Source organism: Herbiconiux moechotypicola, from assembly GCF_024979255.1.
GTDB classification, from domain to species: domain Bacteria; phylum Actinomycetota; class Actinomycetes; order Actinomycetales; family Microbacteriaceae; genus Herbiconiux; species Herbiconiux moechotypicola.
Map to the genome: position 1 here is coordinate 57,672 of NZ_JANLCN010000012.1, position 56,438 is coordinate 114,109.

Here is a 56,438-nt window from a genome sequence, read left to right on the forward strand (position 1 = left end):
GTCGAGACCGCGTACGGCCTCGGCTCGGCCGACTCGGCCCGCCTCTTCGGCGCCGACGGCACCACGCTCCTCGACTCCTACTCCTGGACGGCCCACGCCACCGGCACCACCTACGGCCGCTGCCCCGACGGCACCGGCGCGTGGACCACGACCACCACCGTCACCAAGGGCGCCGCCAACGACTGCAGCACCCCGCCGGCCGCGCCCGCCACCACCTGGCCGGGCAGCGCGAGCATCGCCTACGGCGACCAGGCCGGCGTGCTCGGCGGCAACATGAGCGGTCTGGCCTACGAGCCCAGCGGCACCGCCGCATCCGGTGTTCTCTGGGCCGTGAAGAACGGCCCGGGCACGCTGTACCGGATGCTGTGGAACGGCACCGCCTGGGTGGCCGACACCGCGAACGGCTGGGCCTCGGGCAAGACCCTCCGCTACGGCAACGGCTCGGGCGACCCCGACGCCGAGGGCGTGGCGCTGACGGATGCGGGGGTCGCGGGCGGCGTGTACGTCTCGACCGAGCGCAACAACTCGGCCAGCGGCGTGTCGAAGCCGGCCGTGCTGCGCTTCGACGCGGCGGGCAGCGGCTCGGCCACCACGCTGAGCGCCACCACGGAGTGGGACCTCACCGCCGACCTTCCCGGCCTCGGTGCGAACCTGGGCCTCGAGGCGATCGAGTGGATCCCCGACAGCTACCTCGTGGCCCAGGGCTTCGTCGACCAGCGCACCGGCCGGCTCTACGACCCGGCGTCGTACGCGAACCACGGCGAGGGCCTGTTCTTCGTCGGCGTGGAGCAGAACGGCGCGATCTACGCCTACGCGCTCGACCAGTCCGGCACCTCGTACACTCGGGTCGCCACCTTCGCGAGTGGCTTCGCCGGGGTGATGGACCTCGAGTTCGACCCCGAGCGCAGCGCTCTCTGGGCCGTGTGCGACGACACCTGCCAGGGCCGCTCGGCGACCCTCCAGATCGCGCAGTCGGGCGCATCCGACGGCTCGTTCGTGGCTACGGAGGTGTTCGAGCGCCCGGCCGGCATGCCGAACTACAACAACGAGGGCTTCGCCATCGCACCCCAGGCCACCTGCGTCGCCGGCTCGAAGATGGTCGTCTGGGCGAACGACAGCAACGACGAGAGCCACGCGCTGCGCGTCGGCAGCATCGAGTGCACGGTTCCCGTGCCGGCCGACACCACCGCGCCCTCCGTCTCGTACTCGCTGAGCGGCCGCACGCTCACGGTGTCGGCGGGCGACGCGGGCTCGGGCGTGGCCTCGATCGAGGTCGCCCTCGACGGCGGCGCCTGGGCGGTCTACTCGGCGCCGATCGTGTTCGACGACGCGGCGCACACCGTGCGCATCCGGGCGACGGATGTGCAGGGCAACGTGAGCGGCGAGCGCTCGGTGAGCGTCGTTCCGGTCGCACCCGTCGGCCCGCCGTCGCTCGAGGCGCAGGGTGCGGCCCGCACCATCGCTCCCGGCGGCACCGCGAGCGGTCTGGGCGCACGCGTGGTCGACTCGGCCTCGTCGCCGATCGCCGGAACCACGGTGACCTTCACCCTGAGCGGTCCCGGGTCCTTCCCCGGCGGCGGCACCGGTTCCTCGGCCACCTCCGCCACCGCGGTGACCAACGCGGCCGGTGTCGCCCTCGCGCCCGTGGTGACCGGCGCATCCGCCGGCGCCGTCGTCGTCACCGCGTCTGCGGCCGGCGCCACGTCGATCGCGCTGCCCGCCGTCACCGTGGCGGAACCGGCCCCCACTGTCACCGCCGACGTCTCGGTGGTGCGTGAGGTCGTGTCGGGCAAGGTCGTGCTCACGGTCTTCGCCACCAACACCTCGTCGGAGGCCGCCACCGTGCTGCTCAAGACGAAGTACGGCACGAAGACCGTCACCGGGATCGCCGCCGGAGCCACGGTGAGCCAGGCGTTCAAAACCTACCTCGCCTCGGTGCCCGCGGGCGACGCCACCGTCACCCTCACCATCGGGTCGGACGTGCGCAGCTACACCGTTCCCTACACCGCGGGTTGAACCCGGGCCCGCCACCCCACCAGGAGATCGACATGAACCAGAACGAGAACGTCCCGTCCGAGGCCCGCGGCATCAGCCGTCGTGCCGTCACCACGGGGATGGTGTGGAGCGTCCCGGTGGTCGCGCTCGCCGTCGCCACCCCGATGGCGGCCGCGTCGCAGGCCGTGGTGTTCGAGGCCCCCGACGACTACACCGACGTGTCGGTCGGCGATTCGCTGCCGCTCTACTTCGGCATCGAGGACGGCGGGTTCCCGGCCGTAGGCGGCGTGCTCTCCGTGGTCCTCGCCGACACCTCCACCGTGCAGTTCGACCCGGAGGCCGACGGCTACGCCGGGCCCACCGCCTTCAACGCGGCCGTCGAGGACGGCTTCGCGGTGGCGGTCGCGATCGTGAACGCGGGCGGCGTGATCTCGGGCACCATCACCTACGGCACCACCACGGCGTCGTTCTCGGTGAACGTCTCGCTCGCGGCCTGAGCCGGCGCCGGCCCGTCGGCCGGGGTCCGTGGCGCTGAGTGTGTGCTGAGATCTGTCTGGGTGTGCCGCCCGAACGGGTGGCGTCGACAGGTGTCGGGAGCAGGCTCTCGCGCATGACCGACATCAGCGAGAACTCAGAGAACTCGACGACCACAGTCACGCGCCACGTCCGCCCATCGGCTGGGCGACGGACACGTGTCCGCGCCGCGGCGATCGCCGTCGCCCTGGTGGTCGGTGCGACCGGAGCGGCCGTGGGCGGCTCGTTCGCCGCACCACCCGCATCCGCCGCCACCGTGGCAGCCGCGGGCGCGTGCGCCGCGCCGCAGCCCGAGACCCAGGTGCACTACGAACTCCCCTTCAGCTGGGAGTCGACGGGCACGAAAGACCAGCAGAACCTCTTCGTGTGCGGCGGGCACAAGGGGGTCGACTTCGGTTACGTGCAGGCGCTCGAGGGGGAGCCGGTGTCCGCGGTCGCCAGCGGACGCGTCGTGGAGCGCGGATATGAGGGATGCCACGGCAACTACGTGGTGATCAAGCATCCTGACGGGGTGTACTCGGCCTACGCCCATCTCGGGCGGATCGTCAACGATCTCGCCGTGGACAGCCGCGTGGAGCTCGGCCAGCACGTCGGAACCGTCGGCCGCAGCGGCGGTGAGGGTGCCGGGTGTGAGATCACGGGCGCGCACCTGCACCTCTCGATGGCGTCGAACTGGTCAGGCTGGAACACCAGCGACTTCTTCGACCCCAAGGAGTACATCGGCGCCCGCAACGGCGACGGCTACGGCACGGTCTGAGGTGGGGAAAAAATATCGCGCCCTGACCAAAGAAACCCTGGTCAGGGCGCGATTTCGGTTGGCGGAGAATGGGGGATTCGAACCCCCGAGGGCTTGCACCCAACACGCTTTCCAAGCGTGCGCCATAGGCCACTAGGCGAATTCTCCTCGGGCACCGGCTCGCGCCGATGACCACGTAGCATCCTACCCGACGCAGGCGCCTCCGGATTTCACCCTGTACTCCGTCACCCGGTGAGCCCGCCGAGCGCCTCCGCGATCGGCGTCGTGCCCGAGATCACCTCGAACTGCCGATGCACCGCGGTGCCCGACGCGAGCAGCTCGGCCACGATCGCCGCCACGTCGGCGCGGGGGATGCTGCCGCGACCCGTCGATTCGGCGACAGTCACGTGGCCCGTGCCCTCCGCATCCGTGAGACCGCCCGGGCGCACAATGGTCCAGTCGAGGTCGCGGGCGCGCACGGCCGCGTCGGCCTCGCTCTTGGCGCGCAGGTAGATCTGGAACACATCGTCGCTCGACGGGTCGAACGCGTCGGCGGCCATCGCCGACACCAAGACGTACCGCCGCACCCCGGCCAGCGGCGCGGCGTCGGCGAGCAGCACGGCGCCGTCGCGGTCGACGGTGAGCTTGCGCTCGGCGCTCGACCCTGGTCCGGCGCCCGCGGCGAACACGACCGCATCGACGGCGCGCGACTGCAGCTCGCCCGCGAGCACCTCGGGGGTGGTGGCCTCCAGGTCGAGCACGAGGGCGTGGCCGCCGGCGGCCTCGAGGTCGGGGGAGTGGGCGGTGTTGCGCACGATGCCCCACACCTCGTGTCCCTGATCGGCGAGCAGACGGGTGGCGAGCAGGGCGATCTGGCCGTGCCCGCCGGCGATGGCGATTCTCATGCCACCAGCCAACCCCCTCCCGCGGCGCGCACCAAGCACCGCACACCCGGCCGGGCTTGCTACACTGATGGTCGGCTCCCCGTGTGGCGCCATCCAGGCCAACTCCCCCAGGGCGGAGACGCAGCAAGGGTAACCGGGCTCTGGCGGGTGCGCGGGGAGTCCTTTCTTTTTCTCCACGGCCCCGAACGGGGGCGAGCGGGTCCCGGCGGCGCGGCCCTAATGTCGTCTCGGTGCGGCGCATGGGGCGCTGCGGCGAAAAGGGGCACGGGATGCGCGCACGCGGTCGAATCGCAGGGTCAGGGCGGAACGCGCGGTCGGGCCAGTTCGCAGGGCCGGCGCGCGCCGGGCTGCCCACGCGCGTCGCGCTGGCGGGCGCGGCTCTGGCGGCGCTGCTCGCGGTCTCCGGATGCACGGGGAGCGACCCCGCACCCGAGCCCACGGTCACGGTGACGGTCACCGCCTCGCCCACCGCGGAGCCCACCCCTACCGAGGCTCCCGCTCCCGACCCCGACGCTTTCGATCCCTCCGACCAGGGCACCTGGCTCATCGACTGGACCGGCGTCGGTCCGCTCAAGCTCGGCGAGACCCTCGCCGACGTGGAGGCCGACCTGCCCCACCCGCCCGAGACCTGCCGTGCCGGCGTCGACACCTACGTGCTCGGCGGCATCGCCTACACGGCGGTGAGCGGCATCGACGAGTCCGACCCGTCTGCGCCCGTCGTGGTGGTGCGCATGCTCACGGTGGACGGCTTCGACGCCTCGGCGGCGCAGCCCCGCACCGAGACGGGCATCGGGCTCGGCTCGACGCTCGACGAGCTGACGGCCGCCTACCCCGAGCTCGAGAGCTACGAAGGGCCGCGAGGCGAGACCGTCTACCGGCTCGCCGCCGACGGCCGCACCATCAACTTCGAACTCCTCGGCACGAACACGGTGCAGATCATCTCGGTGGTCGAGGGCACGGGCGTCGCGAGCGAGTACTGCGGAGCCTGAGCGGCCCCTGCGCATCCGCCGCCCCACCCGGGCGGGTCGCGGAGGGGTCGCCCTAGACTGGAGTGCGGACGACCGAAGAGGATTCCGTGGCGCACTACGACAACCCATCCGCATCCGGCCCGGCCGGGGTGAAGAGCATCTACATCACCTCGGTGGAGGGCCACTCCGGCAAATCCACCATCGCACTCGGGGTGCTCGACCTGCTGAGGCGCCAGGTGCAGCGGGTGGGGGTGTTCCGGCCGGTCGCCCGCTCCGTGAGCGCGCGCGACTACGTGCTCGAGATGCTGCTCGAGCACGACAACGCCGACATCTCCTACGAGGAGGCCCTCGGCGTCACCTACGACGACGTGCACGACGACCCCGACGCCGCGCTGTCGCGCATCGTCGAGCGCTACAAGGCGGTCGAGCGCCGCTGCGACGCCGTCGTCATCCTCGGCAGCGACTACACCGACGTGGGCAGCCCCACCGAGCTGAGCTTCAACGCCCGGATCGCCGCGAACCTCGGCGCCCCGGTGCTGCTCGTGCTCGGTGGCCGCCGCGGTCAGGGCTCCGACGAGCTGCTGGGCCAGGCCGAACCGCGTTCCGCGGACGACATGCGGCAGATCACCGAGATCGCGCTCGTCGAGCTGCGCACCGCTCACGCTACGCTCGTCGGGATCGTGTCGAACCGCTCCGACCCCGAGAACCTCGAGAAGATCCGCGACGCCATCGGGGTCGCCGCCCGAGACGCCGTCGAGGGTCTCGTCGCCGCGGCGAAGGAGGCTCCCGTCGTGACGGGTTCGCTCTCGCTCGTCGACGACGGCGATCTCGACGGTGACGCACCCGCCCCGGGTCTCACCCCCGCCCCGGTGCAGCCCCGCCGCATCCCCATCTGGGCCATCCCCGAAGATCGCGTGCTCGTGGCCCCGAGCATGGCCGGCATCGTCGAGTCGATCGGCGGCACCCTCGTCATGGGCGACCGCCGACTGCTCGCCCGCGAGGCCCTCGGCGTCGTGGTGGCGGGTATGTCGATGCGCAACGTCCTGCCGCGCCTCACCGAGGGCGCCGTCGTCGTGGTGCCGGGCGACCGCGAAGAGCTGCTGCTCGCCGCACTCATGGCCAACGCCTCCGGCACCTTCCCGTCGCTCGCGGGCATCATCCTGAACGGCGGGTTCGAGATCCCCGAGCCGGTGGTGCGCCTCATCCAGGGCCTCGACCCGAAGCTGCCCATCATCACCACCGAGCTCGGCACCTACGAGACCGCGGTGCGCATCACCTCCACCCGGGGCAGGCTCGCCGCCGACTCCTCACTCAAGTACGACAGCGCGCTCGCCCTGTTCGAGCAGTACGTCGACGGGCCGCAGCTGCTGAGACTGCTCGACGTGAGCACCAGCGAGGTCGTCACGCCGCTCATGTTCGAGTACGCGCTGCTCGACCGCGCCCGCGCCGCCGACCGCCACATCGTGCTGCCCGAGGGCGACGACGACCGCGTGCTGCTCGCCGCCAACACCGTGCTGAAGCGGCAGGTGGCGCGCCTCACCATCCTCGGCGAGGAGGCCGCTGTGCGCGGTCGCGCCGCCGAACTCGGCGTCGACCTCGACGCGGCCGCCGTGGTGAGCCCCTTCGACCCCGAGCTGCGGCACCGCTTCGCCGAGGAGTACCAGCGCCTGCGCGCCCACCGCGGCATCACCTACGACATGGCCTTCGACACCGTCTCCGACGTGTCGTACTTCGGCACCCTCATGGTGCAGCTCGGCCTCGCCGACGGCATGGTGTCCGGCGCCGCGCACACCACGGCGCACACCATCCGCCCGGCCTTCGAGATCATCAAGACCCGCCCCGATGTCTCCGTCGTCTCGAGCGTCTTCCTCATGGCCCTCGCCGACCGCGTGCTCGTCTACGGCGACTGCGCCGTCGTGCCCGATCCCACCTCCGAGCAGCTGGCCGACATCGCCATCTCCTCGGCGGCCACGGCCGAGCAGTTCGGCATCGAGCCGCGGGTGGCGATGCTCTCCTACTCCACCGGGTCGTCGGGCTCCGGCGCCGACGTCGAGAAGGTGCGGGCCGCCACCGAGCTGGTGCGCGCATCCGGACCGTCGTTCCCCGTGGAGGGGCCCATCCAGTACGACGCGGCGACGGATGCGGTGGTCGCCGCCGCGAAGATGCCCGGTTCGGCGGTGGCCGGTCGTGCCACAGTGTTCATCTTCCCGGACTTGAACACGGGCAACAACACCTACAAGGCTGTTCAGCGGAGCGCCGGCGCCGTGGCGATCGGCCCGGTGCTGCAGGGGCTCCGCAAGCCCATCAACGACCTTTCCCGAGGAGCTCTCGTGCCCGACATCGTCAACACCATCGCCATCACGGCCATCCAGGCGGCCACGGGGGTGGAGTCGTGAGCGCGATCCTCGTCGTCAACAGCGGCTCGTCGTCGTTCAAGTACCAGCTGATCGAGATCGAGACCGAGAAGGTGCTCGCCTCGGGGCTCGTGGAGCGCATCGGCGAGGCCTCCGGGCACACCCGCCACACCACGCAGGTCGGACTGTGGGAGCGTGAGCTGCCGATCGCCGACCACTCCGCCGGGTTCGCGGCCATGCTCGAGGCGTTCGCCGAGCACGGGCCCGATCTCGAGAAGCATCCGCTCGCCGCCGTCGGGCATCGCGTCGTGCACGGGGGCAAGAGGTTCCACGAGGCGACCGTCGTGACCGACCTCGTGAAGATCAACATCGAAGACCTCTCCGAGCTCGCGCCGTTGCACAACCCGGCGAACCTGCAGGGGATCGACGCGGCGCAGAAGGCGTTCCCGTCGGTGCCGCAGGTGGCGGTGTTCGACACGGCGTTCCACCAGACGCTGGCGCCCGAGGCCTACACCTATGCGATCGACGCGGCGCTCGCCGAGAAGCAGCGGGTGCGCCGGTACGGGTTCCACGGCACCTCGCACAAGTTCGTGGCGGGGGCGACGGCCGAGTTCCTCGGGCGGCCGCTGTCGGAGCTGAAGCTGATCGTGCTGCACCTCGGCAACGGGGCGTCGGTGTGCGCCATCGACGGCGGGCGCTCGGTCGAGACCTCGATGGGCATGACGCCGCTCGAGGGCCTCGTGATGGGCACGCGGTCGGGCGACCTCGATCCGGCCGTGCTCTTCCACCTGCATCGCAAGACCGGCATGGGCTTCGCCGAGCTCGACGAGTTGCTCAACCGCCGCAGCGGTCTGCTCGGCATCTCGGGGCGCGGCGACATGCGCGACGTGCAGAAGGCCGCGGGCGACGGCGACGAGGCGGCGCAGCTCGCGCTCGACGTGTACCTGCACCGCATCCGCGGGTACATCGGCTCGTACTACGCCCAGCTCGGGCACCTCGACGCGATCGTGTTCACGGCCGGCGTCGGCGAGAACAACGCGTTCGTGCGGGGCGGGGCGCTCGCCGGACTGTCGGAGCTCGGCATCGAGGTCGACCAGGCGCTCAACACCGCCGACGGGGGAGTGGCGCGCGAGGCGCGGCGCATCTCGGCGGACTCGTCGCGGGTCTCGGTGCTCGTCGTGCCCACCAACGAGGAGCTCGAGATCGCCCGCCAGGCCTTCGCCGCCGTCTCCGCCGCGTGACGCCAGTTACACCGCCCGAGCCGCTGATGCACCATCCGCGACCGGGTCGTCGGGGATGAGGCGCTTGCCGAAGCTGAGACTGGCGTCCTGCGTGTAGCCGAGCGCGCGGTAGAAGCCGATCGCCGCGTCGTTGCCCTCGCGCACCTGCAGGTTGAGCTTCGGGCACCCCCGCGCGGTGAGCAGCTCCTCGACCTCGTCCATGAGCCGCCGGGCGTGTCCCCTCCCGCGCTCGCCCGGCGCGACCGCGAGGTAGTTCACCCACCCACGGTGCCCCTCGTACCCCGCCATCACGCTCGCCACGATCCGCCCGCCGACGCCGACGCCACCGCCGCCATCGCCTCCGTCCGTCTCGCCCGGAAGCTCTCCCACCAAGAACAGCTCTCGCTGCACCTCGAGCTTGCGCACGATATCCCTCCGCGGGTCGTTCCACGCCCGCGTCAGCCCCGCCGCCTCCCACAGCGCCACGACGGCCTCGGTGTCCTCCTCCCGGAACGCGCGGATGCGCAAGCCGCCCTCGCTGTCCGCCTCGTCGTCGCTGTCCGCCCCATGAGCGCCCGCCGCCTCCGTGCTGCCGACCCCGTCACCCAGCGCCCGCCGCACGGCCTCCGTCACCGCCCGGCGCTGCACCTCCGGCGAGTACGTCTCCGCATCCGCCGTCCCCAGCGCGTTCAACCCGTCCGTCAGGGCGATCAGCCCCAGCACCTCCACCCGCACCCGCTCCGCGCTCCACCCGGGCCTGCACGCCGCCAGTAAGCGCGTCACCCGCTCCACGAAGCGCAGGTTCGCGGAGGTGTGCCGCTCTGTCAACGCCTCGTCGCCGAGCGCTGCCGCGAGATAGCTCACCCACACGCGCGCGATCTCGCGCGACTCCTCGTCGACGCTCAGCGTATTGAGCAGCACCGCGAGCAGTGCGCCCTCCGGTCCCGCGCCCTCGGCCGCCGCTTCCGCCGCCTCGGCCGACACCCGCGTGCGCTCGTGCAGCGTCTCGCGCGCGTGCAGCAGCAGTGCCTCCTTCGTGGGGAAGGTGTGCATCACGAGCCCCGTCGTGCACCCCGCCCGCTCCGCCACCGCGCGCACGGTCAGCCCCACGGGCCCACGCTCGGTGAGCACCGCCCAGGTCGCCTCGCTGAGCCGCCGCCGCTGCGCCTCGATGTCGCGGGTGCGTGCCACGGTCTCCTCCTCGCTGCCGGCGTCGACTTGCCAGACTTCGTAACCAACGTTACCGTAATGATCGTTACCAAGGAGGTCCCCCGTGCCGTACCGCGCATCCGTGCCCGTCACCGTCGCCCGCGAGCACTTCGACTCGCCCGACGCGGCCGCCCTCCGCCAGGCGCAGCGCGACGAGCTCGACGCCCGCTACGGCCGCGACGACCACGAGCCCGGCGAGAAGCCCACTGCCGACTCGGTGCCCGTGTTCCTGGTGGCGCGCACCCTCGAGGGGGTGGCCGTCGGATGCGGCGGGTTGCGCCCGCTCGCCGGCGGCGGTGCCGAGGTGAAGCGGATGTTCGTGGCCGCGTCGGTGCGCGGAACGGGCGTCGCGACCGCGGTGCTGCGGGCGCTCGAAGAGGAGGCGCGGGCGATGGGCCTCGACAGGCTGCTGCTGGAGACCGGCACCGAGCAGCCCGACGCGATGCGCTTCTACGAGCGCGAGGGGTACACGCGCATCCCGAATTTCGGGGTGTACGCGGGCTCGGAGATCTCGGTCTGCTACGAGCGGACGATCTGAGCCGGCCCGACCCGGGTGTCGGTGGCCGCGGGTAGTCTTGTCGCGTGGTCACCGCCCTGTATCGCCGCTACCGGCCTGAGAACTTCGCCGAGATGATCGGCCAGTCCCAGGTGACCGATCCGCTCATGACGGCGCTGCGCACCAACCGGGTCAACCACGCCTATCTCTTCAGCGGCCCGCGCGGCTGCGGCAAGACCACGTCGGCGCGCATCCTGGCCCGCTGCCTCAACTGCGCGGAGGGTCCGACCGACACGCCGTGCGGCGTCTGCCCCTCGTGTGTCGAGCTCGGGCGCGACGGGCCGGGTTCGCTCGACGTGGTCGAGATCGACGCCGCGAGCCACAACGGCGTCGACGACGCGCGCGACCTGCGCGAGCGGGCGGTCTTCGCGCCGGCACGCGACCGGTTCAAGATCTTCATCCTCGACGAGGCGCACATGGTCACGCCGCAGGGCTTCAACGCCCTGCTCAAGATCGTCGAAGAGCCGCCCGAGCACATCAAGTTCATCTTCGCCACCACCGAGCCCGACAAGGTCATCGGCACCATCCGGTCGCGCACCCACCACTACCCGTTCCGGCTCATTCCTCCGGCGCAGCTGCTCGAGTACGTGCAGCAGCTCTGCGAGTCCGAGGGAGTGGAAGTGGCACCCGGGGTGCTGCCGCTCGTCGTGCGCGCGGGCGGGGGGTCGGCGCGTGACACGCTGTCGCTGCTCGACCAGCTCATCGCCGGGTCGGAGAACAACCGCGTGGAGTACGAGCGCGCCGTCGCCCTGCTCGGCTACACGCACGGCGCCCTGCTCTCCGAGGCCGTCGACGCCATCGGCACGCTCGACGGCGCGGCGGCGTTCGACGCGGTCGACCGCGTCATCCAGACCGGGCAAGACCCGCGCCGCTTCGTCGAAGACCTGCTCGAGCGCCTGCGCGACATCATCGTGGTCTCGGCCACGGGCGAGCAGGCCTCCGCGGTGCTGCGCGGCGTGCCGGCCGACGAGATCGAGGTGATGCGCCGCCAGGCGGCGCTGTTCGGTCACGCCGAGCTGTCGCGGGTGGCCGATATCGTGAACACGGCCCTCTCCGAGATGACGGGGGCCACCTCGCCGAGGCTGCATCTCGAGCTCATGGTGGCGCGCACGCTGGTGCCGTCGTCCGACGACTCGCAGCGCGGGGCGCTGGCCCGTGTCGAGCGGCTCGAGCGCCGCATCGGGGTCGACGGTGCCGTGGCGGGGCAGGATGCGGCGCCAGCGGGTGCGGTTGCCGGCTCGGGTTCGCGCCCGGGCGCCGCGATTCCGCCGGTGCGTGAGACGCCCGTCGCGAGCGGTCTGCCGCCCGTGCGCGATCTCCCGCCGGTGCGCGAGGTTCCTGGTGCACAGACTCCGGCCTCCCCGACCTCGGCCCCGCAGGTTTCGGCCACGCCGACCTCCGCCGCGCCGACTCCGGATGCGCGGCCGGGCGCGGTCGACGCGCCGTCCGGGCAGGTCGAGCCGGCAGCCGATGAGCCGGTCTCCGCCGCCGACCCGGGTGGCGCGCAGTCCGCTGCGCCGTCCGAGCACACGTCGCCCGCGACCCCGGCGGCCGGCTCGGTGTCGGCCGAGACTCCCGAGGTCGTCGCGGTTCCGCAACCGGCCGCCCCCGTCGCCACCGAAGCGCCGGCGAGCGGGGGGGTCTCGGCGCAGCAGCTGAAGGATGCGTGGCCCGAGATCCTCGAGGCCGTGCAGAAGGCGAAGCGCACCGCGTGGCTCGTCGTCTTCACCGCCCAGGTGCGGGCGTTCGACGAGTCGGTGCTCACCCTCGCCTTCCCGAGCGAGAACGACGTCGCCGCCTTCAAGGAGCGCACGGCCCCGGGCGAGGGCGTGAGCGAGTACCTCCGCCAGGCGATCCTCGACATCCTCGGCGTGCGTGTCATGTACCGGGCCGTCGTCGACACCACTCTCCGTCCGACCGAGCCCGAGCCCGAGCCCGAGAGTGCGGGGCCTGCGCCACAACCTGCAGCCGCCCCCTCCACACGATCGGCGACCTCGCCCGGGCCGGCCGCGGAGCAGTCCGCCGCCGCGCCCGCTCCGGGTCCGGCACCCGAGTGGTCGACTCCAGGCGTCTCCTCGCCCGGCGGTGGCTCGTCCGCGGCGCCGTTCCGGTCTGCGGCGCCGGCCGCGGCTCGTCCTTCCACCCCGCCACCAGGCGGGCCCGCCGCTCGCCCCGCCGCGAACCCCTCTGCGCCGCCCCGCGCGTCGTCGACCGCCCCCGCTCCCACCACGAGCTGGGAGGTCGTCGCGATCCCCACCTCGTCCGACGACGACATCCCCTACGCCGATGAACCGATGCCGAGCGACGAGCCCGAGCTTCCCCCGAGCCTCGCCGAGGTGCTCTCCGCAGCGGCCACCTCAACTCCGGAGCCCGTCGCATCCGCCCCCGCGGGCGTCTCGACGGAGCCCGCTCCCGCGGCACCGGCGGGCACCGAGCGCAGGCCGGGCGCGCTGCGCTTCGAGGAGTCCACCGAACCAGGCCCCGACGAGCAGGTCGCACCACCGTCGTCCCACTCAGCCGTCGCGCCCCCCAGCTCGCCTCCCGTCTCGTCGGCGGGTGGGCGCGCCCGCTACGGCGAAGCCGTCGTGCGTGAGATCCTGGGCGCCAACTTCATCGAGGAGCAGCCCCTGCCGGGCCCCACCGCCTGATCACCCGCCACCGCGGGCCACCTGCCACCCCCGGCCACCCGCCACCGGCTCGCCCGCCCACCGCCCACCGCCAGACCACCCCGCCCGCACCCCGAGAAAGCAGACACGAGTTGTACGAGGGAATCGTCCAAGACCTCATCGACGAACTCGGCCGCCTGCCCGGAATCGGCCCGAAGTCGGCCCAGCGAATCGCGTTCCACATCGTGCAGACCGAGTCGTTCGACGTGAGCCGGCTCGCGCAGATCCTCACCGACGTGCGCGACAAGGTGCACTTCTGCCAGATCTGCGGCAACGTCTCCGAGCAGGAGACCTGCGGCATCTGCCGCGACCCGCGCCGCGCCCAGAACCTCATCTGCGTGGTCGAGGAGGCCAAAGACGTCGTCGCCATCGAGCGCACCCGCGAGTTCCGCGGCCTCTACCACGTGCTCGGCGGCGCGATCAGCCCCATCGACGGCATCGGGCCCGACAACCTCCGCATCCGCGAGCTCATGCAGCGCCTCGCGAGCGGCGAGGTGACCGAGGTCATCATCGCCACCGACCCCAACCTCGAGGGCGAGGCCACGGCCACCTACCTGTCGCGCCTGCTCACCACGCTCGAGATCCGCGTCACCCGTCTCGCCTCGGGCCTCCCCGTCGGCGGCGATCTCGAGTACGCCGACGAGGTCACCCTCGGCCGCGCCTTCGAGGGCCGCCGCCTGGTGGAGAGCTAGCCGCGACCGCGCCCAGACGGATGCACGACACCCCCACCCACGTCATCGTCGCCGACGCGGGTGGCGACGGGGTCGAGCTGGTCCCCACCGCCGCCGACGGCGCACTGCTCGCGTGGCCGGCCGGTGGCGAACGGATGATCGTGGCACGCACCGACCTAGCCCCGCTCATCGGGCGCCTCGAGCACGAGCTCTCGCACCCGCGCTGGGTGTGGGACGACACCGCCCGCTGGTACCCCGCGCTGCTCGCCGCCGGCGTGCGCGTCGAGCGCTGCGTCGACCTGCGCCTGTGCCACGCCATCCTGCGCGCCTCGGAGCTCACCGCGCAGACCCCCTTCGCCCGCGCTCCCGCCTCCGACTGGGACACCACGCCACCCGTCGCGCCTGCCGACCCGACGCCCCACGCCGCCCGCCCACGGGACGCCGCTCCGGCCCTCTTCGACCTGCACACGATCGCCGCTCAGCCCGCGGCGACCCCCGGCGACGACTCCGACCCGCTCCCCGGCGCGTCCACCGCATCCGCCCACCCCACCTCGGCCGGCCCTCAAGCGGCCCCTCACCCCACTCCCGCCGGCCCCCGCCCGCACCCTGCCACCCCTGGCCCGCGCTCCGCCGACCCTCGCCCCGCCCCCGTCGGCCCGCATCCCACCGATTCGCATCCCCACCCCGCCTCCCGCGAAGCCATCGAGCTGGCCGCCCAGCGCACCGCGCTCCTCGCCTCCGCCGACCCCTCTCGCCTCGCCCTCCTCCTCGCCGCGGAGTCTGCCGGCGCCCTCGCCGCGGCCGAGATGCAGCACGTCGGCCTGCCCTGGAGCGCCGCGTACCACGAACGCATCCTCGAACAGATCCTCGGCCCGCGCCCCGAAGCCCCTGGCGCGCGCCCCGCGCAGCTCGACGCCCTGCTCACGCGCATCCGCGACGCCCTCGGCGACTCGACGGCCAACCCCGACTCGCCGGTCGAACTGGTCAAATCCCTCCGCCGCGCCGGCCTCGACGTCTCGAGCACGCGCTCCTGGGAGCTGCAGACGATCGACCATCCCGCCATCCCACCCCTGCTCGACTACAAGAAGCGCGCCCGCCTGCTCACCGCCAACGGCTGGAACTGGCTCGACACCTGGGTGACCGAGGGCCGCTTCCATCCCCGCTACCTCCCGGGTGGCGTGGTGACCGGCCGCTGGGCCTCGGAGGGCGGTGGCGCCCTCCAGCTGCCCAAGCAGGTGCGGGGCGCCGTGCGCGCCGACCCCGGCCGCATGCTCGTGGTGGCCGATGCCGCCCAGCTCGAGCCGCGCATCCTGGCCGCCCTCTCGGGAGACGAGGCGATGGCGGCGGCGGGCCGCGGCCGCGACCTCTACGACGGCATCGTGGCCTCGGGCGCGGTCGACACCCGGGCGCACGCGAAGGTCGGGATGCTCGGGGCCATGTACGGGGGAACGACGGGGGAGAGCGGCCGCATCCTGCCCCGCCTCGCCCGCGCCTACCCGGCGGCGCTCCGTTTCGTCGAGAACGCCGCCCGCGCGGGCGAGGCGGGCGCTCTGGTGAGCACTCGTCTCGGGCGCACCAGCCCTCGGCCGAGTGACAGCTGGCTCGACCTGCGCGACGCGGCGAGCGCCGACGGCGCAGGCGAGGGTGTGCGTGCGCGGGCGCGGGAGTCCTCCCGCAGTTGGGGGCGCTTCACCCGCAACTTCGTGGTGCAGGGCACCGCGGCCGAGTGGGCGCTGTGCTGGATCGGCTCCATCCGCCGCCGGCTCTGGGCCCTCGGCGGCGACGACGGCGACCCGGATGCGCGGCTGGAGGAGCGCCCGCACCTCGCCTTCTTCTTGCACGACGAGGTGATGGTGCACGCGCCCGCCGCCCTGGCCGACGCCGTGGCGCACGAGGTGCGCGAGGCCGCCGCCGAGGCGGGGAGGCTGATCTTCGGTGCCGCGCCGGTCGAGTTCCCGGTGACGGTGGCCGTCGTCGAGAGCTACGACCGGGCGAAATAAGGGGTGCGGGTCTGCCAGACCGCTGTCACGCTGCGGCGTGCAGCTCTTCGAGCAGCGCGGCTCCGGTGTCGGGGGTGATGCGCCCGGCATCGATGCCCGACACGATGCGGTGGAACTGCAGCCGCCGGGCGGCGGCCTCGGCGGTCATCGGCCGGGCGACGGTGCCGAGCGCGATGTCGGCGCGCAGGCGGGCCTTCAGCGCGGCCTGCGTCCACGGTGTGGTGTGCATGCGCCGACGCTAACGAGCGCGGGTTAACCCCCCGTGAACGGATGCTCCGAGTGCGCTGACAGCGCGCCCGCGGCCCCCAGTCTGTCGGCCTCCTGGCTCGCGGCCCACGAGGCGAGCATCCGCAGCCCGTCGGCCGAGGGCGACCCGGCGGGTGCGGTGTAGACGTTCATCACCAGCCCGGGCTCGCTCGGCAGCTCCATCGACTCGAAGGTGAGGTCGAGGTCGCCCACCACCGGGTGATGGAGGCGCTTCAGCCCGCTGCGGTGGTACTTCACGTCGCGCGATGCCCAGCGCTGCCGGAACAGCTCGCTCTGGGTCGACAGCTCGCCGATGAGCCGGATGAGCCCGTCGTCGTGGGGTGCCCTCCCGGCTTCGAGCCGAAGCATCGCGGCGGCGTCGTTGGCGATCTGGTCATAGTCTCGCCAGAACTCACGGGCGGCCGGGTTGAGGTAGGTGAACCGGGTGGTGTTGACAGGGCGGTGCGGGTCGTCGAACACCGGCGCGTAGAGCGCCCGGCCCATGCGGTTCGCGGCGAGGATGTCGTGCCGTCCGTTGCGCACCCAGGCCGGCGCATCCGCCATCGCCTCGAGCACCTGCAGCACGGCGGGCCGCACTTCGGGGGACTTGCCGCGCGAAGCGGCGCGGGCCCGGGCGGCGACCGAGGCCGGCGCCGGGGCGGAGCTGCGCGCGAGGTCGAAGAGGTACTCCCGCTCGGCCTCGTCGAGCTGCAGGGTGCGCGCGAGAGCGTCGAGCACGCTCTCCGAGGCGCCGCCGAGATTGCCGCGCTCGAGCCGCACGTAGTAGTCGACCGAGACGCCCGTGAGCATTGCGACCTCTTCGCGCCGCAGCCCCGCCACGCGCCGGTTGCCTCCGTAGACGGGCAGCCCCGCCTGCTCGGGCGTGAGCCGCGCGCGCCTCGACGAGAGGAACTCCCGTACCTCGCCCCGCAGATCGTTCATACCGACACGCTACGCGCCGCCGCCGTCGGAGGGGAGGGCATGCGAGTACCCCCATGCCGCTTCGCGCATACCCGCGCGCGATATAGTGGTCAGTCGGGTTTTCGAACCGCGACCCCAGCCCCCCAGGAGTGCCCCGTGAGCTTGATCGTGCAGAAGTACGGCGGATCGTCCGTCGCCGACGCCGAGAGCATCAAGCGCGTGGCCAAACGCATCGTCGAGACCCGCAAGGCGGGCAACGAGGTGGTCGTCGCGGTGAGCGCCATGGGCGACACCACCGACGACCTGCTCGACCTCGCCCACGCCGTGGCGCCCATCCCGGCCCCCCGCGAGATGGACATGCTGCTCTCGGCCGGTGAGCGCATCTCGATGGCGCTGCTCGCGATGGCCATCGAGAGCCTCGGCCACACCGCGCGCAGCTTCACCGGCAGCCAGGCCGGCATGATCACGGATGCGCAGCACGGCTCCGCCCGCATCGTCGACGTCACCCCGGTGCGGCTGCGCGAGGCGCTCGACGAGGGCGCGATCGTCATCGTGGCGGGCTTCCAGGGCTTCAACCGCGACACCAAAGACATCACCACGCTCGGCCGCGGCGGGTCGGACACCACGGCCGTCGCTCTCGCGGCGGCGCTCGACGCCGACATCTGCGAGATCTACACCGACGTCGACGGCATCTTCTCGGCCGACCCACGCCTCGTGCCCAAGGCGCACAAGATCGACCGCATCACGAGCGAGGAGATGCTCGAGCTCGCCGCCAACGGCGCGAAGGTGCTCTACATCCGTGCCGTGGAGTACGCCCGCCGCCACGGCGTCACCCTGCACGTGCGCTCGAGCTTCAACAACAACGAGGGCACCATCGTCTACAACCCCACAGGAAGCGAGGCCGTCGTGGAAGAGCCCATGATCGCCGGGGTCGCCACCGACCTCTCCGAAGCCAAGATCACCGTCGTCGGCGTGCCCGACATCCCCGGCAAGGCGGCGCAGATCTTCACGCTCGTGGCCAAGACGGGCGCGAACATCGACATGATCGTGCAGAACGTGTCGGCCGCCTCCACCGGTCTCACCGACATCTCCTTCACCCTGCCCAAGAGCGAGGGGCAGCAGGTGCTCACCGCGCTCCGCGCCGACCAGGCCGAGGTGGGCTTCACCGGCTTGCAGTACGACGACCAGATCGGCAAGCTCGCCCTGGTGGGCGCCGGGATGCGCACCAACGCGGGCGTGTCGGCCAAGCTCTTCACGGCGCTGTTCGAGGCGGGCATCAACATCGAGATGATCTCCACCTCCGAGATCCGCATCTCGGTGGTCACCCGCGCCGACACCATCAACGACGCGCTCCGCGTGGTGCACACCGCCTTCGGCCTCGACGCCGACACCGAGGCCGTCGTGCACGCCGGCACCGGCCGCTGACCGCATCCCGCCCCACCCTAGGAGACACACTGTGAGCAAGGCACTCCACGTCGGCGTCGTCGGCGCCACCGGCCAGGTCGGCAAGGTCATGCGCCGCCTCCTCGAGGAGCGCGACTTCCCGATCGCGAGCATCCGGTTCTTCGCCACGGCGCGGAGCGCGGGCACCACGCTGCCGTTCAAGGGGCAGGACGTCGTGGTCGAAGACGTCGAGACGGCCGATCCCACGGGCCTCGACATCGCCCTGTTCTCCGCCGGTGCCACCGGTTCCCGCGCCCAGGCTCCGCGCTTCGCGGCCGCCGGTGTCACGGTCATCGACAACTCCAGCGCCTGGCGCATGGACCCCGACGTGCCCCTCGTGGTCTCCGAGGTGAACCCGCACGCCATCGCCGAGGCGCGCAAGGGCATCATCGCGAACCCGAACTGCACCACCATGGCCGCCATGCCCGTGCTCAAGGTGCTCGACTCCGAGGCCGGTCTCGAGCGGCTCATCGTGAGCACCTACCAGGCCGTCTCCGGCTCGGGTCTCGCCGGGGCCGAGGAGCTCGCCACCCAGGCCGAGGCGGCCACCGCCGACCCCGAGAAGCTGCTCGCCCTCGTGCACGACGGCTCCGCGGTCGAGTTCCCGGCCCCGAACAAGTACGTGGCGCCGATCGCCTTCGACGTCATCCCGCTCGCGGGCGCCATCGTCGACGACGGCGAGCTCGAGACCGACGAGGAGAAGAAGCTCCGCAACGAGAGCCGCAAGATCCTCGAGCTGCCCGAGCTGCGCGTGGCCGGCACCTGCGTGCGTGTGCCCGTGTTCACGGGGCATTCGCTCTCGATCAACGCCGAGTTCGCGGCCGACATCACCCCCGAGCGCGCCTACGAGCTGCTGCAGGATGCGCCGGGTGTCGCCATCAGCGACGTCCCGACCCCGCTCCAGGCGGCGGGCAACGACCCGAGCTACGTCGGCCGCATCCGGCAAGACCAGTCGGCCCCCGGCAAGCGCGGCCTGGTGCTCTTCATCAGCAACGACAACCTGCGCAAGGGCGCGGCCCTCAACGCGGTGCAGATCGCGGAGCTCATCGCCGCGAGCTGACGGCCGGCGGAGCCGGCTCCGCCGCGCCGGCTCCGCCGCGCCCGCTCCGCCGTGCCCGCTCCATCCGGATCGGGCACGGCTCCGAACCACGCACGTGCGTTCGACCACCAAGGCCATCCTCGCCGTCACGATCGCCGCGGCCGTGGCGGCGGCGGCCACCGCCCTCGCGTTCGCGGCCGTGCATCCCGCCCCACCCGAGTCGCCGGCCGGCGCGGGCTCCGGGGGAGATCGGGATGCCCCGGTCGTCGCGTTCTACGGCGACTCCTACACGCTCGGCACCGGCGCCTCCGACCCGTCGAAGCGCTGGTCGACCATCGTCTCCGCCGACCGCGGCTGGAACGAGTTCAACTACAGCGTGAACGGGCTCGGCTTCGTGAACAACCGGGCGAGCACGCCGCCCGACTACCTGCCCGGCGACGGGGTCGCCGAGGTGCTCGCCCTCGACCCCGACATCGTGGTGGTCACCATGGGCCTCAACGACAACTTCTCGATGCCCCAGCGCGCCACCGAGATCCGCGAGGCCATCCGCATCGACTTCGAGACGCTGGCCCGCGAGCTGCCCGAGGCCAGCATCGTGGTGGTCGAGCCGTTCTGGTACACGGATGCGCGCCCCGAGTCGGTCGCGCTCATCATCGACTGGGTGCGCGAGGCGGCTGAGGACATCGGCGCCGACCAGATCCAGGGTGCCTCGCGCTGGCTCGAGGGGCACCCGGAGTGGATGGCGGCCGACGGTCTGCACCCCAACGATCGTGGCTACGCCGAGATGGCGTCCAGGATGGACCAGGAGCTCGCCGCCCTGGGTCTCTGAGCGGCCGGGTCCGGCCACGGGTCCGGCCACCGGGCGGGGCCGTGCACCCGGTAGGCTCGCGGCATGGTGTCCGCGAGGTTCGGTGAGCGCAGTTCGTCGCTCGTGGTCTCCGCCCTGCTGATCGCGGTGGCGGTGGCCACGGTGGTGACCGGCGTGGTCGCCGGACTCCTGGGCCCGCGGCCCATCATCGTGGTGTGCGTCGTCTTCGTCGTGAGCGTGGGCGTCACCGCGGTGTTCCAGTTGCCGATCGGCCGCATCGCGGGTCTGCCGCCCATCGGCGTGGCCAGCGCGCTGCTGGTGGTGGCCACGATCGCCGACAACCCGGTGCTCGAGGTGGGGCTCTGGACGGGCGCGTACTTCGTGGCCAAGGCCATCACCACACGCTCCCTCTGGATGGCGGGGCAGTGGGCGGGCGTGGCGTCGCTCGGGGCGATGGCCTTCGTGGCGCTCTCGCGCGCGCTGATCGCGGCCGGTGTCCCCGCCGTGATCGCGATCGTCATCTCGATCCCGGTGCACATCGCCGTCGTGCTCTTGGTCGAATTCGCCCGCGACCGCGGCCGGTGGAGCGTCGACCAGTCGTTCGGCGTCACCGGGGTGAGCCCGTGGCGGCTCTCGGGTGTGGTGGGCCTCAGCGCCCTCGTGGCCGTGGCGGTCTACGTCTCCTCGACCGGGGCGCTGGGCATCGTCGACGGCGACGCCGTCGACCTCACGGTCGCGCGCCAGACCGTTCCGCTGCTGGCGGTGGCGCTGGTGTTCTACGGCGCGGCCAAGCGCAATCAGACCCGCAGCAGCGAGCGCAGGCTGTCCGGCGTCGTCGACGCGGCTCGGGCTCTGCCCTGGACCCCCGACATCGACCCCCGCGTCAGCATGGTCGACTTCGCCCGCCGAGCCATCGACGCCAGCGAGTTCGAGGTGCGACGGCAGCCTCCCGGCCGCGACGAGATCGGCACCCGCTTCTCGGCGCTCGATTCCACCGATCCCCAGCTCGACCCCGCGGCGCTGGGCGACCGCGCCGACGGCTACGTGACCCAGGTGCACCAGCTCGACGCGGTCGAGCCGCCGGAATACCTCGTGGCGACCCGCAACTCGGGCGGAACCCCGTTCACGGCCGACGACGAGCTCGCCCTCGACGCGATCGGCCACATCGCCTCCGAGACGGCGCGGGTGCGCGGCGCCTACGACACGCTGCTCGACCAGGTCGACCGCGACTCGCTCACCGGTCTACCCAACTACAACGCCTTCCAGCGCTCGCTCGTGCGCCTCAACGAAGACCGCACCTACGCCTCGGGCATCGCCGTGCTCTTCATCGACCTCGACCAGTTCAAACGGCTGAACGACAGCGAGGGCCACCACATCGGCGACGAGGTGCTCGCCACGGTCGCCACCCGGCTTCGCGCCAGCGTGCGGCCGCACGACTTCGTGGCACGGGTGGGTGGCGACGAGTTCGTGGTCATCCTCACCAAGCTGCAGACGCTCGCCGAGTCGAAGCAGGTCGCCGACCACATCGTGGCCAACGTGGGCGCCCCGGCGACCCTGGGCGGGCGCGAGTACCGCCCCCTGGTGAGCGTGGGCCTGGCCTACTCGGGCCACCAGGAGACCGACCCGCAGTCGATCGTCGTCGACGCCGACCACTCCATGCTGGCGATCAAGAAGAGCCGCAGGCAGGGCGGCCCCGCGTTCGAGTCGAGCATCGGCATCTCGCCGCACCGCTCCAGCCGCATCAACGAGATCGTGGCCAAGGCGATCGACGACGGGGTGCTCAACGTGGTGTACCAGCCCATCGTCAACACGGTGGAAGACAAGATCTGGGCCTTCGAGTCGCTCGTGCGGTACACGCATCCGGAGCTCGGCCGCATCTCCACCTCGTCGCTGATCGAGAAGGCCAAGGGTCTCGGCCGGATGGACCTGCTCACGAAGCAGGTGATCGCGGCGTCGCTGAAGGCCGGCCGCGAGTTCCGCAAGACGGTGCCGAGCATCACCGTCATGACCATCAACCTCGAGGTCGAGCAGATCCGCGACGAGCACGTGGGGGCGTTCCTCAAGGAGATCGTTCCGCAGTATCCCGACGTGACGCTGTGCCTCGAGCTCAACGAGCGCTCCACGAAGGACATCGACGACGACCTGCGTCAGCAGGCCGAGCACTTCCGCGAACTCGGCATGCTGATCGCGCTCGACGACTACGGCTCGGAGGCGTCGAGCGTCGGAGCGCTCGTGCGCATCCCGATGGACATCCTGAAGATCGACCGCTCCCTCGTCGACAACCTCGACGAGGCCCGTCAGCGCGAGGTGGTGCGCGCCCTCCAGGGCTTCGGCGACGCCTTCGACTACTCCACCATCGTGGAGGGCGTCGAGACCCGCGACGCCGTCGACATCCTGGTGGGCATCGGTGTGCGTCACGCGCAGGGCTTCTTCTACGGCCGCCCCGTTCCCCTGGCCCAGACCATGACCCGGCTGAAGGCCCACGGCGCTGCGGGCACAGTGGGGCGCGAACGGATGCGCGAGGCCGGCTGATCCGGCCGGGCGGCCCTCCGGATAGAGTGGACCCACGTCCGCCTTCGGAAGGGTCGCTGTGTCTCGTGTTCTGCCCCGCGTCGGTCTCGGCGTCGCGATCGTGGTCATCGCCGGGCTGCTGGTGACCATGGTGGTGTTCGTGGGAGGCATCTTCTCGCAGGGCGGGGTGGCCGCCGACAACCCGTTCGCGGGCAAGACACTCTTCGTCGACCCCGACTCCAAGGCCGCCGTCGCGGCGGCGGAAGCCGAAGACGACGGCGACACCGGCGACGCCGCCGTGATCGGGCGGATCGCCGAGGTGGCCACCGCCGTGTGGCTCACCCCCGAGAAGCACCCCACCGGAGACGTGGGCGACTACGTGGCCGGCATCGTGCGTGAGGCCGACCGGCTGCGCGACACCCCGGTCTTCACGGTGTACGGCATCCCGAACCGCGACTGCGGCAACTACTCCGGCGGGGGTCTCTCGGCCGAGGAGTACCCGGTGTGGGTGCAGGAGATCGCCGACGCCCTCGAGGGCAGCGGCTCGATCGTCATCCTGGAGCCCGACGCCCTCGCGCTCGCGCACGAGTGCGACAACGTCGACGAGCGGCTCGCCGAGGTGGGCACCTCGGTCGACACGCTGGTGGCCGCGGGTCTCGTCGTCTACATCGACGCGGGGCACTCCAACTGGGGCCCGGCCGAGCAGATGGCCGAACTGCTCGATCAGGCCGGCGTCGACCGGGCGCGCGGTTTCTCGACCAACGTGTCGAACTACAACACCACCGACCGCGAGCAGGAGTACGCGAACGCGATCTCCGAGCTCACGAACGGCGCCCACTACGTGATCGACACCAGCCGCAACGGCAACGGCTCCGACGGCGACTGGTGCAACCCTCCGGGGCGCGCGCTCGGTGAGACCCCGTCGGCGTCGCCGTCGGGCTCGGCGCAAGACGCCGTGCTCTGGGTGAAACCGCCGGGAGAGAGCGACGGCGAGTGCAACGGCGGCCCCGCGGCGGGCGAATGGTGGACCGAGAGCGCACTCGAACTCGCGGCGAACGCAGGATGGTAGGGCGGCGGACTGCCGGAGCTACCATTCCCACGCGTATCCGTTGGTACCATCGTGTGAAATGGACACTCAAGGGGAACGCCGCGTCGCCGTCATCATCGAGGATGACGCCGACATCCGTCATCTGCTGGAGACCGTGCTGAGCCAGGCCGGCTTCGAGGTCATCGCCACCGGCAACGGACTCGACGGGGTGCAGGCCGTGCGCGCGTACGACCCGATGGTCACCACGCTCGACGTGAGCATGCCCGGCATCGACGGCTTCGAGGCCGCGAAGCGCATCCGTCAGTTCAGCAACACCTACCTCGTGATGCTCACCGCACGCGACGAGGAGATCGACACGCTGCAGGGTCTCGAGGCCGGCGCCGACGACTACCTCACCAAGCCATTCCGCCCGCGCGAGCTGCGTGCCCGTGTCGAGGCCATGATGCGGCGCCCCCGCCAGGTGAACGCGCCCGACGGCTCCGGCCCGGTGGCACCGGTGGCCTCGCCGCAGGCCCCCGTCACCCCCGTCGTCTCCGCCCCGCCGCAGTATGCGCAGCCCGCCGCCTACACGCAGCCGGTGCAGCCGCTGCCGGTGGCCGCGGCCGCAGCCCCTGCGCCGGAGGTCGCCGCCGTCGCCGCCGAGCCGGCGGCCCCCAAGAGCTACAGCCGAGAAGACGGCTGGATCGCGCACAACGGTCTCTACGTCAACTCCGAGATGCGGTTGGCCGAGAAGGAGGGCAAGGGGATCGAGCTCACGCGCAGCGAGTTCGACCTGCTCAACGCCCTCATGGAGAGCCAGCGCCGCGTGCGCAGCAAGGCCGACCTGGCACTGCTGCTCCGTGGCGAGAGCTACGTCACCGCCCACTTCGTGAGCGAGGCCGACAAGCGCGCCATCGAGGTGCACATGGCGAACCTGCGGCGCAAGCTCGCCGACTCCATCACCACCCCGCGCTGGATCGAGACCGTGCGCGGTGTCGGCTACCGGCTGGCGGCCTCCGAAGACGACTGAGACCCGCCGCCCGGGGGACCGGGCGCGGGGAGGTGGCCGCCGAGCGACTCGAGCAGGCTCACCAGCTCGGTGCAGGTGGCCGAGCCCACCTCGTGCAGTCGCGCGAGGTGACGCATGGCGCCCGCCAGGTCTTCGGCCTTGACAGCGGAATGCACCATGCCGGCGATGGCCTCGAGGGGCCAGGCGCCGAGCATGGTGCTGCTGGAGCGGATGCTCAGCAAGACCACATCGGCATCCTCGAAATCGCGGATGCCGAGGGCTTTCATCAACCTCTGGGATCGGGTCTCCCAGAGGTTGATGAAATCGTGGACGAATCGACCGCGGTGCTCGTCGTCGCCCACCACCCCCAGCAGATCGAGGGCGGTGGCGCGGTCGACGTAGCGGGTCAAACCTTGTATCCGCGGTAGCGGCGGAGCACCCGCATGAACATGGTGAGGGTCTGCAGGATGGTGATGATGCCGAGCACCGGCCAGCCGATCCAGAGGATGGTGGACTGGATGAAGGGGTCGAGCTGGAACCAGCCGAGCGTGAGCACCGCCACGACCAGCACGAGGATGACCAGGGGCACCAGGTAGCCGTTGCCGCGGCCGCGTTCGGCCTTGGCCTGTGCGGCCCAGTTGTCGGTCTGCTTGCGGCTGAGGAACTTCGTCCACGCCCGCAGGAAGTGCCCGAGCCTGACCCACATGTAGATCTCGGCGGGGAACAGCAACACGGCGAACAGCACGTCGCGCACGCTCCGGTCGTGCATCGACAGCGCCGTGCGCAGGTTGAGCAGGATGGCGACCGCCGGCGGGATGAGCCAGATCGGCGAGAACACGAACGCGCTGATGGACAGCGACGCGAACAGCAGCAGGAAGAAGAGCACGCGCGTGACGAGGTTGGTGAGCATGGAGAAGTTCTCGAGCCAGCGCAGGCGGAGGTTCGGGTGGAAGGGCTGCCCCTTGGTGTCTCCGCGCTGGCCGGGCCACATGAGCTCGATGGCGCCGAAGTTCCACTTCACCTGCTGGGCGTCGAGGCCGCGCAGGGTGGTCATGCCGCCCACGTCGGCCCGGGCCTGGGCCGAGATCTTGGTGAGGTAGCCGGCACTCTTGATCTGCAGCGACAGCAGTGAGTCCTCGACCTCGGAGTCCTTCACCCAGGGGGTGTTCTGGTGGTTCTCCACCATGATCTGGCGCAGCGCCTTGGTGCTGAAGATGGAGAACTGGCCGCCGAGCACCGCCATGTTGCGGCCGCGCAGCATGTTCTGCATGTTGAACGCGGCGAACTGGAAGCGCTGCCCCGTGATGAGGAACTTGGCGATGAAGCCCTTGATGGGCGCCTCGTCGATCGAGTAGATCGCCGAGATGCCGCCGATGCGGGAGTCGGAGGTGATCTCCTCCGCGAGCCGCTCCACCGCATCCGGTGCCGCGGTGGTGTCACCGTCGACGCCGAGCAGGAAGTCGCAGCCCTCCACCAGCTGGTAGCCGTAGTTGAGCGCGCCGACCTTCTTGTCTTTGTTCTTGCCGATGTCGTGCACGTAGACCTCGGTGAACTGCTCGACCCCGTCGATCTCCTTGAGGTGGGGGCCGGCGTACTGGGCCGCGAGCTTGACGGTGTCGTCGGTGGTGTTGTTCACCACGACGTGGATGACGTCGGGGAGGCGGGTCTGCGCGAGGAGCGACTCGATGACCTCGGCGATCGACTCGGCCTCGTTGTAGGCCGGAATGATGCAGCCGATCGTGGGGCGGTACGAGGGGAGCGACTCGACCGATTCGATGAAGTCGTTCTGGAACTCGTCGCTGACGTCACCGAGATCGGTGCGGTCCGTCACGTACGGGTTGATGTCTGCCATGTCTTCAGTCTGGAGCACGACCCGCAGGGTTCGCACGCCTCCCGGCTAGGGTCGGGTCAGGAAAACCTTAAGATTGCATCAGGCGACGTGCGAGAGGGCGAATTCGGATGGGCAGAACCAGACTCACCAGGACCGTGCTCGCGAGCGCCCTGGCCCTCGGCACCGTGGCGGGGGTGAGCGCGTGCGGCACGGCTCCGTGGGACCAGTCGCGGTTCAATACCTCCTCGGCCACTCCCACCACCACGGCGAAGCCGTCGCCCACGGCCACCATCACGCCCGTCGTCAACGAGCTCGCGACGGGCAGCGCCCACCACACACTGCAGGCGGGCGCGATCGCACTCACCGTCGACTACTACTCGACGCTCAGCATGGACCAGTGGACGGCCGAGGCGAACAAGCCCATCACCTTCACGCTCGGCGGCACCCTGGCCAACGACGAGGGGCAGAGCTTCTACCTCTCGCGGGTCACTCTCACGCCCGCCGTCGCGGGCGACGCGGGCGCGTTGCCCGCCCCGTCGCCGAGCACCGACCAGGCCCCCGTGCAGCCGGGCTACTACATCAAGGCGCCCTACAGCTACAGCCAGACGTTCATCCTCCCGGCGATCGACCCCGAGGCCACCTCGGTGACCCTGTCGTTCACCTACGAGATCCTGCTGCAGACGGCGCCCGGTTCGGGCGACTACGCGAAGCAGACGGCCACCGACCAGCTCACCATCGCGATCGCCCAGCCTGCCGGCTGATCGCGCCGGGGGAGACCGCCGGGCTACGACCCCGCTGGGAGCCCCCTGCCCACCACGATGCGGTTGCCGCCCTCTTCCCGAGCGGTGTGGGTGGCATCGTCAAGGGCGCGCCTGAGCACGGGCAACCCGTAGCCGTAACCGTCGGTGTCGACCACGCCGAAGCTCGCGGTGGCCCGGAGCGACTGCAGCGGGTCGATGGGCTCGTCGACGAGTGCCGTCTGCAGGCGGATGGCGAGCTGCTCGGTGTCGGCGGCGTTGGGGGAGACGACCACGATCACGAACCGCCCCGCACCGGTGTGGCCGAGCAGCGCCGTGGTGGGCGCGTGATGGCGCACGATCTGCGCGACCGAGCGGATGGCGGTGTCGCCGAAGGCGCGGCCGAACGCCGTGTTCATCTGCGGGAGGTTGTCGACGTCCATCGAGATCATGGCGAGACGGTCGCCGTGGAACGAGGCCCGCTCCACCCAGTCGGCCCACTGCTGCATGAATGAGGCCGCGGAGAGCACCCCCACCACGGAGTGCACGCCCACGGTCACGTCACCGAGAGCTCTGGCGCCCGATCGCTCGGCCTGAAGGATCGACATCGAGATGGTGCCCACGATGACGAGGAGGATGGTGATCATGGTGGTGATCGCGGTGCCGAAGTAGGCCTGGAACTCGGGCGCCTCCGGCCCCAGGGTGACGAAGAACGAGGTGCGCAGCACGTAGAAGGCGCACACGATCCACAGGCAGAAGCTCAGGATGCGCGCGTTGAGGTTGCGCCGCATGCGCGATCTCATGGTCTCCGCGGCGGCGAGTCCGGCGAACACCGCGACCCCGGCGAACAGTCCGGTCGACCCGGTCCACTCCCCGCCGTCGGGGCCCTCGAGGCCGGTCAGCAGGGCCTCGACCCCTCCGGCTGCGAGCGCGACGGCGATGAGGGAGGCGCGGCCGTTGAACACCCGGGCGCCGGCCCAGATGGCACCGATCGAGATGACGTAGGCCGTGTTGCCGATGGCGAGGATCCACCACAGGGTCGGCTCGACCGACCAGACCAGGAACGACAGTGCTGTGAGCATGCCGGCGATGAAGGAGATGCTCCACAGCCGCCCGGAGGCGTCGTTGCGGCGCATCGCGGTGTTCAGCACGAACGAGATGCCGCACAGGATGATGATGAGTCCGCTCGTGACGAGGAGCGTCGCCGCGTCGAACTCCATGCCGTCCTCTTTCATCACCGGGTGGAGGGTGTCCCGCTCCTGAGCCGAGCCTATCGCGCGCGCGGGATCGTCGCCGTGAAGGTGGTGCCCACGCCCACCGCGCTGGCCACGGAGAGCTCACCGCCGTGCCGGCGCACGATGTCGCGGCTGATCGAGAGCCCGAGGCCCGAGCCGTGGATGCTCGACTGGCGCACCCCCTCGGCCCGGAAGTAGCGGTCGAACAGCTTCGACTGCTCGAGCTCGCTCAGCCCGATGCCGGTGTCGCTCACCACGAGGTCGATCGAGTCGTCGCCCGCGGTCGCCGACACGGCGACCGAGCCGTTCTCCACGTTGTACTTGATGGCGTTGGTGAGGAGGTTGTCGACCACCTGGCGCAGCCGGAACCCGTCGGCCTCGAGCAGCATCGGGCCCTCGACGGCGTTCTTGAGGCTGATGCCCCGCTCGCCGGCGGCGAGTGACTGCGCCTGGATGGAGTCGGCCACGATCTCGGCCAGGTCGCACGAACTGAACGACATGACGATCTGCTGGTCTTTCTCGCTCGCGGCGGTGAGCAGGTCGGCGACGAGCGCGAGCAGCCGGTCGGAGTTGGCCGAGGCCACCTCGAGCATCGACCGGGTGGAGGGGTTGAGGGTCTCGTCGTCGAGGGCGAGCTCGAGGTAGCCGAGGATGGAGGTGAGCGGGGTGCGCAGCTCGTGGGAGACGGAGGCGACGAGATCGTCACGCGCCTGGATCGCGTTGATCTCGCGGGTGACGTCGCGCGACACCATCACCCCGCCGTCGGGGGCACCGTCGGGGGCGGTGAGCTGCCGGGAGCTCACCGAGAGGGCGATGCGGTGCTCGCCGGGCTCGCCGAGCCACACCACCACGTCGTCGAACCGCTCGCCGCGCACCGCGCGGCCGTAGGGGCGCTCCTCGTCGAGGTAGGGCGTGACCCGGTCGGCGTGGTACATGACAGGAGGCTCGATGGTGGTCTCGGGCAGCCCGAACTCGGCCTGGAATCCACGGTGGGCCCGGTTGAGCAGTGTCTGCGCCCCGTCGCGCCCGAACGCCACCACGCCGAAGGTCACGGCGTTCAGCACCTCGTCGAGGGTCTGCTCCTGTCGCCTCGCCCGTCGCAGCGCGACCTCGAGCAGGTCGGCCTGCTGCCGGAGCAGCCCCCGTTGCGCGGCCGTCCGGCTCGAGGTCGCGAGCGTCGTGGTGGCGATGAACGCGAGCGTGATGGGCAGCACGAGCAGGGCCGGCACACCCGCGAGGGTGACGCCCGTGCCGTTCACCAGAGCGGAGCCCCAGAGCAGCACCGCCGAGGTGATGACGCCGCCGACCGCGCCCACGAGCCCGAAGTGGGTGGACAGCCAGATGACGGGGAAGGTGAGCAGCAGCCCGGCACCGAGGAGGTTGTTGCCCTCGCGGAGGAAGATGATGGCGAAGATGTCGATCACCGGCAGGAGCGCGGCCCAGTGCCGGTCGAGTCTCGACCAGGGGACCAGTGCCGAGGCGCCGGTGAGCACGAAGATGACGGAGACCCCGCCGAAGAACCGCGGATCGAGCACCGAGGCGGGCTGGAAGATGTAGGCGGCGCACACGAGCAGCAGCACCGCGGCCGAGAGCAGCAGCTGAGACTGGAACACCGACCGCTCGAACCGGGAGCGTCGCTCCTCGTCCGTGCGATCGGTCACCGTGCTCATGGTCCGAGGGTACAGCCATCGGGCCGGTGCGGATTGGACGCTTCAAGGGGAGCCGGTTATCCTCGAACGGGGGGTCTGGGGTGAAGAGCAGTGTGGGTGGGGGAGGTGCTGCGGCACCGTCGCTCGCGCTTCTCGAAGGCCAGGCGCTCGTGCTCGACTCGCTGTCGGCGTGGCTCGGTGAGCACGCGCCCGACCTGAACGTCGCGCTGCGCTGCTCGACCTGGAACGAGCTCTCCCGCAGCCCCGCCTTCCCGTTCGACGTGGTGGTGATGCAGGCGGGGGAGGGCGAGCGCATCTCGATGGAGTCGCGCATCCGCGCCTGCCGCGACCGGGGTGCTTCGGTGGTGGTGCTGGGCGACCTCGACTCCGACGAGCTCGAACGACGAGCCCTCGACGCGGGCGCGGGGGCTTACACCTCGAAGCAGCGACCCGCGCGGGAGCTGCTCGTGGCGGTGCGGCGCGTGCTGCGCTCGAGGGCCGCGGGATCGCTCACCGCGTGGGACGGGCCGGGCCGTCGCCATTCCGGCTCGCTCGAACCGCGCATCCGCTTCACCGAGGAGGAGGAGGAGATCCTGCGTCTCTACGCCTCCGGTCACAGCCCGATCGAGGTCTCGATGATCCTCGGCACGAACATCCAGGCGGTCAAGAACTCCCTCGACCGGGTGCGCGAGAAGTACACGGCGGAGGGCAGGCCCGCCGACCGTAAGCAGGATCTGATGCTCCGCGCGGCCGAGGACGGCTACCTGGCATAAAATCACCTGAGGGTGGACGGTCGGACGCACGGGGTTGCCGGCGGTCGTGAGAGGTGCGGGTGACACTACAGATTTCGGCCGACGTCGATGGCGTGGTCACCAGTCATGCGCTCGCGCGAGCGGGGAGCTGGCTGGCGGGCGTGTTCCTGTCGGCCACCATCGTCATCGCCGCCATCCTCATCCCGCTCACCGGGCGGCTGGAGCTGTTCGTCGCGCTCCTCGGGCTGATCGTGGTGGGTGTCGGCGTGGTCTTCGCGCTGCGCACCCCGGCGTTCGTGCGCGCGCTGCTGTACACGCTGATCGCCTGCGCCGGCCTCTACGTCTACGCGATGGTGGCGGCGGAGGTGTCGGTGACCATCGACGGGCCGACGCCCTCCAGCGACTTCGTGCTGCTGTCGATGCCCGAATTCGCGGTGCTCGTGGTGGGCATCTCGGCGCGGTCGCTGGCGCGGTCGCTCGTGCTCGGAACCCTCGGCTTCGTGGCGGGCCCGGGCCCGGTGCAGGTCGCCGCCTGGCAGCAGGGCATGCCGCTCGCGCTCGACGTGCCGGTGGTGGCGTCGTACGTGGCGCTGGGGCTGTTCGTCTGCGCGCTGTGGATCGGCCGCCGCGACGCCGCTCGCGGCACCGCCGTCATGTCGGGCGCCGCACTGGCCGAGGAGCGCGACGTGGCGCTCAGCCGCTTCAGCACCCGGGCCTCGAGCTGGCTGAACGACACGGTGCTCGCCGACCTGAGGTCGCTCTCGGTGAGCGAGCCCGGCAGGCTGGCGCCGGAGCACCTCCAGGCGATCGATCGCGACCTGGCCAACCTGGCCGACGTGAGGCTCATCCTCGACGGCCCCGGCGAGAGCTCGTCGTCACGCAAACTGGCCAAGGTGCCGCTGCTGGTCTCGCTCGTGCGCGACGGTGAGCAGAAGGGTCTCCGGGTGCGCGTGGGCGGCGACCTCGACGCCGTGAACTCCCTCAGTCTCGGCGTGGGGAGGGCGCTCGACCGGGCGCTGGCCGAGTGCCTCGACAACGTGGTGCAGCACTCCGGTGTACTCGAGGCCGAGATCTCGGTCATGTCGAGCCCACCCGAGCTCAGCGTGATGGTGTCGGATGCGGGCGTGGGCTTCGACGTCGACACCACGTCAGACGACACGATCGGCCTGCGCATGACGGTCATCGACTCCATCGTGGAGGTGGGCGGAACCGTGCAGATCTGGTCGCGGCCCGGCGCCGGCACCGCGATCTTCGTCACCGTGCCGGCGGTGACGGCGTGACCGCCGTGCACCGTCCCGTGCCCGTGAGGCCGCCCAAGGGCACTACGGCGCTCCAGCTCGACCCGCTCGCGGCCATCAGCGCGCGGGGGTTCCTCGTGGTGGTCGCCCTGGTCTCGGTGGCGACCGCGGGCGCGCTCACGATCGCCACGGCCTCGCAGGTCTCTTCGTGGCCGCTCGCGATCGCCGCTCTCGTCGCCCTGCTGCTGGGGTACGGCTGGTTCATCCGCAGCGCCTTCCGCTTCGATCTCGGGGTCACGAGCGACCGGTTCGCCATGTCGTTCGCGCTCATCGCCATCTCGGCCGTTCTCAACTCCCTCAGCTGCCTCGGCACCAACATCGTCATCCGCGACGACTGGGGGCTCCTGATCGTGGGGCTCGCCCTGATGGCGGCGGCGCCCTTCCGCACCTACTCCGAGCTCGGCGTCTACACGGTGGTGGCGGGTGCCATCGCGGTGGCGCTGTCGGTGTTCCACGACCTCGCGAGCTTCGGCGACGCCATCCCGCTGCCCGTCATCGTGCTGGTGGCCCTGGCGCCGCCGCTCGCCTTCGGCCTGGGATCGGTGGCCTACGCCCGCACGCTGCTCACCGGCATCTACCTCGAGCGCCTCATGCAGGCCGAGCAGCGCGAGGCCCAGTACGAAGAGCTGCGGCGCACCTTCGTCGATGACGACGTCATCGGGCAGATGGGTGCACTCCGCGAGGAGATCGTGCCGTTCCTGGCGCGGGTGAGGCAGTCGGGCACCCTCACGGTCGAGGACCGTGTGCGCGCCGGGGTGCTCGCCACCGATCTGCAGCTGGCCATCGCGCAGTCGCGCCAGGCCGATTCGCTCGAGGCCCACGTCGACGTGCTGGTCGACGAGGCCGGGCTGTCCGCCCAGCTGCACGAAGACGACCGCGCGACCCTCCGAGCGCTGCTGTCAGCCCTGCGCGCCTCCGGATCCACTCTCCCGGGCTCGATCCGGCTGGAGCTCATGGAGGGCGAGGCCGATCGCTTCGGCATTCTGCGATGCGCGAGCGACGACGTGCGGTCTCTTCGCACGGAGCTCTTGCCGTTCATCCGCATGACCCGGCTCATGTTCCGCTCGGCGTCGGAGCAAGTCGTGGGTAGGGAACTGCTGATCCAGTTCGATATCGACCGGCTCGCCTGACGGTCAGTCCCGGCGGGGTGCCTCCCGGTTCGCGACCTCGCTGAGGCGCACGAAGAAGCTCCGCACCACCTCGGCCTCGTGCGGGCCGAGCGAGGAGGCGACCGCCATCATGCGGCGGTGCATCTCGCCGAGGGTGTGCCTGACCTCGTCGTCGGAACCCGGGGTGGCGACGACGGCCAGGCTGCGGCGATCGGTGGGGTGGGGCGACCGCGTGAGGTGCCCCGAGCGGGTGAGCCGGTCGAGCATCACGGTCACCGAGGCCGACTTCATCCGGAGGTGCTCGGCGAGCATCCCCGGGGTCACCACGCGCCCGTCTTGCTGGGCCTTGAGGAGGAATCTCAGAGCCGAGAGGTCGTTCTCGCCCATCTTCATCGACTCCCGAGTGCGCCGCCGCATGGCCTCCTCGGCAGCCCGGTACGCGCTCAGTCCGCTCACCACCTCGAGCGCGCCTACCCGGGTGGTCTGGTCACCGGCGGTCATCCGCGGCGCACGGGGTCGATGTCGATCTGGTCGACCGCCTCGCTCATCTCGGCGAGGAAGTCGACGATGATGCGGGCGTCGTCGGCGTCGAGCTGCTCCACCACCTCGATGATCTCGGGCCGGATGTCTCCCAGGGTCGCCGCCTCGAGTTCGTCGGTGGGCACCACGGGCACGATGATGAGCGCTCTTCGGTCGAAGGGGCTCGGTTGCCGGTGCAGGTGGCCGGCCTTCTCGAGCCGGTCGAGCAGCACGGTGATGGAGGCGCTCGTGATGCCGAGGTACTGGGCGAGCTCCTTCGGCCCGACCGTCTTGCCCTGCTCGTGCGACTTGAGCAGGTAGCGCATCGCGATGAGGTCGTTCTCGCCCATGCCCATCGACTCCTGGGTGCGCCGGCGCATCGCGAGCTCGGCGGCGCGATAGCCGCGCAGGGCCTCGAGCACGGCGACCCCGCGGTCGCGCGAGGGCTCGTCGGCGTACCAGTAGTGGTTCGCGGAGTCCGCCCGATCGATGGCCATTCCTTAAGCGTAGACCTACTCGTTACTAGATCAACTAGCCGTCGGTCAGGCCGCGTCGAGCAGCACCGCTGCCGAGCCGAGGCTCCCGGCCTGACCCGTCTCGACGGCGCGGTCGTAGCGGGTGCCCGAGAGCGCCACGTAGACGTCGCCGGCCCGCTCCACGAAACCGAGCAGTCGACCTCCGGACTGCACCTGGTACACACCGCTCGACTCGCGGTGCACGCGGAAGGTCTGGCCCTGGGAGACGAGGTTCATGCTGCTCATGGTCGGTCACCTTTCGTGCGCGGCAATAATGCTAGTTACTCTAACTACCTGACGTTCAAAATATTCGGGGTTGACAAATCCCGCAATGGTCGGGTTTTCGCTTCAGGCCTCAGTAGGCTGCATTCACGACACGTGTTGGTGTTGCATGTCGGCAGTGAGGTGACGGGAGGAGGCACCATGGTCGATCCCTACCCCACGGACCTCCACCACCGGCGGGCGCGCATCCGTGCTGCCGAGGTCAGACGGCGAGTGCTCGACGTGGCGCTGGAACGCGTTCAGGGGGTCGGTCTCACGATCGGGTTCGAGCACATCGTGATGGACGACCTCATCCGCGAGGCGGGGGTGCCGCGGAGCTCCACCTACCGGCTCTGGGACTCCAAGGAGTCGTTCATCGCCGATCTTCTCGTCGAGATCGCGACCGAGGTGTCGACCCGGCTCGCCGACGACGAGACCCTCGAGATCAGCGAGCGCATCCTCTTCGACAACATCGAGTCGCTGGCCTCGGGCGAGGAGCGCGAGCGCGTCATGTACGAGGTGATCCGGGTGGCGCTGGAGCACAACTTCAGGGCGGTGATCGCGTCTCGGCCGTGGCAGTCCTACGTCGGCCTCACGGCCACGCTGCTCAGCGATCTCGACGCCTATCCGCGCAGCGAGATCGACGAGGCGCTCCGCTCGGGCAGCGATGCCTTCATCGAGCGGATGGCCGAGTTCCACAAGTGGTTCTCGACCATCCTCGGGTACCGGATGCGCGCGGAGTGGAACGACGACTACCGGCCGTATGCGGTGGTCATCTCCTCGGTCGTGGAGGGGCTGGGCCTCCGGCACCTCGGCAATCCCGGCGTGGTCGACGCGGTGTATCGCGGGCCGGCGACGATCGAGGGGGACGACCCCGACTGGAAGCTGCCGGCGATCGCTCTGGTGGCCATCCTGGAGCGCTTTCTCGAGCACGATCCCGACTACGACGTGCAGAGCACGATGGCGATGCTGCGTGAGATGAAGGTGCAGCGGGAGGCCGCGGCCGACGCGTCGTCAGCCGACCCTGATGCGGCCGGGCTGGAGCTCGGAGTCGCGGGCGAGGGCGAGACGGGCCGCGTCGGCGAGTGACCGGGGGGTGCTGCCGGCGGAGGCCTGGATGACGCCCGCGCTCGCCTGCGACGGACTCTTGGAGGCGCGACGCCTGGTGTAGTCGCGTTGCACCCGAGCGGCGAAGTCGACCGCCGCAGCCGTGTCGCCCTCGAGCAGCACGAGGTAGTACGAGGCTCCTCGCCCGAGCACCACCGACTCGGGCGCCTCGGCGAGAACGGCGTGGGCGAGGTCTTCCCGCAGCGCCTTCGCCTGGGCCGGCCCGAAGGCGCCGCGCATCCGGTCGTAGGAGTCGATTGCGAGCACCACCATCACCTGTTCGCCACCGTCGGCGAGCATCCGGGCCGCGGCCGAGTCGAACGCCCGCGGGGAGACGAACCGCTGCCGACGGCCCGAGGCCGACTCGCGGGTGAGCTCACGTCGTGCCTGCTGGAACCGGATGGAGATGATGGCGCCGCCGCCGAGGGCCACGAGCACGAGGTTCATCGCGGTGGTGAACCCGGTGCTGAACCAGGTGCCGAAGAAAGAGGAGTCGACGCCGTGTAAGAAAGAGGAGCAGACGCGCAGGGTGACGTAGACCGCGTGCACCGAGAACACCGCCACCAGCACCACGGAGCCGGCGAAGGAGCGCAGTCGCGGACGCATGGCCTCGATCACGATGAGCACCGAGAACACCGCGAGAGCGAGCATCTTCTCGGGAGCACCCGCCCACTTCGCGCCGTCGGCGGAGGGGAGGGCCGAGACCACGGTCACCAGCAGCGACACCAGCACGGTGACGGCGCCCAGCGGGTGACCGCCGTTGAAGGCGCGGCAGCCCGACCAGAGCGCCGCGAGCGTGAGCACCATCGCACCGTTGCCGACCGCGACCGACCACCACACGTCGCCGCTCTGGGCCGACACGAAGTAGGCGACGGAGCACAGCAGCACCGCCGAGAACGCCAGGGCCCAGTACCGGCCGGAGGCCTCCGACGGGCGGCGCAGTTTGTCGACGTAGAAGAGCGTCGCGAGCGGTGCGACCACGAAGGTCATCGCCGCGAACAGTGCGTCGGGCCCCACGGATCCCCCTTCCGGTACCTCAGGGTAGCGCTCGGGGGCTCAGCGTCCGAGCTCCCCGCGGTCCGTGAGGTGGGTGGCACGGCGCCGGCCGCGCAGCACGAGTGCCGTGGAGCCCGCAGCGAGCAGCAGCACGGCGACCGGGACGGCCACGCCGAGCGATGCTCCGGTGCTGCCCGAGCCGGTGGCGGCCAGAGCGGGGCCGGGGCTGGGGGAGGGCGTCGGTGCGGGGGTGGGCGCAGGCTCAGGGGTGAGCGCCTGCAGTGCCGCCAGGGCGTCGATCCTCCCCGTGCCGGTGATGTACGGGGTGGAGACGCCCCAGTCGCCGGCCTGTGCGGGCATCGCCGTGGCCGTGCCGAGGAGCGCGTCGCGGAGCTCGGCCGGAGTCGTGCCCGGGGCGTGCTCGAGGGCGAGGGCGGCCACCGCGCCGGCGTTGGGCGTGGCGGCCGAGGTGCCGTAGAAGCGGAACGACCCCGCGGCCCCGTTCGGGAAGAAGGTCGTGAGCGACCCGTCGACGCTCGTGACGTCGGGCTTGGCGCGCTCGACGGGATCGGGGATGACCACGGGAGTGGACTGTGTGGCCGTGGCGGGCTCGAAGAGGTACTCGACCGGCCCGACGCCCGAGAAGGCCTCGATGCGGTCGGGGCTCAGCACCGAGGCCGCGCCGAGCGTGAGCACGGTCTCGTCGCCGGGGTGGCCGGAGATGCTCGGCCCGACCGTCACGCCCGGGCCCCAGGGGCTGCCGTCGCCGAGGCTGAACACCCCGTTGTCGTCGAGCTCGAACTGGATCTTCACTCCCGGGGTGCCGGGTGTGGTGGCGGTACCCAGGATGCGCACCAGGGCGAACTGGTAGGTCGACGACTCGGGGGCCGCGTCGAGTGGCACGAACTCGTTGCGGCTGAAGGCGTTGGCCGGGAACTCGTTGGTGGGGTTCTGCTCCACCGCGGTCGTGCCGTCCTGCTCGAAGGTGAGCAGCAGCATGCTCGTCTCCACGCCCCACACGGGCTCGGCCCAGTGGGCGGTGACCGTCGCGGCCGGAGTGGCCACCGAGAGTTCGGCCTGTAGCAGCGGGTTCGGCGAGCCTGCGGCGCCGAAGTCTTGGCAGTCCACCTGCAGGGTGTCGTCCTGCGCCGCCTCGCGGGCGAGGGTCGTCACGGCGTCGGGACAGGCCATCGGCCGGTAGGCGTCCGTCGCCCACGAGCTGATGATCTGGCCCTCGTTGTAGCGGGTGTGCTCCGCGGTGCTCGGCTGGCCGAAGCTGGTCTGGTTCTGGGCGGCGGAGAGATAGAGGGTGCCTTCGGCGGTGACCTCCCGGATCGCGGCGCCGATGATGCCCTCCTGGTAGTTCGGCTCGTCGAAGATGACGAGGTCGTCGACGATCACGTCGGCACCGAGTGACTGGAGGGCGCGGATGTTGTCGGCGTACTCGGCCTGGCTCGCGCCACCGGTGGCGAACACGAGCTTCGCGCCGGGGGCCACGCCGTGCACGAGCTGAGCCATCGCGCGGCCCTCGTCGGTGGTGCCGGTGTACGGCGCGGCACCGTCTTCGTAGACCACGACGTCGGTGAGGTACCCGCAGGGGTTGGTGCTGCCCGGCAGTGCCCCGGCCGCCACGTCGTCGGCCCAGGTGCGGTAGGGATTCGCGAGCGCATGGAAGGAATCGGAGATGATGCCGACGGTCACGCCGGTGCCGTCGACGCCGAACGCCGCGCGGGCGGCGGCGGAGTCGAGCGCGGCGGGGGCGTCGGCCTCCACGTCGAGCGGGTTGCACGAGGGGTCGCCGCTGATGCCAGATGCGGTGGCGTCGGTGATGCCGGATGCGGTGACGCCTGCGAGGCCCGAGCCGGCCACCCGGCCTCCGCCGATGGGCTGCACCGAGATGATGCCGGGCAACGCGGCGAGCGCATCGAGCTGCTCGGGGTCGACCGCGAGCACGATGGTGGGCTGCGACAGCGTGAGGGTGCGTATCTCGCCCAGCTGCGCGGCCGCATCCGTCGCCGCGTCGCGTGAGGCCGCATCGCTGAAGACCGCCTCCACGGCCACCCGGCCGGAGTCGTCGAAGCGCAGACCGAGCTGAGGGTCGATGGCGGAGGAGGGTGCCGCCGTGCCCGAGGCCTCGGCGGCGAGCAGCGAGAGCCCCTGAGTCAGCACCGGCGCGTCTTCACCACCGCTCGGGCGGGCGGTCGCGGTGCTGATACCCGCACCGAGGGTGAGCAGTGCGCACAGCGCCGCCCCGGCGGTGATGGCGCGCACGCCCCGTGTCGTGACGCGCGGCATCGCGCTGATCCTGTCGCTCATCGAACCCCACGTCCCTCGTCTGGCAGGCAGTCAGTCCTCTCATCGTAACCTCCAAGACATGATCGGTTTTGCGACAGATGAAGTGACGAGAACGACAACACCGGTCCACCGCCGCGCTGCGGGATGAGGGTGGAGGTGGCGGTGCAGCCGGCAGGGATCGGGGTTGGATTTGGGGAGCTCCGGGCCCTGTGGGCTGCACCGTTGCGACGAAATTCGTAGAACCGGATGCTTGTCGGAATGCTCGACCTGGGATGAGGGGCCGGTGCATACTGCTGAGCACTCGGAGTCTCGGAGCAAGGACGCTTTCGAAGGGTTCGGCGTGAGGGTGGGTGCCCGCGAACGCCGGGATTGGGGATGACGACATGGAGTTGGCAGGCACGCTGACGGCGGGCGCGGTCTCGGCAGGCCGCGCGATCTCTCCCTCGCTCGGCACCGAGGTGCATCGATCGGGCACGCGTCGCATCGGCGAGACCGAACTCTCGATGCTCGAGATCCCGGCGGGCGGCACGCCGCTGCGCAAGATCTGCCGGTCGTCGCCGAGCACCGCCGAGATCGTGCTCCCGCTCGAATCGACCCTCGTCGTGCGCAACGAGCAGCGTGAAGACTGCGCGGTGCGGCCCGACGAGGCCCTGTTCCTGGTCGATGCGCGGCGCTACGCGGTGTTCTCGGCGCAGAAGGCGCTCGCCTTCGCCGTGGCCGTGCCCATGCTCGCCGTGGAGGAGTACCTAGGGGCGGGCAGCCGCACCACGACCGTGCGGAACTCGGCCGTGCTCGGCCCGGTGAAGCGATTCCTGGCCGGGGTGATGGACGGCGGCGACGACCATCTCGAGCGCATCCAGACCTACTTCCTCGAGAAGCTGATGTGGGAGATGGTGGCGTCGTTGCTGCTGGAGTCGCGCGGCGCAGGAGACCTCGCCACCCCGGCGCCGGGCATGCTCGACCGCGCGATGGCGCAGATCGCCGCCTACCGCACCGATCAGAGTCTCACCCCCACCGTGCTGGCGCAGAGTCTCAACGTGTCGATGCGGCAGCTCCAGCGGTTGTTCTCGGGCATCGGATCGACGCCGTCGCGTGAGATCCGCCGCCAGCGGGCCGATCTGGCGGTGTCGATGCTGAAGAATCCGGCGTTCCGGGTGCTCAACATCACGCAGATCGCCCAGCACAGCGGGTTCGCCGACGCGGCCGATCTGCGCCGCGCGTTCGAGTCGCTCGGGTACTGCACGCCGTCGAGGCTCCGCGCCCAGGGCGCCTGAGCCGCGCAGGCCGGGTGGGGCGGAGGTTCAGCGCGCCGACGGTCAGCGCGCCGACACCGAGTCGAGGAAGTCGCGCAGGTCGGCCACGACGTCTTCGAGGTCGACGGCGCTCGCCGCCGCGAGGTGGGCGCTCAGCCACGAGATGCACACCACGGCCGCGCCCACCACGTCGCTCGGCTCGGGCTCGTCGTCGGTCGGCTCCTCCGAGGCGAGCGCGGCGAGGGCGACCGACATGGCCCGGATGTTCGCCTCGGTGCTCTGTGTGGCGCTCTGCGAGATGACCGCGTCGAGCAGCACGTTCGCGGCCCGCGCCCCCTTCGGCGGGATCTGAGCGTCATCGGCCACGGTCTCCCCCAGTGTGTGTGTCCCTCCCACCACGATACGGCGACGGCGACTTTCGTCACACGAAAGTTGACTGATTTGTGACCATGGCAGCGCACTCAGGTGTACCTATCTTCGTATCGAGTGAGGAAACCCCCGTCTCGCTCGAGTCTCGTTCCCCGAACCGGAGACGACCTCTCGATGACGACGATTTCCGAACCTGACGCCGACCCCGAACCTGGCGACGACCTCCCCGGCGACCAGTTCGACCTCACGGCCGGCTGGATGGCCGGCGTGGTGGCCAGAGTGAGCGACCAGCTGAGGGCACCGCTGCCCGGCATCGTGTCGCCCCTGGCCTTCTCGGCCGACTTCGCGGTGAACTCGCAGAGCGACGTGGTGAGTCTCACCCTGGGCAACGGCCGGGTGCGGCTGGTGAACACGGCGGCCGAGGGCGCTTCGGGTGCGCTGCACCTCAGTCTGAGCTGGTCGGCGGGCTTCCACGCCCACGGGCTCGCCCCCTCCGTCGTCGAAGACGGGCAGTGGGTGGTCGACTCGGTCGGCGAATCGGGTGCCGAACTCTCCCGCGCCGCTCTCACGACGGATGCGCGGGAAACGGTCGTGCCCACGGTGACGATCGTCAAGACGGAGGGGGCCGGAGTCGGCGACGAGTTCGTGGCCCGCCTCTGGGGCGAGGCTCCTGATTGCCGCGGTGCCGTGCTGCGCGGGTGGTCGCGCGTCTGACATGTGAGGCCTCCTCGCCCGCGGTCTTGGGGCCCGCTGGCGAGGAGGCGCATGGATCGCCGCGACGTTGGGTGAGCGTCTGGGGATGCGGCGATCTCATCGAAACCAGAGACGTCATCGGGTCCGACAGAGAGAATCTACAGGTCTCTCCCCGCGCCTGAGACGGGTGTGACGAAATTCACCCCGCTCCTCACCCCACCCCTCTGATCGGGGCCCTTCCGGGCCCCGATTGCTGCGTTTAACGACACGTCACGTCGCCTCGGCGACAGGTCTGCCAGCTGCCACTCAGCGTGAGCGCCGTCCCGCTCAGGGTGGTGTTCCAGGCGGCGAATCGACCGCCCTCAGAGCAGATCGCGACGACGATCACGAGCACAGGGGGACACATGACCGAACCCGACATCTCCACCGGCCAGACCTCGGGCGGAATCGAACGCCGCACCGTCATGAAGGGCGCGGCCTGGTCGCTGCCCGTCATCGCCCTCGCCGTGGCCACACCGTCGGCCGCCGCTTCGGGGCCGGTCGAGGTCGGCGCTTTCAGCCTCAACGGAACCTGTGGCGTCCTCGGCGTCCTCGGCCCCGGATTCACGCTGACCGCGAGCGGCACCGCTCCGCTCCCGATCGGCACCACCGTCACCATCAACGGCTCGGGAGTCGCGAACATCGGTGTGTTCTCCGTGTCGGGCGGCACCGCGTCGGTGACCGTGCTCAGCAACACCAGCCGCCAGATCGTGCTCACCTCGGCCCTCGCCGCCGGCGCCACGATCGCGTTCCGCACCACGCTGTCGATCTCGGTGGCGTTCACCCTCGGCGGCCTGGCGTCGCTTCCCTCGGGCTACGTCGGCACCGGCGCCAAGACGAGCGGTTCGGTCACCTCCACCCTGGTGCTCTGCTCCGCCACCTGATCCGCGTCACCAGAACCGTGGCCGCCGTCGAACCCCATCGTCGGCGGCCACGCCTGTCCCCGCCGCGCATTCGACCGAGAGGAGCCGGCAGATGATCGCCACCGCCGTCGTGCCTGCGCTCCTGGTCGCGTTGCCCGCCGCGCTCGTCGCGGTCTTCTGCGTGAGCGGCGTCGCCAAGCTGACCGATCGCAGCGGTACCGAGGCGGTGCTCTCGGCGCTGGCGCTGGGAGGCGCTCGTGCGCGACGGGCGGTGGCGCGGATGCTGCCGGGTGCGGAGCTCGTGCTGGCCGCGGTGCTGCTCGTGGCGCCGGCGGGCTGGATGCAGTTCGGCAGCTGGCTGGCGGCCGGAATGCTCGCCGTGTTCTCGGTGGTCGTGGGAGTGCTCCTAGCGCGTGGACACGAGGTGGCCTGCGGATGCTTCGGCGCTCTCTCTGAAGAAGCCGTCTCCTGGCGCACCCTGCTGCGCAATCTGGCGCTCGTCGCACTGGCCGTGCTGACGGCCCTGCTGGCGCCCGTCGGCGTGCTCCCGGCGGCTCTGGTGCTCCCCCTGGAGGGCTGGCTGGCTCTGGCCGGTCTCGCGGTCGTCGCGCTCACCGTAGCGGCGCTTGTGCTCGCCCGCAGGGTGACGGTTCTGCGCCGCGCTCTCGCCACCGCCGGCCGGCCCCTCGCGCATCCCGCCTCGTTCGGTGCTCTCACCGGGGGGCGTGAGGGCACGGAGTGGCCGGTGCCCGACCTCGAGGTGACGGATGCACGGGGCCGTGCGGTCGAACTGGCCTCCCTCGCGGGGGATCGCCCGGTTCTGCTGATGCTGCTCTCGGCCGAGTGCACGCCCTGCAGTCGTATCGCCGACGCGATCCCCGGCTGGCAGGGTGCGTTCGGCGAGTCGGTGCGGGTGGTCGCCCTCACGTCGGCGTCGCGCGAGGAGTTCGCCGCCCGCTATCCGGGTCTCGCGGGCGTGCCTCTCTACTCCGGCTACCGGTCGCTCGTGGCGATGACGGGTCTCGCCGGCGTGCCGAGCGCGTTCCTGCTCAGCACCTCGCGCACGGTCGCCGCAGGGCCGGCGGAGGGCGCCGACGAGGTCGTTGCGCTCGCGGAAGCGATCAGGTCGGTCGTGCCGACACCTGTGATGACCGCTGTCAGCCTGCGCTAGCCGGCACCGCCACGCTCCCGCCAGGGGTCGCTTGGGCCTCGGCGCCCTCCAGGCCGCCGTAGTCGACCACGAAGATGCCCGCGATAGCGAAGACGTGCGGTTCTTCGTTGACGTGCCGCCAGCGGAAGTAGAAGCCGATCACGATCTCCTCGCCGGCGTCGAGGGTGATCTCGACGATCGAGTACACGTTGAGGTGACCGTCGCTGCTCACCGACCCGGCGGAGAACAGCGTGTTCGCGACCTGGTCGGAACCGACGCCGTCGAGCCCGTCGGCCGCGTCGCCCGAGAAGGTGGTCTCGAGGTAGGGGTACTCCGTCGACTCCAGCCCCGAGAGCGAGAAGCCCAGGGCTCCGGCCGGGAGCGTGATCGCGCTGCCCGTGGTGTTGCGGATGAACAGCCCGCCCGCGATGGTGTCGGTGGTCTCGGAGAAGTCTCCGACGATGAGGAAGGCGCCTTCGATGCGGCGCCCGCCCCCCGAGGCGGCCGCGCCGGGGGCGGCTGCGGCGACCGCGATCACCGGAACCGACCAGGCGGCTCCCTGCAGGAGGGTGCGCCGTCTCAGTCCGGAACCGCTCGGAGTGAGGTCGGTGCTGTTCTCAGGGTGGTTCATACGTCGAGCTCGCTTTCGATCGCGGCGAGCCGCTTCGCGCGCCGTCTGTCGTTCAGAGCGGCGATGCCCGCCGCGCCGAAGTAGAGCAGCACCATCGGGATGGCCAGCAGGAACATCGACATGACGTCGGCCGCGGGCGTGGCGAGGGCTGTGAAGAGGGTGATCGCGAGGATCGCGATGCGCCACGACTTGAGGATGGCGCGGGCCGAGAGCACCCCGGCGAAGTTGAGCAGCACGAGGAAGACGGGCAGCACGAAGGCGATGCCGATGGCCAGCACGAGTTTCAGCACGAAGTCGTAGTAGACCCGGGCCGAGATGATGGCGGTGGTGTCTTGCGGGGCGAAGCCGGTGAGCAGCACCACCATGTGGGGGAGCACGAACCAGCCCGCCGCGCATCCGGCGAGGAAGAGAGGAACGGCGGCGGCCACGAAGCCGACCGCGTACTGCTTCTCCTTCTTCTTCATGCCGGGCACCATGAAGGCCCAGAGCTGGTAGAGCCAGAAGGGCGACGAGACGACGACACCCACGGTGAAGGCGATCTGCAGGCGCAGGTCGAAGGCCGAGGAGACGTCGGTGAAGTTGAGCGAGGCGACGCGCCCCTGTTCGGCGGCGAGCTCTTCGATGGGCAGCCGGAGGGCCTCGAGCACGTAGTCGCTGAGGATCCAGCCGACGATCATGCCCACGACCACCGAGATGGCGGCGAGGAAGAGTCGTTTGCGCAGCTCGACGAGGTGCGCGCCGAGCGACATCCGCCCGTCGCGGGGCGGCTTGGTTCTCGGGGGCTTCTTGGCGCGCGGAGTCTTTGCGCGCTCGGTGCTGACCATGGGGCCTCGGACTAGGGCTTCGACTCGACCTGGTTCTCGGGAGCGTCGGCGTCGGCCTTGCCGTCGTCTTTGAGGCCCTTGGTCTCGTTCTTGAAGATGCGCATCGACTGGCCGATGCTCTTGGACAGCGCTGGGAGCCGCGTCGCTCCGAACAGCAGCAGGATGACCACGAGGATGATGACCAGGTGCCATCCGTTGAGGTTGCCGAGCATCGGACCCGCCCTTTCCGGTGTTCTGTGCTTTCGGGCAGTCTACCCGGGTTCACCGGGCGGATGCTGGACGGGGGCGAGCAGGCCGCCTGCCGCGACGGCGGGGAGTGAGAGCACGCGATAGCCGACGCTGTCGAAGAACACGGTGAGCCGGTCGTCGTCGACGCTGATGACCTCGCCCGGCCCCCACGCGCGATGGGTCACGCGCTGGGTCGCGTGGAATCCGGTTGCGTGGGGCGCGGCCTGGTGGCGGTAGGCGCTGCCGCTCTCGCAGGTGTCGCAGTTACCGCACGGTTCGGCGAGGTCGTCGCCGAAGTAGGCGAGCAGCACCTGGCGCCGGCAGCGCGTGGTCTCGGCGTAGGAGCGCATCATGGACAGGCGGGAGCGCTCGATCTGCTCCCGCTGCTCGGCGGCCGTCTCGACGGCGATGCGGGCTTCATCCGAGGTGAACACCCGCAGGGGCGTCACCCCCTCGTCGCGATCGGCGACGAACCCGGCATCGCTCAGAAGATTGACGATCGTGCCGACGGTGCGTGACGAGAGGCCGGCGAGCTTCGCCAGCTCGACGGCTTCATGTGGCCCGCCCGGGGCGAGGATCGCGAGGGCGAGTGTGTCGACGTCGTCGCCCGACGGGCTGCCCGAGGCGAAGAACTGCCGCACGCCGAGGTCGGTCTGACGGTAGTGCAGGGTGGCACGAGCGGGGAGCCCGTCGCGGCCCGCGCGCCCCACCTCCTGGTAGTAGGAGTCGAGCGAGTCGGTGATGTCGGCGTGCACGACGAAGCGCACGTCGGCCTTGTCGATACCCATGCCGAAGGCGGAGGTGGCGACCACCACGTCGAGCGAGCCGTCTTGGAATCGGCCGTGCACATCCTTGCGCTCTCGCGAGGGGAGGGCGCCGTGGTAGGCGGCGGCCCGGAGGCCGCGCTGTTCGGAGTCGGCCGCGAGCCGCTCGCTCTCGCCGCGGGTCGAGACGTAGACGAGCCCGGGGCGGGCGGCGGCGACGACCTCGTCGAGTACGGCGCGGTCTTGCTCGTGCGCACTCTCGTGGCGCTCGACCGCGAGGTGGATGTTGGGGCGGTCGAAGCCGCGCACGAACAGTGCCGGGTCGCGCATCCCGAGCCTGCGTACGATCTCGTCACGCACGGGGGAGGAGCCGGTCGCGGTGAGCGCGAGCACCCGTGGATGACCGAGCCGGTCGATGACCGACCCGAGCCGCAGGTAGTCGGGCCTGAAGTCGTGGCCCCAAGCCGACACGCAGTGGGCCTCGTCGACCACCACCAGGCTGACACCGAGATCGCGGAGCTCGTCGATCACCTCATCCCGGGCGAGCTGTTCAGGGGCGAGGAAGAGGAATTCGGCCTCGCCCGAGGCGACCGCACTCCAGGCCGCCGTGTTGAGTCGGCGCGACTGCGATGAATTGACGGCCACCGCATCCTGAGCCCCCGTGTCGGCGGCGATGTGCCGCACCTGGTCGAGCTGCAGCGAGATGAGCGGGGAGACCACGAGCGTGGGGCCATCGAGCAGGTGACCGGCGATCTGGTAGATGGCCGACTTGCCGTAGCCGGTCGACATGACGGCGAGCACGTCGCGGCCGTCGGCCACGGCGGCGATCGCCTCCTCCTGGCCGGGGCGAAGGCTCGGCCAGCCGAACACGCGGAGTGCGACGTCGGCGATGCGCTCGCTCAGGGTCGGGTGCGTCATGTCACCGTGCGCTTCACGCTGCGGTCGGAACGCGACGCTTGCCGAGGATGGTCTTGCGCCCGGTGACGAAGCCCATGATGCGTTCGACGGGCCCGTCGCCGAGGAAGTACCACCACAGTGCGCCGACGGCGGGCACGCCGACGACGATGGCCAGCGCGAGCAGCGGGTAGTTCACCAGGCCGAACTCGGGTGGGTACGGATGCGCCATCCACGCCACGACCGCGACCTGCAGCACGTAGATGCTGAGGGCCAGGGTGCCGATGATGCGGAAGGGCACGAACACGGCGGAGACGACGGCGGCGAGGGGGTTGCGGGTGAGGGAGACGAGGAAGACGACCGCGACGTAGACGGCGGCCACGAGACCGACGTCGTGGAGGGTGTCGGGGTAGGAGCCGGAGAAGTAGTCGAAGTCGCCACCGTAGCGCATGAGGATCGGGCGCATGGCATAGGCGACCACACCGATCGCGAGCATGATCGGGAGCACGCGGTCGCGCGTGAACCCGTGGCGCAGCAGGACGACGCCCGCCAAGAAGAACGGGAGGAGATTGAGAACCCGGTAGTGGGGATTGGTGAGGAAGCTCTCGATGAGCAGCTTCGTTAGCGGGTCGGAGAAGTAGAGCCATGGCGCGACCGCCGCCGTGGTGGCCGAGACGATCGGTGCGCTCACGACCGCCAGCACGAGCGCGATGGCGGCGACCCAGCGGCTGCGCAGCAGGGCGATCGGCGCGCCCACGATGAGGGTGAAGCCCAGCGGGGCGAGCACGATCGCGATCCAGCTGCCCCAGGTGGCGAGCCACACGCCGAGCAGCACGAGGATGAGTCCGCGGGCGGTGTTCTGGGCGAGGTAGATCCAGGTGCCCTTCACGGTACGTGCCGCAGCGGGGGTGCGGCCGATGACGATGGCGGCCGAGATCCCCATCACGAGAGCGAACAGCGGTGACGCCACGTCGTTGAGGGAGCTGCGGAGAAACTCGACGGCTCCCGGCCGGTTCGGCACCAGTGGAGCGGCGTGGGCGACGAGCATCGCGAAGATGGCGAAACCGCGCAGCACGTCGGGCACGACGAGGCGGTCGCTGAGCGGATACCTCGGCCCCATCTGAACCCCCTGCGTCTCCGTTGATCGTCTGGTGTCGATCATGTCCCCCATTCGGAGGGTTTAACGTCTTTGTAACACGCCGTTCGTGCTTCAAGCGTATCGTCGGGGCCATGGTTTCGACGACGAGGCGTCGTCCGGGGCGACGCCATGAAGACAGGTTCTACACGAACGCCAACGCGCAGCGCTCGAAGCGTCTCGCGGTGGCGGGGCTCCTCGGCGGGCTCGGCATCGTGGCCATCGGGCTCACCTGGGTCGCCATGCTCGGCGATCATCTGGTGATCTGAGCACAGCGTGATCTGACTCAGACGCTTCCGAATCTCCCGAACGGGAAGACGATCTGGAAGACCCGGCCGACGACGCCGGAGCTGTCGACCAACCTGACGCACGCATCCGTGGTCTCTGGTGCGCCGCGACACAGCGCGATCGAGTCGCTCGAGGCCGAGCGGTGGTCGCCGAGCACGAAGTACCCACCCTCGGGCACGGTGTACTCGCCGAAGCACCGCAGCGATGCCGGTGTGGTGTCGCAGTCGAGCGCGCCGAGTTCGAAGGGGAGGTTCTCGAAGACGTACGGTTCGTCGAGTGGCTCTCCGTCGACGAGCACACGGCCCTCGGCGTCGCAGCACGACACGGTCTGACCGGGCCCGGCGATCACCCGCTTCACGAGGGTGTGCTGATCGGACGGCCCGATTCCCACGATGCCGCCGAGCCACTTCACCGCGGCCTTCAGAGGGTTCGTCTCGGGTGCCGTTTCGCCATCCCACGCCTCGGTCGCGTTGAAGACGATCACGTCGCCGCTCGTGGGCTCTGAGCCGAGGTAGGCGAGACGGTTGACGAGGATGCGGTCGCCGATGTCGAGGGTGTTCTCCATCGAGCCCGAGGGCACGTAGTAGAGACGCACGAGGAAGGTCTGGATGAGCGCGAGCACCACGAAGGCCGCCACGAGGTTCACGAACGGGTTGCGGGCGAGCCGGCGCACGAGCGACGGGCGGGGGGTGGTCGGCGGGCTGTCACTCCCCGACATGCACGAGTCCAGCCACGAGAAGCGCGTCGAGTGCCGCCTGCACGAGAACTTGGGGGTCTTCACCCTCCGGCCGGCCGTGGCGGGCGACGACCGCGTCAACGACCTGAGCCGCGCTCGACGGGGTGGCGAGCGCATCCCAGACGGCGGGCCCGATGCCGTCGAGCACGTGGACGTGTCGGCCGTGCAGCACCACGTACTCCGCGCCGATCTGCAGTTGGTCGAGGGGGAGCACGCGGAGGTACTCGCCCGCTGAGGGCGCCTCGGCGTGCGTTGATGGAGGGACGACACTCCACCCTTCGATGGCGGCCGGCCTCTCGAGCAGCGTCGGCACGACGGTGGCGACGGTGTCTGCCTCGCTGTATCGCAGCGCGCAGATGCCCCCGATCGCGTCGATCAGTGCCGCGAGCCGCTGCAAGGGCCGGGGAAGCTCGGGAAGGTAGCTCAGCTCCGGCACCATGGAGACGAGTGCCTCCCGCATCGGAACGGCGCTGACCTGCGGCTCCTGCACGTGCTCGGCGACGCGGTCCAGCAGCACGACCGCGCCGATCGACAGTGGGGCATCTGGCAGGGGGAGGAGACCGAGCGATTCGGGCGCGACCTGCGACTTGCGACCCGGGTTCGACGGGTCGTCGATGATGGAGAGCGGCTTTCGGTAGGGGTAGACGGTGCCGTCTTCACCGATGCCGACGGTCTCGTCGGTGACATAGCCGAAGTGCTGTGCCACGTTCTTGGCGAGCGTGGTCTTGCCTCGCCCGGAGGGACCGACGAACGCGACCACGCGCCCGTCGTCGGCCGCCACTCCGCACGCGTGCAGCATGACGAGCTCGCTCTTACGCAGCTCGATGGCCGCGAGGGTCACGCGTGTCGAGAGCGCGGCGGCGAGGGAGTGCAGATCGGGCGCCGACACGTCGAAGCCACCCTGGGTCGTCAACCCGACGGAGAGCATGACATCGGCGTGCGCCGTGCTCACGCTGTCGTTCCACAGGCGGGCGACCGTGTCGAGATCGTCTCCGAGTGCTGAGGCGGCCAGCCCCACGGTCGCGCCCAGGGCGTCCACCCGAACGTCGCCAGTCATCGTCACACGATATCGCATGACGTCGACCGCCCGACCCCGTTCACCGTGAGCCACGTAGTGGGCTCGTCCAGTGTGGGGATCAGCCGCCGTCCACCGGACCTTTCGACCACAGATCACGCGGAAACGCGGCGATGAGAGCCTCAGAGTCCCAACTCACGGGAAGCGGCTCGCCGCCCATCTCGAGTGCTGAATCGATGCTCTCGGCCACGGAAAAGTCTTCGCGACCGGTTCCGGCATAGTAATCCTGATACTTGAAGAGCGGCTCTGTCGTCGAGCGCACGAGCCGCGCTGGGACTCCGAAGCTCTCGGCGACGATGACACCATGCAGTGAGCTGCCGACGACGAACTCGGCCGATGCGATTCGCTTGAGGACGGACCACACCTCGTTCGTGGGATTCACGACGTCACGCCGCGATTTGACCTGACGGAAGTCGTGGAGATTCGGCACCACAAGATGATCTGCTTCCAGTGCGTCAGATCGTAAGGTCGCTCGATCCCACAGATGACCGACGAGAAGGCCTGGATCGCCGAAGACGGGAGGAGCGTCGATGCCTCGCTCCTGCAGGTAGGACCGTGTGAGAGGCCCGCGGACAGCGCGAACGTCGAGAGCGGTCGCCGGGAGCGTCTCGGTGATGGATTTCCCGTTGACCCCTGTACCCCACACGGTGTCGCCAGTCCTGGCCATTCTCATGATGGAACCTACCGAGACGAGCCGGCGTTCGTCAGAAGGCTCTTCGAGATGTTCCCTGGCGACGAGCTCGGCGACGATCAGTGGTCCGAGTAGATCACCGAAATTGTCGACCCGCTTCCGGAGTGGAACCCAGCGACCCAGCTTGCCCGACACCACGGGACGAGAAGGATTCCAATGCACCACTTCGACACTCATGAAACCCCCTCCCAGGCCGGTTCCTCCGGCTGACCACCGCGCTCAGAATAGCTGACCTGGACGCCCTACCTCGTTCGGCCGGATCCAATCAGTGAGCCGGAGAGTTCCGAGACGAGCATCTCGATGCGCTGCCCGACGGCTTCGTGGGTTGCCGCAGATCGGCGATAAGGGTCGATCACATCGTCTTGCTCACCAAGCGTCACCAGAGGCCGACTCCTTGAAGCATCCATCGATACATCGAAGAGATCGCGCCCCTCGTTGAGCCCCGTCACCTGGAGCGGGTGCTCCTTCATCAGACGCACAATCTCAACAAGCGTGAAAGTGCGCCTCATGGCAACCGGAAACTCCTGTGTCAGCTCGTCACGCTGGGCACGCGTCAGTGTCAGGAACATGGAGCCAGAGCGTGCCAAATCAGAGCCAAGCTGTCTAGCGTGATGTGTCGGGTCGAGTCCGTTTCGCTCGGCGATCGCAGCCGGAATGGCATCCATCGCCCCGCCGACCACAGCGTGGAGGCCCGCACTCGTCACGAGAGGGTCGACGGCGCCCGCGTCGGCCAACCTCTTCCGCATGAGCTTCTCTGCGAGCGGTGATCGGCAAATGTTGCCCGTGCACACGAAGACGAGTACCGATGGGCCCGATGGCTTGCTCGGTGGCCCGAAGAGGTCGCCCAGCACTCAGGAGTCCTTCGCCCGTGCACGCAACTCACGTCGCGTCATCGCCCCGGCGTTACTTGTCGTAACGGTCGAATCGGTTCGAGCCTCAGACGGTGCCAGATCCCCGAGATCGGTTCCCGTGATGATTTCCTGGAATTGGCGGTCGTCGTCGTGAGACGAACGACTGGTCGAACTCACTGTCGACGCCTCTTGGGTTGCACCCCGTGCTTCCGCCCCGGAATCCGTCTCGGGCGGCTCGTTGCTCTCGGGCCCGTCGTCTGGCCGGCTCCTGTAGTCTCCCCGATAGCCGTAGTAGCCGTACGAGGAGCCCGGACCGCGGCGCGGGACGCGGTTCAGGATCACACCGAGGCACCGGCCATTTGCGCGTTGGAGGTTCTGAAGCGCCTTCGAGAGAGCTTCGAAGGTGGTCTTCCCGACGCTGGCAACCACGAGCGCGCCATCCGTGTTGTGACTGAGGATCGCGGCATCGGTCACGGGGATGAGTGGAGGGGCGTCGATGAGCACGATCGCATGTTCGGAGAGTTCTTCGACCAGCGCGTGCATGCGTTCCGATCCCAGTAGTTCGCTCGGGTTCGGAGGGGTCTTGCCTGCCGCCATGATCAGCAGGCGACCGGACGAGCCCCACGGCTGGAGAACGTCGACCGCGTCTGAGCGGCCCGCCAGCACGTCGGTGAGGCCGGCTCCACCCACGAGATTGAACGTACGAGAGACCGTGGGGCGTCTGAGGTCCGCGTCGACAAGGATCACCGGCTGTCCGCCCGCCGCGAGAACGATGGCGAGGTTCGCAATGGTCGTCGATTTGCCATCACCCGGCAGGGGGCTCGTGACGACGATCACGCGAGGTGGGTTGTCCACGTCCATGAACTGGAGATTCGTGCGGAGTTCTCTAAGGGCCTCGGCCACGGCGACGTCATCGTCGGCCAGCATCGCGTAATCGGTGGAACCGTCGATGGTGACCAATCGGTCTTCATCGGTGAAGCGGCGGTCGATAGGTATGGTTCCCACGACGGCCACTCCGGATTCGCGCTCGACCGATGCAGAATCACGGATGCGGCGATCCAGGGTGTGTCTGATGAATGCATAGGCGAGGCCGAGGATCGCACCGATACCCAGACCCACCGCGATGGCAAGGCGGGTGTTAGGAGACGTGGGATTCGACGGGAGCACGGCCGAGTCGAGCGGTATAAGTTGCACAACGCTCGTGGAGCCGTCGCCTGCACCCTCAATCGTCGAGATCTGCTGAGCGATTCCGCGCAACCACGCCTCAGCAAGGTCACGAGCCTCGCTCGGACTCGGCCCTTCCGCGGTCACCTTGATCAGCACGGTGTCCGTCGGGTTTGATACGACGATCCGACTCACCAGAGCTTCGGGACTGGTGTTCGTCAGGCCCAAGTCGTCGATTGCGAACTGTGCGACAGCTCGGGAGGTGCCCACATCGATGTACGACCGCACCTTCGACTGCGCGAGGTTGTCACCCACGAGTGCGTTTCCCGTGTCGGAGTTGCTGCCCGCTGATACGTAGCCGCTCGAATCCGCCTGGTAGACCTTCGGCTGGAGGAGGGTCCAGCCGAACGCGGCGACTCCGCCGATGAGAGTGATGAGGACGATGGCGACCCAATGCGCCCGGAGCACCGGCAGGTAGGCGCGTAACTCCATCTGATCCCTCTAATCTCTTCGCGGGACATCAACGTCATGTCGGTCGATTCGGCGATCCACTCGATCCGACCCATTGTAGGTGGCAACGACGTCGTCCATCATCCTCAGTCAGTGGCTCCCGAGGCTCGACATCGCCGAGCCGGGAGGGCGCGAGCGGGCAAACTATAGTTAAGCCCGGGTCGGGCGCGGGAGGTGCGCTCGGATGGATGGCGGTCGGAGGGGCGTTTGGTGGGCTTCAGGGGCGACATTCAAGGACTACGCGCCATCGCTGTCGCCTCGGTCGTGCTGTACCACGCCGGCATCCCGTTCCTGTCGGGCGGATATGTCGGCGTCGACATCTTCTTCGTCATCTCCGGCTTCCTCATCACGAGTCACCTTCTGGCCGGAATCGAGCGCGACGGCCGGGTGAGGTTCGCGTCCTTCTACGCACGACGCGCCAGGCGGATCCTGCCCGCATCCTTCCTCGTGCTGGCTGCCACCGCCATCGCCACCGCGATCGTGCTGCCACCCCTTCAACGGGTCGGCGCATTCCAGGATGCGATTGCGACTGCCCTCTACGTGCCGAACTACCTCTTCGCGGTGCAGGGCAACAACTATCTGGCAGAGACAGCGCCTTCGGCGTTCCAGCACTACTGGTCGCTCGGAGTCGAAGAGCAGTTCTATCTCATCTGGCCTGCGGTGCTCGGCTTGCTCTTCTTCCTCGTCCGGTCCCGGAAGGCCATCGGCGCCCTGCTGGTGGTGCTCGTGGTCGTTTCGTTCGTGCTGTGCGTCTTCTTGACGTACAGGTCCCAGCCCTGGGCGTTCTTCTCGCTCCCGACACGTGCCTGGGAACTGGGCATCGGTGGATTGGTGGCGTATGTCGTCACGGTTCAGAAGCGCACGCTTTCCCCGCGAGTGGCTCCAGTGGTCGGATGGCTCGGCGTTACGGGCATCCTTGCCAGCGTTCTCCTCTTCAACGAGGAGACGCCTTTTCCCGGTTACACCGCAGCTCTGCCTGTCCTTGCCACGGCCATGGTCATCTGCGCTGGGGCAACTGTCACGACCACGGGGCCGGGCTGGATCCTTTCCAGGCGGCCCATGCTCTTCATCGGGCTGATCTCGTATTCGCTCTATCTGGTGCACTGGCCGGCGCTCGTCATTCCTCAAGCGGCCGTCGGATATGAGACCCCGCTTCCTCTCGCCGTCACAGTGGCGATCGCCTTGGCCTGCGTTCCCCTTGCGTGGTTGCTCTACAAGTTCGTCGAAGACCCGGCTCGGAAGTGGAGCTGGCTGGCTCGCGCTCGTCCGCGCCGGTCTCTTCTGACCGCTCTGGCGGCATCACTGATAGTGGTGATCGTTGGTGGCGCGGGCATAGCGGTGACGCGTGCCATCCCTTTGGCGTCTGGTCGGAGCGCGCCCCAGACTGTCGCGGAGGCTCCGCCCCAGTTCACGGAGTTCGTGCCGTCCAATGTGACTCCATCGCTGTGGACGGTGGAGGATGACAATCCACCTCTTTACGCCGATGGCTGCCATCGATCGTTCGATGAGACGACCGGGGAGGGTTGCCGATTCGGAGCGGACGAGTCGCCGACGATCGCTCTGTTCGGTGATTCCCACGCCGCGCAATGGTTTCCGGCACTGCTCGACTTCGCGACAGCGAACGGGTATGCCGTGGAGACCTATACCAAGAGTTCCTGTCCGTCTGTCGATCTCCCGCTGCTCCGCAACGGCGTGCCATACACGGCTTGCGACACTTGGCGAGCCAACGTGATCGCTGACATGCAGGCCGATCCGCCGATGGCGGTTCTACTGGCCAATTTCGGTGTGGCCGAGCCCGTGGACAGGACCACCGACTACACGGATGCGTGGGGTGCGGGGCTCCGAAGCATGGTGGAGCAGCTCCAGGCATTCACGAGTGTCGGGTTGATTGCGGACACGCCCAACATGGGAGAGACCCCGTCTCTGTGTCTCTCTGCCCATCTCGAAGACACCCGACCGTGCGAACGCGCGGCATCTGAGGCTCTCTCGGCTCCGACGCGTCAGGTGGAGAGTGAGGTCGCCGATGAACTGCTGACGATGACGATCGACTTGACTCCCTTCTTCTGTTCCGACGTGTGTTCCCCGATCATCGGCAACGAGGTGGTCTACCGCGACTCGCATCATATGACGGCGACGTTCAGTTCGAGCCTCTCTGGGGCGCTCGGCGACCAGCTCACGGCCCAGCTGCCGCAGGGATCTGGGACGGGATGACGGCGACGGACCTGATCTGGCGGCACAGTCCGGACGTGGCCTGGACGCAGTCACACGACCGTGTCTTCCTCCTGAACCTCGGCGGGCCGGACGAGCTCCCGAGCGCGCTCGAGGGCAGCGGCTCGCGAATCTGGCTCGAGTTGAACGGGAAACGGAGTGTCGCCGAGGTCATCGAAGATCTGGCGACGTCATTCGACGTCGATGGGGCAGCCATCGAGGACGAAGTGCTCGAGTTCGTCGAGTCTCTCGCGGTCATCGGGGCTGTCGTCCCTGCGGGCGGCGCTCAATCCGACAGGCTCCCGTAGTCTGGTTCATGCGCGACGAGGAGGAATGAAGGCATGCAGGCGCAACGAGTGAGGATCCTGACGGTGTGTTCCGGCAACATCTGTCGATCCCCGTTGGCTGAACTGACGCTCGCGTCACGACTGGAGCCCTGGGGCGAGTTCGAGGTGTCGTCCGCTGGAAGCATTGCGCGGGACGGAGACGTCATGCCCGACGAGGCCCGCGCGCTCGCCAGGCGTTTCGGCGTCGATCCCGAGCAGCACCGCGCCCGGTATCTCACCGAAGACATCGTCGGTGACGCGGACCTAATCTTTGCGATGGCCCGATCGCATCGGAGTGACGTCGTGCGAATGGCTCCCTCGAAGGTCTCGAGAACGTTCACCATCCGTGAGTTCGCCCGCCTGTCAAGCACGCTCAGCGATCAGCAACTCGAACAACAGTCAAGCGGCGACACTCTTGGCGACCGGGTCGCCGCCGCTGTGCGGGTGGTGTTCGCCCAGAAGGCCGCGGCGGGATACGTCTCCGACCCGGAATTGGACGACGTCGTCGATCCGTACCGACGTTCGAGCGCCACCTACGAGCGCTCATGGAACGAGCTCATACCGGCTGTCGAGGAGGTCGCGCGCGTGCTCACCATCGCTGCGCGAGCGACGTGATCGGCGGCT

53 protein-coding genes, 1 tRNA gene and 1 other RNA gene (1 of these 55 only partly in view) are annotated in these 56,438 nt (G+C 69.9%); 30 read left to right on the forward strand and 25 right to left on the reverse strand.

Features of this window, described 5'->3' with window-relative positions; all coding sequences use genetic code 11:
* The 3 genes from N1031_RS16925 to N1031_RS16935 all read left to right on the forward strand — a co-directional run.
* Positions 1-2,016: the 3' portion of a lamin tail domain-containing protein gene (locus N1031_RS16925; protein ID WP_259480946.1), read on the forward strand. Its footprint begins 1,071 nt before the window's first position; the window shows 2,016 of its 3,087 coding nt (coding positions 1,072-3,087); its start codon lies off the left edge, out of view; it ends in the stop codon at positions 2,014-2,016.
* A 32-nt stretch (positions 2,017-2,048) separates the two neighbouring features.
* Positions 2,049-2,492, forward strand: coding sequence for a hypothetical protein (locus tag N1031_RS16930; protein WP_259480947.1), 444 nt, complete (start codon positions 2,049-2,051; stop codon positions 2,490-2,492).
* Between the two features lie 113 nt (positions 2,493-2,605).
* Positions 2,606-3,286: a M23 family metallopeptidase gene (locus N1031_RS16935; protein WP_259480948.1), complete on the forward strand. Its 681-nt coding sequence runs from the start codon at positions 2,606-2,608 to the stop codon at positions 3,284-3,286.
* A gap of 59 nt (positions 3,287-3,345) precedes the next feature.
* Here N1031_RS16935 and N1031_RS16940 read toward each other — a convergent pair.
* Both N1031_RS16940 and N1031_RS16945 read right to left on the reverse strand, forming a co-directional pair.
* A tRNA-Ser gene (locus N1031_RS16940) sits at positions 3,346-3,433 on the reverse strand.
* A 77-nt stretch (positions 3,434-3,510) separates the two neighbouring features.
* Positions 3,511-4,170 carry an SDR family oxidoreductase gene (locus N1031_RS16945; protein ID WP_259480949.1) on the reverse strand — a complete coding sequence of 220 codons (660 nt, stop codon included), beginning with the start codon at positions 4,168-4,170 and terminating at the stop codon, positions 3,511-3,513.
* Between the two features lie 70 nt (positions 4,171-4,240).
* Between N1031_RS16945 and ffs the strand changes: the two genes are divergently transcribed.
* From ffs to N1031_RS16965, 4 genes are all read left to right on the forward strand, one after another.
* Positions 4,241-4,337: signal recognition particle sRNA small type (gene ffs / locus N1031_RS16950), an RNA gene on the forward strand.
* Positions 4,338-4,439: 102 nt separating this feature from the next.
* Positions 4,440-5,159, forward strand: coding sequence for a hypothetical protein (locus tag N1031_RS16955; RefSeq protein WP_259480950.1), 720 nt, complete (start codon positions 4,440-4,442; stop codon positions 5,157-5,159).
* Between the two features lie 86 nt (positions 5,160-5,245).
* Positions 5,246-7,534 carry a phosphate acetyltransferase gene (gene pta / locus N1031_RS16960; protein WP_259480951.1) on the forward strand — a complete coding sequence of 763 codons (2,289 nt, stop codon included), beginning with the start codon at positions 5,246-5,248 and terminating at the stop codon, positions 7,532-7,534.
* Entirely contained in the window at positions 7,531-8,733 is a 1,203-nt protein-coding gene (locus N1031_RS16965) for an acetate/propionate family kinase (protein WP_259480952.1), read from the forward strand. Before pta ends, N1031_RS16965 begins: the two co-directional genes overlap by 4 nt.
* Positions 8,734-8,739: 6 nt before the next feature.
* Here the strand turns inward: N1031_RS16965 and N1031_RS16970 are convergent, their stop codons facing one another.
* Positions 8,740-9,903, reverse strand: a complete 1,164-nt coding sequence (locus tag N1031_RS16970) for a GNAT family acetyltransferase (protein WP_259480953.1) — start codon at positions 9,901-9,903, stop codon at positions 8,740-8,742.
* Between the two features lie 82 nt (positions 9,904-9,985).
* Here N1031_RS16970 and N1031_RS16975 point away from each other — a divergent pair, with 82 nt between their 5' ends.
* The 4 genes from N1031_RS16975 to N1031_RS16990 all read left to right on the forward strand — a co-directional run bounded on the left by N1031_RS16975 (position 9,986) and on the right by N1031_RS16990 (position 15,814).
* Positions 9,986-10,459, forward strand: coding sequence for a GNAT family N-acetyltransferase (locus tag N1031_RS16975; protein ID WP_259480954.1), 474 nt, complete (start codon positions 9,986-9,988; stop codon positions 10,457-10,459).
* Positions 10,460-10,503: 44 nt separating this feature from the next.
* A complete protein-coding gene (locus tag N1031_RS16980; protein WP_259480955.1) occupies positions 10,504-13,125 on the forward strand; it encodes a DNA polymerase III subunit gamma and tau in 2,622 nt (873 codons plus the stop codon).
* A 110-nt stretch (positions 13,126-13,235) separates the two neighbouring features.
* Entirely contained in the window at positions 13,236-13,835 is a 600-nt protein-coding gene (gene recR, locus N1031_RS16985; protein ID WP_259480956.1) for a recombination mediator RecR, read from the forward strand.
* 20 nt (positions 13,836-13,855) lie between these two features.
* Positions 13,856-15,814: a bifunctional 3'-5' exonuclease/DNA polymerase gene (locus N1031_RS16990; RefSeq protein ID WP_259480957.1), complete on the forward strand. Its 1,959-nt coding sequence runs from the start codon at positions 13,856-13,858 to the stop codon at positions 15,812-15,814.
* 25 nt (positions 15,815-15,839) lie between these two features.
* Here N1031_RS16990 and N1031_RS16995 read toward each other — a convergent pair whose 3' ends face one another.
* Positions 15,840-16,043, reverse strand: a complete 204-nt coding sequence (locus tag N1031_RS16995) for a hypothetical protein (RefSeq protein WP_259480958.1) — start codon at positions 16,041-16,043, stop codon at positions 15,840-15,842.
* 23 nt (positions 16,044-16,066) lie between these two features.
* Entirely contained in the window at positions 16,067-17,002 is a 936-nt protein-coding gene (locus tag N1031_RS17000; RefSeq protein ID WP_259480959.1) for a helix-turn-helix transcriptional regulator, read from the reverse strand.
* A gap of 135 nt (positions 17,003-17,137) precedes the next feature.
* On the opposite strand from N1031_RS17000, the gene N1031_RS17005 reads away from it, so the two are divergent.
* The 6 genes from N1031_RS17005 to N1031_RS17030 all read left to right on the forward strand — a co-directional run bounded on the left by N1031_RS17005 (position 17,138) and on the right by N1031_RS17030 (position 24,839).
* On the forward strand, positions 17,138-18,406 hold the full coding sequence (locus N1031_RS17005; RefSeq protein WP_259480960.1) for an aspartate kinase: 1,269 nt from the start codon (positions 17,138-17,140) through the stop codon (positions 18,404-18,406).
* A 31-nt stretch (positions 18,407-18,437) separates the two neighbouring features.
* The gene (locus tag N1031_RS17010) at positions 18,438-19,484 is read left to right on the forward strand and encodes an aspartate-semialdehyde dehydrogenase (protein WP_259480961.1); all 1,047 of its coding nucleotides are present in this window, start codon (positions 18,438-18,440) and stop codon (positions 19,482-19,484) included.
* Positions 19,485-19,578: 94 nt separating this feature from the next.
* The gene (locus N1031_RS17015; RefSeq protein WP_259480962.1) at positions 19,579-20,292 is read left to right on the forward strand and encodes an SGNH/GDSL hydrolase family protein; all 714 of its coding nucleotides are present in this window, start codon (positions 19,579-19,581) and stop codon (positions 20,290-20,292) included.
* A 63-nt stretch (positions 20,293-20,355) separates the two neighbouring features.
* Positions 20,356-22,803 carry a putative bifunctional diguanylate cyclase/phosphodiesterase gene (locus N1031_RS17020; RefSeq protein ID WP_259480963.1) on the forward strand — a complete coding sequence of 816 codons (2,448 nt, stop codon included), beginning with the start codon at positions 20,356-20,358 and terminating at the stop codon, positions 22,801-22,803.
* A 58-nt stretch (positions 22,804-22,861) separates the two neighbouring features.
* Complete coding sequence (locus tag N1031_RS17025) at positions 22,862-23,851, forward strand: glycoside hydrolase family 6 protein (protein WP_259480964.1); 990 nt, start codon at positions 22,862-22,864, stop codon at positions 23,849-23,851.
* Between the two features lie 58 nt (positions 23,852-23,909).
* On the forward strand, positions 23,910-24,839 hold the full coding sequence (locus tag N1031_RS17030; protein ID WP_259480965.1) for a response regulator transcription factor: 930 nt from the start codon (positions 23,910-23,912) through the stop codon (positions 24,837-24,839).
* Here the strand turns inward: N1031_RS17030 and N1031_RS17035 are convergent.
* Together N1031_RS17035 and N1031_RS17040 are read right to left on the reverse strand one after the other, a co-directional pair.
* On the reverse strand, positions 24,809-25,228 hold the full coding sequence (locus tag N1031_RS17035; protein ID WP_259480966.1) for a hypothetical protein: 420 nt from the start codon (positions 25,226-25,228) through the stop codon (positions 24,809-24,811). The two genes, N1031_RS17030 and N1031_RS17035, sit on opposite strands and share 31 nt — an antisense overlap.
* Positions 25,225-26,670, reverse strand: coding sequence for a glycosyltransferase family 2 protein (locus N1031_RS17040; RefSeq protein WP_259480967.1), 1,446 nt, complete (start codon positions 26,668-26,670; stop codon positions 25,225-25,227). Before N1031_RS17040 ends, N1031_RS17035 begins: the two co-directional genes overlap by 4 nt.
* A 107-nt stretch (positions 26,671-26,777) precedes the next feature.
* Between N1031_RS17040 and N1031_RS17045 the strand changes: the two genes are divergently transcribed.
* Entirely contained in the window at positions 26,778-27,410 is a 633-nt protein-coding gene (locus N1031_RS17045) for a hypothetical protein (protein ID WP_259480968.1), read from the forward strand.
* Between the two features lie 23 nt (positions 27,411-27,433).
* Here the strand turns inward: N1031_RS17045 and N1031_RS17050 are convergent, their stop codons facing one another.
* Positions 27,434-28,621, reverse strand: a complete 1,188-nt coding sequence (locus tag N1031_RS17050) for a GGDEF domain-containing protein (protein ID WP_259481021.1) — start codon at positions 28,619-28,621, stop codon at positions 27,434-27,436.
* Between the two features lie 35 nt (positions 28,622-28,656).
* Positions 28,657-30,291, reverse strand: a complete 1,635-nt coding sequence (locus tag N1031_RS17055) for a sensor histidine kinase (RefSeq protein WP_259480969.1) — start codon at positions 30,289-30,291, stop codon at positions 28,657-28,659.
* An 80-nt stretch (positions 30,292-30,371) separates the two neighbouring features.
* Between N1031_RS17055 and N1031_RS17060 the strand changes: the two genes are divergently transcribed.
* Genes N1031_RS17060 through N1031_RS17070 form a run of 3 tightly spaced genes read left to right on the forward strand, consistent with a single transcriptional unit; the run spans position 30,372 to position 33,450 of the window.
* The gene (locus N1031_RS17060; RefSeq protein WP_259480970.1) at positions 30,372-31,043 is read left to right on the forward strand and encodes a DNA-binding response regulator; all 672 of its coding nucleotides are present in this window, start codon (positions 30,372-30,374) and stop codon (positions 31,041-31,043) included.
* Between the two features lie 59 nt (positions 31,044-31,102).
* Entirely contained in the window at positions 31,103-32,302 is a 1,200-nt protein-coding gene (locus N1031_RS17065) for a sensor histidine kinase (RefSeq protein ID WP_259480971.1), read from the forward strand.
* Positions 32,299-33,450: a hypothetical protein gene (locus N1031_RS17070; protein ID WP_259480972.1), complete on the forward strand. Its 1,152-nt coding sequence runs from the start codon at positions 32,299-32,301 to the stop codon at positions 33,448-33,450. Before N1031_RS17065 ends, N1031_RS17070 begins: the two co-directional genes overlap by 4 nt.
* A 3-nt stretch (positions 33,451-33,453) precedes the next feature.
* Here the strand turns inward: N1031_RS17070 and N1031_RS17075 are convergent, their stop codons facing one another.
* From N1031_RS17075 to N1031_RS17085, 3 genes are read right to left on the reverse strand one after another with little or no spacing between them, the layout of a single operon-like run.
* Positions 33,454-33,930 (reverse strand): MarR family winged helix-turn-helix transcriptional regulator, encoded by a 477-nt coding sequence (locus N1031_RS17075; RefSeq protein WP_259480973.1) that lies wholly within the window; start codon positions 33,928-33,930, stop codon positions 33,454-33,456.
* Entirely contained in the window at positions 33,927-34,445 is a 519-nt protein-coding gene (locus N1031_RS17080) for a MarR family winged helix-turn-helix transcriptional regulator (RefSeq protein ID WP_259480974.1), read from the reverse strand. The genes N1031_RS17075 and N1031_RS17080 overlap by 4 nt, the downstream gene beginning before the upstream one ends.
* Positions 34,446-34,490: 45 nt before the next feature.
* The gene (locus N1031_RS17085; RefSeq protein WP_259480975.1) at positions 34,491-34,709 is read right to left on the reverse strand and encodes a hypothetical protein; all 219 of its coding nucleotides are present in this window, start codon (positions 34,707-34,709) and stop codon (positions 34,491-34,493) included.
* Between the two features lie 177 nt (positions 34,710-34,886).
* Here N1031_RS17085 and N1031_RS17090 point away from each other — a divergent pair, with 177 nt between their 5' ends.
* On the forward strand, positions 34,887-35,813 hold the full coding sequence (locus N1031_RS17090; protein ID WP_259480976.1) for a TetR/AcrR family transcriptional regulator: 927 nt from the start codon (positions 34,887-34,889) through the stop codon (positions 35,811-35,813).
* Here N1031_RS17090 and N1031_RS17095 read toward each other — a convergent pair.
* Together N1031_RS17095 and N1031_RS17100 are read right to left on the reverse strand one after the other, a co-directional pair.
* Entirely contained in the window at positions 35,739-36,848 is a 1,110-nt protein-coding gene (locus N1031_RS17095) for a hypothetical protein (protein WP_259480977.1), read from the reverse strand. The genes N1031_RS17090 and N1031_RS17095 overlap by 75 nt on opposite strands.
* A gap of 39 nt (positions 36,849-36,887) precedes the next feature.
* Entirely contained in the window at positions 36,888-39,143 is a 2,256-nt protein-coding gene (locus tag N1031_RS17100; RefSeq protein ID WP_259480978.1) for a S8 family serine peptidase, read from the reverse strand.
* Positions 39,144-39,505: 362 nt separating this feature from the next.
* Between N1031_RS17100 and N1031_RS17105 the strand changes: the two genes are divergently transcribed.
* Positions 39,506-40,396: a helix-turn-helix domain-containing protein gene (locus N1031_RS17105; protein ID WP_259480979.1), complete on the forward strand. Its 891-nt coding sequence runs from the start codon at positions 39,506-39,508 to the stop codon at positions 40,394-40,396.
* A gap of 42 nt (positions 40,397-40,438) precedes the next feature.
* Here N1031_RS17105 and N1031_RS17110 read toward each other — a convergent pair whose 3' ends face one another.
* The gene (locus tag N1031_RS17110; RefSeq protein ID WP_259480980.1) at positions 40,439-40,741 is read right to left on the reverse strand and encodes a hypothetical protein; all 303 of its coding nucleotides are present in this window, start codon (positions 40,739-40,741) and stop codon (positions 40,439-40,441) included.
* Between the two features lie 177 nt (positions 40,742-40,918).
* On the opposite strand from N1031_RS17110, the gene N1031_RS17115 reads away from it, so the two are divergent.
* The 3 genes from N1031_RS17115 to N1031_RS17125 all read left to right on the forward strand — a co-directional run bounded on the left by N1031_RS17115 (position 40,919) and on the right by N1031_RS17125 (position 43,510).
* Entirely contained in the window at positions 40,919-41,458 is a 540-nt protein-coding gene (locus N1031_RS17115; RefSeq protein ID WP_259480981.1) for a hypothetical protein, read from the forward strand.
* A gap of 383 nt (positions 41,459-41,841) precedes the next feature.
* Positions 41,842-42,360 (forward strand): hypothetical protein, encoded by a 519-nt coding sequence (locus N1031_RS17120; RefSeq protein ID WP_259480982.1) that lies wholly within the window; start codon positions 41,842-41,844, stop codon positions 42,358-42,360.
* A 91-nt stretch (positions 42,361-42,451) separates the two neighbouring features.
* Entirely contained in the window at positions 42,452-43,510 is a 1,059-nt protein-coding gene (locus N1031_RS17125; RefSeq protein ID WP_259480983.1) for a peroxiredoxin family protein, read from the forward strand.
* Here N1031_RS17125 and N1031_RS17130 read toward each other — a convergent pair.
* From N1031_RS17130 to N1031_RS17150, 5 genes are all read right to left on the reverse strand, one after another.
* Positions 43,497-44,120 (reverse strand): hypothetical protein, encoded by a 624-nt coding sequence (locus N1031_RS17130; RefSeq protein WP_259480985.1) that lies wholly within the window; start codon positions 44,118-44,120, stop codon positions 43,497-43,499. The genes N1031_RS17125 and N1031_RS17130 overlap by 14 nt on opposite strands.
* Complete coding sequence (gene tatC / locus N1031_RS17135; RefSeq protein ID WP_259481022.1) at positions 44,117-44,869, reverse strand: twin-arginine translocase subunit TatC; 753 nt, start codon at positions 44,867-44,869, stop codon at positions 44,117-44,119. Before tatC ends, N1031_RS17130 begins: the two co-directional genes overlap by 4 nt.
* Positions 44,870-44,955: 86 nt before the next feature.
* On the reverse strand, positions 44,956-45,156 hold the full coding sequence (gene tatA / locus N1031_RS17140; protein ID WP_259480986.1) for a Sec-independent protein translocase subunit TatA: 201 nt from the start codon (positions 45,154-45,156) through the stop codon (positions 44,956-44,958).
* A 39-nt stretch (positions 45,157-45,195) separates the two neighbouring features.
* A complete protein-coding gene (locus N1031_RS17145) occupies positions 45,196-46,854 on the reverse strand; it encodes a RecQ family ATP-dependent DNA helicase (RefSeq protein WP_259480987.1) in 1,659 nt (552 codons plus the stop codon).
* A gap of 13 nt (positions 46,855-46,867) precedes the next feature.
* On the reverse strand, positions 46,868-47,992 hold the full coding sequence (locus N1031_RS17150) for a DUF418 domain-containing protein (RefSeq protein WP_259480988.1): 1,125 nt from the start codon (positions 47,990-47,992) through the stop codon (positions 46,868-46,870).
* 68 nt (positions 47,993-48,060) lie between these two features.
* Between N1031_RS17150 and N1031_RS17155 the strand changes: the two genes are divergently transcribed.
* On the forward strand, positions 48,061-48,234 hold the full coding sequence (locus tag N1031_RS17155) for a hypothetical protein (RefSeq protein WP_259480989.1): 174 nt from the start codon (positions 48,061-48,063) through the stop codon (positions 48,232-48,234).
* A gap of 17 nt (positions 48,235-48,251) precedes the next feature.
* Here the strand turns inward: N1031_RS17155 and lepB are convergent, their stop codons facing one another.
* From lepB to N1031_RS17180, 5 genes are all read right to left on the reverse strand, one after another.
* Positions 48,252-48,971, reverse strand: a complete 720-nt coding sequence (lepB, locus tag N1031_RS17160) for a signal peptidase I (RefSeq protein WP_259480990.1) — start codon at positions 48,969-48,971, stop codon at positions 48,252-48,254.
* Positions 48,958-50,046, reverse strand: coding sequence for an ATP-binding protein (locus tag N1031_RS17165; protein WP_259480991.1), 1,089 nt, complete (start codon positions 50,044-50,046; stop codon positions 48,958-48,960). Before N1031_RS17165 ends, lepB begins: the two co-directional genes overlap by 14 nt.
* Before the next feature lie 79 nt (positions 50,047-50,125).
* Positions 50,126-50,932, reverse strand: coding sequence for a polysaccharide pyruvyl transferase family protein (locus N1031_RS17170; RefSeq protein WP_259480992.1), 807 nt, complete (start codon positions 50,930-50,932; stop codon positions 50,126-50,128).
* Positions 50,933-50,997: 65 nt separating this feature from the next.
* A complete protein-coding gene (locus tag N1031_RS17175) occupies positions 50,998-51,606 on the reverse strand; it encodes an arsenate reductase/protein-tyrosine-phosphatase family protein (protein WP_310795713.1) in 609 nt (202 codons plus the stop codon).
* A complete protein-coding gene (locus tag N1031_RS17180; protein ID WP_259480993.1) occupies positions 51,607-53,262 on the reverse strand; it encodes a tyrosine-protein kinase domain-containing protein in 1,656 nt (551 codons plus the stop codon).
* 228 nt (positions 53,263-53,490) lie between these two features.
* Between N1031_RS17180 and N1031_RS17185 the strand changes: the two genes are divergently transcribed.
* From N1031_RS17185 to N1031_RS17195, 3 genes are read left to right on the forward strand one after another with little or no spacing between them, the layout of a single operon-like run.
* Positions 53,491-55,491 (forward strand): acyltransferase family protein, encoded by a 2,001-nt coding sequence (locus tag N1031_RS17185; RefSeq protein ID WP_259480994.1) that lies wholly within the window; start codon positions 53,491-53,493, stop codon positions 55,489-55,491.
* Positions 55,488-55,796, forward strand: coding sequence for a PqqD family protein (locus N1031_RS17190; protein WP_259480995.1), 309 nt, complete (start codon positions 55,488-55,490; stop codon positions 55,794-55,796). The genes N1031_RS17185 and N1031_RS17190 overlap by 4 nt, the downstream gene beginning before the upstream one ends.
* Positions 55,797-55,829: 33 nt before the next feature.
* Positions 55,830-56,429: an arsenate reductase/protein-tyrosine-phosphatase family protein gene (locus N1031_RS17195; protein ID WP_259480996.1), complete on the forward strand. Its 600-nt coding sequence runs from the start codon at positions 55,830-55,832 to the stop codon at positions 56,427-56,429.
* Positions 56,430-56,438 lie beyond the last annotated feature (9 nt).

What these genes read in the sequence shown, in the direction of transcription:
- N1031_RS16930 (WP_259480947.1), top strand. Translation starts at nt 2,049, where the DNA reads ATGAACCAGAACGAGAACGTCCCGTCCGAGGCCCGCGGCATCAGCCGT.
- N1031_RS16935 (WP_259480948.1), top strand. Translation starts at nt 2,606, where the DNA reads ATGACCGACATCAGCGAGAACTCAGAGAACTCGACGACCACAGTCACG.
- N1031_RS16945 (WP_259480949.1), bottom strand. Translation starts at nt 4,170, where the DNA reads ATGAGAATCGCCATCGCCGGCGGGCACGGCCAGATCGCCCTGCTCGCC.
- N1031_RS16955 (WP_259480950.1), top strand. Translation starts at nt 4,440, where the DNA reads ATGCGCGCACGCGGTCGAATCGCAGGGTCAGGGCGGAACGCGCGGTCG.
- N1031_RS16990 (WP_259480957.1), top strand. Translation starts at nt 13,856, where the DNA reads ATGCACGACACCCCCACCCACGTCATCGTCGCCGACGCGGGTGGCGAC.
- N1031_RS16995 (WP_259480958.1), bottom strand. Translation starts at nt 16,043, where the DNA reads ATGCACACCACACCGTGGACGCAGGCCGCGCTGAAGGCCCGCCTGCGC.
- N1031_RS17000 (WP_259480959.1), bottom strand. Translation starts at nt 17,002, where the DNA reads ATGAACGATCTGCGGGGCGAGGTACGGGAGTTCCTCTCGTCGAGGCGC.
- N1031_RS17020 (WP_259480963.1), top strand. Translation starts at nt 20,356, where the DNA reads ATGGTGTCCGCGAGGTTCGGTGAGCGCAGTTCGTCGCTCGTGGTCTCC.
- N1031_RS17030 (WP_259480965.1), top strand. Translation starts at nt 23,910, where the DNA reads ATGGACACTCAAGGGGAACGCCGCGTCGCCGTCATCATCGAGGATGAC.
- N1031_RS17040 (WP_259480967.1), bottom strand. Translation starts at nt 26,670, where the DNA reads ATGGCAGACATCAACCCGTACGTGACGGACCGCACCGATCTCGGTGAC.
- N1031_RS17045 (WP_259480968.1), top strand. Translation starts at nt 26,778, where the DNA reads ATGGGCAGAACCAGACTCACCAGGACCGTGCTCGCGAGCGCCCTGGCC.
- N1031_RS17050 (WP_259481021.1), bottom strand. Translation starts at nt 28,621, where the DNA reads ATGAAAGAGGACGGCATGGAGTTCGACGCGGCGACGCTCCTCGTCACG.
- N1031_RS17055 (WP_259480969.1), bottom strand. Translation starts at nt 30,291, where the DNA reads ATGAGCACGGTGACCGATCGCACGGACGAGGAGCGACGCTCCCGGTTC.
- N1031_RS17075 (WP_259480973.1), bottom strand. Translation starts at nt 33,930, where the DNA reads ATGACCGCCGGTGACCAGACCACCCGGGTAGGCGCGCTCGAGGTGGTG.
- N1031_RS17080 (WP_259480974.1), bottom strand. Translation starts at nt 34,445, where the DNA reads ATGGCCATCGATCGGGCGGACTCCGCGAACCACTACTGGTACGCCGAC.
- N1031_RS17085 (WP_259480975.1), bottom strand. Translation starts at nt 34,709, where the DNA reads ATGAGCAGCATGAACCTCGTCTCCCAGGGCCAGACCTTCCGCGTGCAC.
- N1031_RS17090 (WP_259480976.1), top strand. Translation starts at nt 34,887, where the DNA reads ATGGTCGATCCCTACCCCACGGACCTCCACCACCGGCGGGCGCGCATC.
- N1031_RS17100 (WP_259480978.1), bottom strand. Translation starts at nt 39,143, where the DNA reads ATGAGCGACAGGATCAGCGCGATGCCGCGCGTCACGACACGGGGCGTG.
- N1031_RS17105 (WP_259480979.1), top strand. Translation starts at nt 39,506, where the DNA reads ATGGAGTTGGCAGGCACGCTGACGGCGGGCGCGGTCTCGGCAGGCCGC.
- N1031_RS17115 (WP_259480981.1), top strand. Translation starts at nt 40,919, where the DNA reads ATGACGACGATTTCCGAACCTGACGCCGACCCCGAACCTGGCGACGAC.
- N1031_RS17120 (WP_259480982.1), top strand. Translation starts at nt 41,842, where the DNA reads ATGACCGAACCCGACATCTCCACCGGCCAGACCTCGGGCGGAATCGAA.
- N1031_RS17125 (WP_259480983.1), top strand. Translation starts at nt 42,452, where the DNA reads ATGATCGCCACCGCCGTCGTGCCTGCGCTCCTGGTCGCGTTGCCCGCC.
- N1031_RS17130 (WP_259480985.1), bottom strand. Translation starts at nt 44,120, where the DNA reads ATGAACCACCCTGAGAACAGCACCGACCTCACTCCGAGCGGTTCCGGA.
- tatC (WP_259481022.1), bottom strand. Translation starts at nt 44,869, where the DNA reads ATGTCGCTCGGCGCGCACCTCGTCGAGCTGCGCAAACGACTCTTCCTC.
- tatA (WP_259480986.1), bottom strand. Translation starts at nt 45,156, where the DNA reads ATGCTCGGCAACCTCAACGGATGGCACCTGGTCATCATCCTCGTGGTC.
- N1031_RS17145 (WP_259480987.1), bottom strand. Translation starts at nt 46,854, where the DNA reads ATGACGCACCCGACCCTGAGCGAGCGCATCGCCGACGTCGCACTCCGC.
- N1031_RS17150 (WP_259480988.1), bottom strand. Translation starts at nt 47,992, where the DNA reads ATGATCGACACCAGACGATCAACGGAGACGCAGGGGGTTCAGATGGGG.
- N1031_RS17155 (WP_259480989.1), top strand. Translation starts at nt 48,061, where the DNA reads ATGGTTTCGACGACGAGGCGTCGTCCGGGGCGACGCCATGAAGACAGG.
- lepB (WP_259480990.1), bottom strand. Translation starts at nt 48,971, where the DNA reads ATGTCGGGGAGTGACAGCCCGCCGACCACCCCCCGCCCGTCGCTCGTG.
- N1031_RS17165 (WP_259480991.1), bottom strand. Translation starts at nt 50,046, where the DNA reads ATGACTGGCGACGTTCGGGTGGACGCCCTGGGCGCGACCGTGGGGCTG.
- N1031_RS17170 (WP_259480992.1), bottom strand. Translation starts at nt 50,932, where the DNA reads ATGAGTGTCGAAGTGGTGCATTGGAATCCTTCTCGTCCCGTGGTGTCG.
- N1031_RS17180 (WP_259480993.1), bottom strand. Translation starts at nt 53,262, where the DNA reads ATGGAGTTACGCGCCTACCTGCCGGTGCTCCGGGCGCATTGGGTCGCC.
- N1031_RS17190 (WP_259480995.1), top strand. Translation starts at nt 55,488, where the DNA reads ATGACGGCGACGGACCTGATCTGGCGGCACAGTCCGGACGTGGCCTGG.
- N1031_RS17195 (WP_259480996.1), top strand. Translation starts at nt 55,830, where the DNA reads ATGCAGGCGCAACGAGTGAGGATCCTGACGGTGTGTTCCGGCAACATC.